Origin of the sequence: Streptomyces sp. NBC_00019 (assembly GCF_045041015.1) — a bacterium.
Lineage (GTDB): Bacteria > Actinomycetota > Actinomycetes > Streptomycetales > Streptomycetaceae > Streptomyces.
Genome location: NZ_CP108302.1, coordinates 9776821 through 9832658, shown reverse-complemented (window position 1 = coordinate 9832658; position 55838 = coordinate 9776821). Strand labels below are relative to the sequence as shown.

Annotated in this window: 54 protein-coding genes and 1 pseudogene (2 of these 55 only partly in view); 26 read left to right on the top strand and 29 right to left on the bottom strand. The window is 69.4% G+C overall.

Annotated features, from left to right (window positions below; genetic code table 11):
- The 3 genes in view from OHU89_RS45630 to OHU89_RS45620 are tightly spaced (at most 12 nt apart) and all read right to left on the bottom strand, a layout consistent with a single transcriptional unit that may run on beyond the window.
- On the bottom strand, nt 1-1290 hold the 5' portion of the coding sequence (locus tag OHU89_RS45630; protein WP_405651783.1) for a hypothetical protein. Its footprint begins 1197 nt before the window's first position; only the first 1290 of its 2487 coding nucleotides appear in the window; its start codon is at nt 1288-1290; its stop codon lies beyond the left edge, outside the window.
- On the bottom strand, nt 1287-4199 hold the full coding sequence (locus tag OHU89_RS45625) for a DUF6603 domain-containing protein (RefSeq protein ID WP_405651781.1): 2913 nt from the start codon (nt 4197-4199) through the stop codon (nt 1287-1289). Before OHU89_RS45625 ends, OHU89_RS45630 begins: the two co-directional genes overlap by 4 nt.
- Before the next feature lie 12 nt (nt 4200-4211).
- Nucleotides 4212-5282, bottom strand: a complete 1071-nt coding sequence (locus OHU89_RS45620; protein WP_405651779.1) for a WD40 repeat domain-containing protein — start codon at nt 5280-5282, stop codon at nt 4212-4214.
- A 391-nt stretch (nt 5283-5673) separates the two neighbouring features.
- Here OHU89_RS45620 and OHU89_RS45615 point away from each other — a divergent pair, with 391 nt between their 5' ends.
- Nucleotides 5674-6867: a DUF2235 domain-containing protein gene (locus OHU89_RS45615; RefSeq protein WP_405651777.1), complete on the top strand. Its 1194-nt coding sequence runs from the start codon at nt 5674-5676 to the stop codon at nt 6865-6867.
- A gap of 40 nt (nt 6868-6907) precedes the next feature.
- Nucleotides 6908-8854 carry a phospholipase D family protein gene (locus tag OHU89_RS45610; RefSeq protein WP_405651775.1) on the top strand — a complete coding sequence of 649 codons (1947 nt, stop codon included), beginning with the start codon at nt 6908-6910 and terminating at the stop codon, nt 8852-8854.
- A 20-nt stretch (nt 8855-8874) separates the two neighbouring features.
- On the opposite strand, the gene OHU89_RS45605 is transcribed toward OHU89_RS45610, so the two are convergent.
- Both OHU89_RS45605 and OHU89_RS45600 read right to left on the bottom strand, forming a co-directional pair.
- Nucleotides 8875-9753 (bottom strand): peptidoglycan-binding protein, encoded by an 879-nt coding sequence (locus OHU89_RS45605; RefSeq protein ID WP_405651773.1) that lies wholly within the window; start codon nt 9751-9753, stop codon nt 8875-8877.
- Nucleotides 9660-10478: a BTAD domain-containing putative transcriptional regulator gene (locus tag OHU89_RS45600; protein ID WP_405651771.1), complete on the bottom strand. Its 819-nt coding sequence runs from the start codon at nt 10476-10478 to the stop codon at nt 9660-9662. Before OHU89_RS45600 ends, OHU89_RS45605 begins: the two co-directional genes overlap by 94 nt.
- Nucleotides 10479-10630: 152 nt before the next feature.
- Here OHU89_RS45600 and OHU89_RS45595 point away from each other — a divergent pair, with 152 nt between their 5' ends.
- Nucleotides 10631-11347 carry a peptidoglycan-binding protein gene (locus OHU89_RS45595; protein ID WP_405651769.1) on the top strand — a complete coding sequence of 239 codons (717 nt, stop codon included), beginning with the start codon at nt 10631-10633 and terminating at the stop codon, nt 11345-11347.
- 9 nt (nt 11348-11356) lie between these two features.
- Nucleotides 11357-12040: a peptidoglycan DD-metalloendopeptidase family protein gene (locus OHU89_RS45590; RefSeq protein WP_405651767.1), complete on the top strand. Its 684-nt coding sequence runs from the start codon at nt 11357-11359 to the stop codon at nt 12038-12040.
- A gap of 133 nt (nt 12041-12173) precedes the next feature.
- Here the strand turns inward: OHU89_RS45590 and OHU89_RS45585 are convergent, their stop codons facing one another.
- On the bottom strand, nt 12174-13034 hold the full coding sequence (locus OHU89_RS45585; RefSeq protein ID WP_405651765.1) for a nuclease: 861 nt from the start codon (nt 13032-13034) through the stop codon (nt 12174-12176).
- A 411-nt stretch (nt 13035-13445) separates the two neighbouring features.
- On the opposite strand from OHU89_RS45585, the gene OHU89_RS45580 reads away from it, so the two are divergent.
- Nucleotides 13446-14489, top strand: coding sequence for a hypothetical protein (locus OHU89_RS45580; protein ID WP_405651763.1), 1044 nt, complete (start codon nt 13446-13448; stop codon nt 14487-14489).
- Nucleotides 14490-14632: 143 nt separating this feature from the next.
- Here OHU89_RS45580 and OHU89_RS45575 read toward each other — a convergent pair whose 3' ends face one another.
- The 4 genes from OHU89_RS45575 to OHU89_RS45560 form a co-directional block, all read right to left on the bottom strand.
- A complete protein-coding gene (locus tag OHU89_RS45575) occupies nt 14633-14977 on the bottom strand; it encodes a hypothetical protein (RefSeq protein ID WP_405651761.1) in 345 nt (114 codons plus the stop codon).
- A 617-nt stretch (nt 14978-15594) separates the two neighbouring features.
- Nucleotides 15595-16446 carry an alpha/beta fold hydrolase gene (locus tag OHU89_RS45570; RefSeq protein WP_405651758.1) on the bottom strand — a complete coding sequence of 284 codons (852 nt, stop codon included), beginning with the start codon at nt 16444-16446 and terminating at the stop codon, nt 15595-15597.
- A 50-nt stretch (nt 16447-16496) separates the two neighbouring features.
- Nucleotides 16497-17315 carry an oxidoreductase gene (locus OHU89_RS45565; protein ID WP_405643957.1) on the bottom strand — a complete coding sequence of 273 codons (819 nt, stop codon included), beginning with the start codon at nt 17313-17315 and terminating at the stop codon, nt 16497-16499.
- Between the two features lie 579 nt (nt 17316-17894).
- Nucleotides 17895-18905 carry an alpha/beta fold hydrolase gene (locus OHU89_RS45560; protein ID WP_405651755.1) on the bottom strand — a complete coding sequence of 337 codons (1011 nt, stop codon included), beginning with the start codon at nt 18903-18905 and terminating at the stop codon, nt 17895-17897.
- Nucleotides 18906-19140: 235 nt separating this feature from the next.
- Here OHU89_RS45560 and OHU89_RS45555 point away from each other — a divergent pair, with 235 nt between their 5' ends.
- Nucleotides 19141-19704 (top strand): TetR/AcrR family transcriptional regulator, encoded by a 564-nt coding sequence (locus tag OHU89_RS45555; protein ID WP_405651753.1) that lies wholly within the window; start codon nt 19141-19143, stop codon nt 19702-19704.
- A 596-nt stretch (nt 19705-20300) separates the two neighbouring features.
- A complete protein-coding gene (locus OHU89_RS45550) occupies nt 20301-20945 on the top strand; it encodes a hypothetical protein (RefSeq protein ID WP_405651751.1) in 645 nt (214 codons plus the stop codon).
- Nucleotides 20946-21015: 70 nt separating this feature from the next.
- On the opposite strand, the gene OHU89_RS45545 is transcribed toward OHU89_RS45550, so the two are convergent.
- Nucleotides 21016-21990: a helix-turn-helix transcriptional regulator gene (locus OHU89_RS45545; protein ID WP_405651748.1), complete on the bottom strand. Its 975-nt coding sequence runs from the start codon at nt 21988-21990 to the stop codon at nt 21016-21018.
- Nucleotides 21991-22135: 145 nt separating this feature from the next.
- On the opposite strand from OHU89_RS45545, the gene OHU89_RS45540 reads away from it, so the two are divergent.
- The 5 genes from OHU89_RS45540 (at nt 22136) to OHU89_RS45520 (ending at nt 27521) form a co-directional block, all read left to right on the top strand.
- Entirely contained in the window at nt 22136-22531 is a 396-nt protein-coding gene (locus OHU89_RS45540) for a RidA family protein (protein ID WP_405654932.1), read from the top strand.
- A gap of 123 nt (nt 22532-22654) precedes the next feature.
- Nucleotides 22655-23122 carry an NUDIX hydrolase gene (locus OHU89_RS45535; protein WP_405651745.1) on the top strand — a complete coding sequence of 156 codons (468 nt, stop codon included), beginning with the start codon at nt 22655-22657 and terminating at the stop codon, nt 23120-23122.
- 54 nt (nt 23123-23176) lie between these two features.
- Nucleotides 23177-23500, top strand: a complete 324-nt coding sequence (locus OHU89_RS45530; protein ID WP_405651743.1) for an antibiotic biosynthesis monooxygenase — start codon at nt 23177-23179, stop codon at nt 23498-23500.
- A 209-nt stretch (nt 23501-23709) separates the two neighbouring features.
- The gene (locus OHU89_RS45525; RefSeq protein WP_405651740.1) at nt 23710-26724 is read left to right on the top strand and encodes a glycosyl hydrolase; all 3015 of its coding nucleotides are present in this window, start codon (nt 23710-23712) and stop codon (nt 26722-26724) included.
- A gap of 185 nt (nt 26725-26909) precedes the next feature.
- Nucleotides 26910-27521, top strand: coding sequence for a glyoxalase (locus OHU89_RS45520; protein WP_405651738.1), 612 nt, complete (start codon nt 26910-26912; stop codon nt 27519-27521).
- Between the two features lie 129 nt (nt 27522-27650).
- Here the strand turns inward: OHU89_RS45520 and OHU89_RS45515 are convergent, their stop codons facing one another.
- The gene (locus OHU89_RS45515; protein WP_405651736.1) at nt 27651-28253 is read right to left on the bottom strand and encodes a TetR/AcrR family transcriptional regulator; all 603 of its coding nucleotides are present in this window, start codon (nt 28251-28253) and stop codon (nt 27651-27653) included.
- 72 nt (nt 28254-28325) lie between these two features.
- Here OHU89_RS45515 and OHU89_RS45510 point away from each other — a divergent pair, with 72 nt between their 5' ends.
- A complete protein-coding gene (locus tag OHU89_RS45510; RefSeq protein WP_405651733.1) occupies nt 28326-29153 on the top strand; it encodes a class I SAM-dependent methyltransferase in 828 nt (275 codons plus the stop codon).
- 54 nt (nt 29154-29207) lie between these two features.
- Here OHU89_RS45510 and OHU89_RS45505 read toward each other — a convergent pair whose 3' ends face one another.
- The 6 genes from OHU89_RS45505 to OHU89_RS45480 all read right to left on the bottom strand — a co-directional run bounded on the left by OHU89_RS45505 (nt 29208) and on the right by OHU89_RS45480 (nt 35468).
- Nucleotides 29208-29861: a hypothetical protein gene (locus OHU89_RS45505; protein WP_405651731.1), complete on the bottom strand. Its 654-nt coding sequence runs from the start codon at nt 29859-29861 to the stop codon at nt 29208-29210.
- A 177-nt stretch (nt 29862-30038) separates the two neighbouring features.
- Nucleotides 30039-30707, bottom strand: a complete 669-nt coding sequence (locus tag OHU89_RS45500) for a potassium-transporting ATPase subunit C (RefSeq protein WP_405651729.1) — start codon at nt 30705-30707, stop codon at nt 30039-30041.
- A gap of 5 nt (nt 30708-30712) precedes the next feature.
- On the bottom strand, nt 30713-32845 hold the full coding sequence (gene kdpB, locus OHU89_RS45495; RefSeq protein WP_405651727.1) for a potassium-transporting ATPase subunit KdpB: 2133 nt from the start codon (nt 32843-32845) through the stop codon (nt 30713-30715).
- Nucleotides 32842-34521 (bottom strand): potassium-transporting ATPase subunit KdpA, encoded by a 1680-nt coding sequence (kdpA, locus tag OHU89_RS45490; RefSeq protein WP_405651724.1) that lies wholly within the window; start codon nt 34519-34521, stop codon nt 32842-32844. The genes kdpB and kdpA overlap by 4 nt, the downstream gene beginning before the upstream one ends.
- 7 nt (nt 34522-34528) lie before the next feature.
- Nucleotides 34529-34618 carry a K(+)-transporting ATPase subunit F gene (gene kdpF / locus OHU89_RS45485; protein WP_037722934.1) on the bottom strand — a complete coding sequence of 30 codons (90 nt, stop codon included), beginning with the start codon at nt 34616-34618 and terminating at the stop codon, nt 34529-34531.
- A 298-nt stretch (nt 34619-34916) separates the two neighbouring features.
- A complete protein-coding gene (locus tag OHU89_RS45480) occupies nt 34917-35468 on the bottom strand; it encodes an RraA family protein (protein ID WP_405651721.1) in 552 nt (183 codons plus the stop codon).
- On the opposite strand from OHU89_RS45480, the gene OHU89_RS45475 reads away from it, so the two are divergent.
- Entirely contained in the window at nt 35439-36260 is an 822-nt protein-coding gene (locus OHU89_RS45475; protein ID WP_405651718.1) for a LysR substrate-binding domain-containing protein, read from the top strand. The two genes, OHU89_RS45480 and OHU89_RS45475, sit on opposite strands and share 30 nt — an antisense overlap.
- 329 nt (nt 36261-36589) lie before the next feature.
- On the opposite strand, the gene OHU89_RS45470 is transcribed toward OHU89_RS45475, so the two are convergent.
- Together OHU89_RS45470 and OHU89_RS45465 are read right to left on the bottom strand one after the other, a co-directional pair.
- The gene (locus OHU89_RS45470) at nt 36590-37606 is read right to left on the bottom strand and encodes a DNA-directed RNA polymerase subunit alpha (RefSeq protein WP_266818958.1); all 1017 of its coding nucleotides are present in this window, start codon (nt 37604-37606) and stop codon (nt 36590-36592) included.
- Between the two features lie 375 nt (nt 37607-37981).
- Nucleotides 37982-40531 (bottom strand): discoidin domain-containing protein, encoded by a 2550-nt coding sequence (locus tag OHU89_RS45465; RefSeq protein ID WP_405651716.1) that lies wholly within the window; start codon nt 40529-40531, stop codon nt 37982-37984.
- A gap of 305 nt (nt 40532-40836) precedes the next feature.
- Here OHU89_RS45465 and OHU89_RS45460 point away from each other — a divergent pair.
- Together OHU89_RS45460 and OHU89_RS45455 are read left to right on the top strand one after the other, a co-directional pair.
- Nucleotides 40837-41914, top strand: a pseudogene (locus OHU89_RS45460) (dihydrodipicolinate reductase).
- 2 nt (nt 41915-41916) lie between these two features.
- On the top strand, nt 41917-42405 hold the full coding sequence (locus OHU89_RS45455; protein ID WP_405651713.1) for a carboxymuconolactone decarboxylase family protein: 489 nt from the start codon (nt 41917-41919) through the stop codon (nt 42403-42405).
- Between the two features lie 67 nt (nt 42406-42472).
- Here OHU89_RS45455 and OHU89_RS45450 read toward each other — a convergent pair whose 3' ends face one another.
- Nucleotides 42473-42880, bottom strand: coding sequence for a RidA family protein (locus OHU89_RS45450; protein WP_405651711.1), 408 nt, complete (start codon nt 42878-42880; stop codon nt 42473-42475).
- 140 nt (nt 42881-43020) lie between these two features.
- On the opposite strand from OHU89_RS45450, the gene OHU89_RS45445 reads away from it, so the two are divergent.
- From OHU89_RS45445 to OHU89_RS45435, 3 genes are all read left to right on the top strand, one after another.
- Nucleotides 43021-43401, top strand: coding sequence for a winged helix-turn-helix transcriptional regulator (locus tag OHU89_RS45445; RefSeq protein WP_405651708.1), 381 nt, complete (start codon nt 43021-43023; stop codon nt 43399-43401).
- A gap of 155 nt (nt 43402-43556) precedes the next feature.
- Entirely contained in the window at nt 43557-44555 is a 999-nt protein-coding gene (locus OHU89_RS45440; RefSeq protein ID WP_405651706.1) for an RNA polymerase subunit sigma-70, read from the top strand.
- Between the two features lie 5 nt (nt 44556-44560).
- Nucleotides 44561-45307: a DUF6069 family protein gene (locus tag OHU89_RS45435; protein WP_405651704.1), complete on the top strand. Its 747-nt coding sequence runs from the start codon at nt 44561-44563 to the stop codon at nt 45305-45307.
- Nucleotides 45308-45476: 169 nt separating this feature from the next.
- Here the strand turns inward: OHU89_RS45435 and OHU89_RS45430 are convergent, their stop codons facing one another.
- Nucleotides 45477-45965: a DUF4982 domain-containing protein gene (locus OHU89_RS45430; protein WP_405654930.1), complete on the bottom strand. Its 489-nt coding sequence runs from the start codon at nt 45963-45965 to the stop codon at nt 45477-45479.
- Between OHU89_RS45430 and OHU89_RS45425 the strand changes: the two genes are divergently transcribed.
- Entirely contained in the window at nt 45918-46181 is a 264-nt protein-coding gene (locus OHU89_RS45425) for a hypothetical protein (protein WP_405651702.1), read from the top strand. The genes OHU89_RS45430 and OHU89_RS45425 overlap by 48 nt on opposite strands.
- 24 nt (nt 46182-46205) lie before the next feature.
- On the opposite strand, the gene OHU89_RS45420 is transcribed toward OHU89_RS45425, so the two are convergent.
- On the bottom strand, nt 46206-46616 hold the full coding sequence (locus OHU89_RS45420; RefSeq protein WP_405651700.1) for a hypothetical protein: 411 nt from the start codon (nt 46614-46616) through the stop codon (nt 46206-46208).
- Between the two features lie 89 nt (nt 46617-46705).
- Between OHU89_RS45420 and OHU89_RS45415 the strand changes: the two genes are divergently transcribed.
- Nucleotides 46706-47347, top strand: coding sequence for a substrate-binding domain-containing protein (locus tag OHU89_RS45415; RefSeq protein ID WP_405651698.1), 642 nt, complete (start codon nt 46706-46708; stop codon nt 47345-47347).
- 17 nt (nt 47348-47364) lie between these two features.
- Here OHU89_RS45415 and OHU89_RS45410 read toward each other — a convergent pair whose 3' ends face one another.
- The gene (locus OHU89_RS45410; RefSeq protein ID WP_405651696.1) at nt 47365-47820 is read right to left on the bottom strand and encodes a hypothetical protein; all 456 of its coding nucleotides are present in this window, start codon (nt 47818-47820) and stop codon (nt 47365-47367) included.
- Nucleotides 47821-47916: 96 nt separating this feature from the next.
- The gene (locus OHU89_RS45405; protein ID WP_405651693.1) at nt 47917-48705 is read right to left on the bottom strand and encodes a heparin lyase I family protein; all 789 of its coding nucleotides are present in this window, start codon (nt 48703-48705) and stop codon (nt 47917-47919) included.
- Between the two features lie 336 nt (nt 48706-49041).
- Here OHU89_RS45405 and OHU89_RS45400 point away from each other — a divergent pair, with 336 nt between their 5' ends.
- Together OHU89_RS45400 and OHU89_RS45395 are read left to right on the top strand one after the other, a co-directional pair.
- Entirely contained in the window at nt 49042-50142 is a 1101-nt protein-coding gene (locus OHU89_RS45400) for a hypothetical protein (protein WP_405651691.1), read from the top strand.
- A gap of 50 nt (nt 50143-50192) precedes the next feature.
- Entirely contained in the window at nt 50193-50546 is a 354-nt protein-coding gene (locus OHU89_RS45395; RefSeq protein ID WP_405651689.1) for a VOC family protein, read from the top strand.
- Between the two features lie 74 nt (nt 50547-50620).
- Here the strand turns inward: OHU89_RS45395 and OHU89_RS45390 are convergent, their stop codons facing one another.
- Nucleotides 50621-51406 carry a helix-turn-helix domain-containing protein gene (locus tag OHU89_RS45390; protein WP_405651687.1) on the bottom strand — a complete coding sequence of 262 codons (786 nt, stop codon included), beginning with the start codon at nt 51404-51406 and terminating at the stop codon, nt 50621-50623.
- Between the two features lie 70 nt (nt 51407-51476).
- Here OHU89_RS45390 and OHU89_RS45385 point away from each other — a divergent pair, with 70 nt between their 5' ends.
- Nucleotides 51477-52295, top strand: a complete 819-nt coding sequence (locus OHU89_RS45385; protein WP_405651686.1) for a phytanoyl-CoA dioxygenase family protein — start codon at nt 51477-51479, stop codon at nt 52293-52295.
- Complete coding sequence (locus OHU89_RS45380) at nt 52292-52603, top strand: hypothetical protein (RefSeq protein ID WP_405651684.1); 312 nt, start codon at nt 52292-52294, stop codon at nt 52601-52603. The genes OHU89_RS45385 and OHU89_RS45380 overlap by 4 nt, the downstream gene beginning before the upstream one ends.
- Here OHU89_RS45380 and denD read toward each other — a convergent pair.
- Entirely contained in the window at nt 52579-53589 is a 1011-nt protein-coding gene (gene denD / locus OHU89_RS45375; RefSeq protein ID WP_405651682.1) for a D-erythronate dehydrogenase, read from the bottom strand. The two genes, OHU89_RS45380 and denD, sit on opposite strands and share 25 nt — an antisense overlap.
- Nucleotides 53590-53963: 374 nt before the next feature.
- Between denD and OHU89_RS45370 the strand changes: the two genes are divergently transcribed.
- A complete protein-coding gene (locus tag OHU89_RS45370; protein WP_405651680.1) occupies nt 53964-55163 on the top strand; it encodes a serine hydrolase domain-containing protein in 1200 nt (399 codons plus the stop codon).
- A gap of 114 nt (nt 55164-55277) precedes the next feature.
- On the opposite strand, the gene OHU89_RS45365 is transcribed toward OHU89_RS45370, so the two are convergent.
- Nucleotides 55278-55571, bottom strand: a complete 294-nt coding sequence (locus OHU89_RS45365; RefSeq protein WP_405651677.1) for an SUMF1/EgtB/PvdO family nonheme iron enzyme — start codon at nt 55569-55571, stop codon at nt 55278-55280.
- A protein-coding gene (locus tag OHU89_RS45360) for a helix-turn-helix transcriptional regulator (protein WP_171145451.1) crosses the window boundary here: on the bottom strand, nt 55568-55838 show its 3' portion. It continues 89 nt past the right edge of the window; only the last 271 of its 360 coding nucleotides appear in the window; its start codon lies beyond the right edge, outside the window; its stop codon occupies nt 55568-55570. The genes OHU89_RS45365 and OHU89_RS45360 overlap by 4 nt, the downstream gene beginning before the upstream one ends.

Genomic DNA, 55838 nt, shown 5'->3' with positions numbered 1-55838 from the left:
GTGCTTGTGCTGGGCCCGCTCGGCCGCGGCGGCGGCCAGCTCACCGGCGGCCAGCAGGCGGTTGGCCTGCCGGATCTCACCGACCTGTTCCCAGGCGCGGGCCATCAGGAACTCCTGTTCCAGCTGTACGTAGCGGGTGCCGAGCGCGGCGGCCACCCGCCGTCGGACCTCCAGGTTGAGCGTGCTCAGCCAGCTCTCCGGCTCGGTGGGCACGGTCTGTTCCCCGGTGTGGTGGCTGCCGTAGAGGGGCGGGCCCACGGCGACGATGTCCTGGTCGTCGACGGCTTCCTCGCGCTGACGGGCCGGTGCGTCCACGCGTTCGCGCACCAGGCCCCGGAAGCGCTCCTGAGCAGCGGGGTCGCTCCAGGTCTCGGGCGCCGCGGTACCGGGCGCCCGCAGCGCACCGTCCATGGGCACGGTGGCAGGACCGGGAGAATCCTCGGCGGGCCAGGGCTTGCCGACATCGATGATCCGGCTGCCGAGTCCGGCCTCCGCGGCGGACCGAAAACGCAGTCGGCGGGCCAGCTCCTCGAAGGTGCCCGCCTGCCCGGTGCGGAAGGTCCACCAGTGATAGACGGGCAGGTCGACGGTGTCCCGGCCGGGAATCGGCCAGGCGTCTGCCGTGGCCGCGCCCGCCGGTGTCACCCTCAGGCCCGCGTCCCGTCCCGCGGCGGTGGCGGGGACCACGGCGGCGATCCAGCCACGGTTCGGGAGCAGCCGACGCGGGCACATCAGCCGCGCGACGACATCGGCCGAGTGGTTGCGCGCCCCCTGCTCGACAAGGCGCTTCGCGCCGGGGACGTCCGTGACGGTGTCCGGGAGGCGTGCCTCCACATGCGCCCACGCCCACCGCTCGGCCAGCGGGGGCAGCGCGGCGACCGGGGCGGTGAGCACCGGCAGCGGGCGGGACTCGCGCGGTGCGGCCGCCTCGTCCTCGGCCAGCACGATCAGCACGACCCAGGGCTGCGGGGCGGGCCCGCTCCCGGTGGGTGCCGTTCCCGGGGACAGCAGCCAGGGCAGGTCGGCGTGGGCCAGTTCGACGGTGGCCAGCACGTTCTCCGCGGCGTCGGGCGTACCGGGCGGCGGTTCCTCCCGCAGGACCATACTGCGGTCGAAGCCAAACACATCTCCGGGGCCGACCAGCGACAGCGTCGGCCCCATCACCGGTGGCGGCTCCTCGCGGCGGCCCTCGATGTCACGGTTGAACCGGACCGACGTGGGCAACGCCTGACCCGTTGCCGAGGCGCCGGCGCCGACCTGTGCCGAGGAGAAGAACCAGCGCGTGCTCACGACCGTAGCTCCCAGGTCTCGACGAGCCGCAACGCGTCCTGCGGTTCGGCAAGTTGTCCGCGTACGGCGTCCCAGGCGTCCGTGGTGGCGTTGACCAGGGTGACGTCGTCGAGCAGCGGGCTGAGCGTCTCGGCGGCGGCCACGCTCAGTGTGGGCGGGCGTACCTTGACGGCCGCCTCGGGGGTGCGCCACCTCTCCAGCCGCTCGGCGGCACTGACCGCGAAGACGGCCTCGCGCCGGAAGAACCCCGACCACATCGTGAACTGCCGCTCAGGCAGCGGCGGTTCGTACTTCGTCTCGTAGGTGTCGTCGACCCGGTGGCCCTCACCGACCCGGACGCCGTCGGTACGCGCCCGCAGCCCGCCCGCGTGGCTGACGAACGCGGGCTCGGTGAGCTGTTGGTCCTCGGTGAGGTCGAAGAACTCGCCGGGGACGAATCGCTCGGGCAGCGAGGCGAGTTGGTCGGCCGCCTGGGGCGTGCCGAGGGTGACCTCTTTGACCGTCCAGGTCTGTGCCGGTACCGGCCGCCGCTCGAACCGGGAGATCTGCACGCCCAGCGGGACCACACGCTGGGTCAGGCGCAGGGTGGCGTCGGGGTGCACCAGGCTCCCCTGGTTCAGCTTCTCGTTGGCGTCGGGGGTGAACAGCAGCGCGGTACGTTCGGCGGCCGGCCGCTCCGCCGACCAGGCGGTCGTCTTCGCCAGTTCGGGGGTGAGCGCGTCGAGCGGACTGCGTCCGGGTTGCTGCCGGATCGCCTGCGCCGATCCCCAGCGGACGTCGAAGTCCAGCTCGACGTCCCAGAACAGCACCGAGATGCTGCCGGTTCCGAAGGCGTGCCAGGGGGCCGGGCCCTCCAGGGTGAAGTCCAGCCCGATGCCCGCCAGTCGGCGCCCGAACGCGCGCACCGCCACGCCGGCCCGTACATGGACCGAGAACGCGAACACCGGGTCGAAGACGAACAGCGCGTCCAGGCCGAGCCAGCCCTGCACACCGCAGCCGGCGATCGACGCGTCCAGCTGGACCTGGCCGCCGAACATCACCGCGTTGGAGGTGATGGCGAAGTAGGCCTCCATCCGCAGTCCGAAGCCGTTGCCCGGGGCCAGGTCAACCTGGAGCCGGCTCAGCGCCGGCACCCCGGCGGGGCGGGCATAGCGGGGGTGGAAGCCGCCGGCGGACAGGACGAACTGCGGCTGCCGGCCGCCGCGTACGAGGAGATACATCTCCCCGCGCACCGCGAGCCCGACGATCCACGAGCCGGACAGCGACACCAGGAGTTCGACGAGGGGGACGGCCGGTTCGACACGGCCGAGCACACTCGCCTGGAGGCGGATGAGCGGCACCACCGGGTCGGGCAGCCCGACCAGCAGCCGTCCCACCAGCACCGCACGGGCCGGGGCGGGCAGCTCCAGGATCAGCGCGCCGGACAGGGACACCATCCGGCCGCCCCACGTGATGCGGACCATCGGCCCGACCAGCACCCGCCCGGCGGCCACCGGGAACGCCGAGCCCAGGGATCCGATGATCTCCGCGGCGCGCTCGACCGCGCGGTCCGGGAACAGCACATGGTCGGCGTTGCCGTCGCCGACCAGCTGCTGAAGTGCGGTGATGTCGACGCGCCGGTTGACGCCGACCAGCCCGCCGACCGCGTCCAGCGCGAAGCCCAGGCCCAGTTGGATGCCGGGGGGCGGGAACTGGGCGGCGAGCAGCACCATGAAGCTGGTCGGGGCGCCGTTTCCGTCCGGCGGCCGGAACAGGGCGACGGCCTGGAGCCGCAGCACGCCCAGGTCGATCGAGATGAGACCCCCGTAGCCCTGGTCGGGCGTGCGCCGCACCAGACCGCCGCCGGAGATCGGCGGCACCTTGAGCTCGGTTCCGATGCCGTCCGGGAACAGCTCGCGCAGCCGGCTCGGGTCCAGGCCCGGCCGGGTGCCCGGGGACAGCGCGATCGGCAGATCGATCCCGGCCCCCTCCAGATGGACGCGGAGCGGCAGACCCGGCAGCCCGGCGCTGGCCGACAGGGACAGGGCCAGGCGTGGCTCGCCGCCCTCGGAGGTCAGCTCCAGGGCGGCGCCCCGGCTGGACACGAGCGGGGAGTTCAGCCGCATGGGCAGGGGGACGCGCAGCGCACCGGTGCCGGCAAAACGCAGACCCTCGACCCGGTCGGCCCGCAGGATGATCGGCGGAGGCGGGCCAGCCATGGGGCTGGCCCCGCCGATGCCGAGCAGCCTGGCGAGGGCGGCCGGCAGGACGGCGGCGTTGAAGCCCTGCAACTCCAGCTCCGCGGCCGCGGGCGTGCCGGCGGTCACGGTCAGGGCGATGCCATCCACGCTGACCCCCGGCCCGTCCGCCATACCGGCGGCGAGCCGGCCGGTGCGCCGCAGCCGGATCGTCGCGGTGCCGCCGGGCGGCGCGGAAGGCGTGGGCGGCTCGGAGGGCAGGCCAGGGCCGAAGGCGGCGTCCCAGCCCTGCGGGGCGGCGATGGTCGCCTCCGCACTCCAGGGCGCCCGGCCGGCCGGGGGCGAGTTCAGGGTCGTTCCCTGGGTGACCACCACTTCGAACACGGGCCCGTCCGCGGTCACTCCGAGCACCGCACGCCCGGCGGCCGGCCCGGCCGGGTCGGTCAGCACCAGCGCCACACCGAGCTGGCCGCCCGGTACCCGCCGCCAGCCGTGCAGGCGTACGGGGGATGCGGAGTCCAGATCACCGAGCATCTCGCGTACGAGATCCACCAGCGAGTTCCCCGCGGGGAGCCGGTCGTGCACGGCGAGCAGCCGGCCCGCGAGGACAGTGCCTGCGGCGGACGGATCCTCACCGAGTTCGGGCAACGAGCGGACCAGCCCCTCCACGGCGTCCCGGGCGAGCGCGCGCAGTTGGCCTGCTACCTGGTCAAGGAGCTCGCGGGAATCCATGGCGGCTCACCTCTAATTCGTCTGGCTCGCTTCGCCGTTGTCGATGACCAGCGCGTCGTTCATGGTGCCCAGGCCCAGCCAGCGGCCGTTCGGGCTGAACCGCATGGTCAGCACCTCGTCGGTGGTGACGGCATACAGCTCCTTGCCGTCGATGTTGAACAGCCGTACGACGTTGTCGATCGAGGCGCTGGCCGCCAGCTTGCCGTTGGGGCTGAACGCCACATGCGTGACGGCTCCGAACCCGGGATCCGGGGCACCGGGGGTCAGCTTGGGCGCCCGGCCCCTCTCGACGCCGGTCTCCGCGTCCAGGACCCGGGCGAACCCGTCGGCACCGCCGACCACGGTCCACTTGCCCTTCGGGTCGTACGCCAGACAACTGGGGGCCGTGACCTGGTCGTCGATGTCCTCCGGGGTCGGCCACACCTGTGTTCCGTCCTGCGCCTGGAACATCCGGGTGGTGTCGTCGGCGGCGCAGCACAGCACCAGCTTGCCGTCCGGGCTGAACGCGACCGCGAACACGGCGTTACCGGGGGTCAGCCGGCTGATCTGGTTGCCGGTGGCCAGGTCCATCACCCGCGCGGACCCGGCGAGATGGTGGTCGCCGCCGTGCCGTTCGTCCACGGCCAGCGCGACCCGGGTGCCGTCCCGGCTCAGGTCGACACCGGCGATCAGGGGCCGTTCGACAGTGATCCGCCGGGTGATCGTTCCGGTGGCCTGATCGAGTACGGCGACCAGGGTGTCGGTGGCCGCGATCAGCTGCCCGTCGGGACCGAACTGCACGGTGTTCACCGAGTTGCCCGGGTCGAGCGGCCCTTCCCAGACGGCCGAGCCGGTCGAGCTGTCCCGCAGGGAGATCTTCTCGAAGTCGGCGACGACGAACTTGCTGCCGTCGGGGCTGAAGGCGATGCCGGTGACGGATCCGTCGACGGCCACGTCCAACGCGGCGCCGATACCGACCGCACGCACCCGCAGCAACGCATCGCTGCCGCCGCCGGCGAAGCGGGTGCTGTCCGGGCTGAAAGCGAGCGCCTGGACCGACCCCTCGTGCTTGACCCGGAGCGCCACGGTACCCGGCTCACTCATTGCGGCACCTCCCTGTGCTTGGCCGATCCGGCGTGCTGGCCAACTGATCGGAATGGAGGCGTGGCGATGGCCGCAGTCCAAGTCGGCGTGGCCCGGCCTGATGCACTGCCGGTATTCACCGCATGCCGGAATGGAGGGGTTCGCGTTGGCGAACACGGCGTGTATGTCGAATTCGCTGCCACAGCACACATAAGGCTGCGTGCGTTTGCTACAACTCACCAGCCTAGCCGGAATATCAACACTCGCCACATCGACCGGCGGCTGCGTGATCATCGGCGTAGAGGAAGAGCGGCGCGGCGTGGAGCACCTCGCGTGGCGCCGCCCCCTGTGCGGTGCCAGCATTGGTGGTGGTGCTCTGTACCGCTCCACGCTCTCGCGAGGAGGAATGATCATGGCCAAGCGTCTGGTCGTGTGCTGCGACGGCACGTGGAACTTCGCCGACCAGCCGAGCAAGACGAACGTCGCCAAGGTCGCCCTGGCCCTGTGCCCGGCATCCGCCGACGGGAAAGAACAACGCGTCTACTACCACAGCGGCGTTGGCACCCAGCGGCGGGAGCGGCTGCGCGGCGGCGCGCTCGGCGTGGGGCTGTCCCGGAACGTCGCCGCCGCCTACCAGTTCCTCGTCGAGACGTACGAACCCGACGACGAGCTGTTCCTCTTCGGCTTCAGCCGGGGCGCGTTCACCGCTCGCAGCCTGGTCGGACTGCTCCGCAACTGCGGTGTGCTGCGGCGGGACCACGCCGACCGGATCCCGGAGGCCTGGGCGCTGTACCGGGACCGGATCGAGCAACCGAACGGCGCGGCGGCCACGTTGTTCCGCCGCTCGTACGCCCGCGAGACGGAGATCCGCTTCATCGGGGTGTGGGACACGGTGGGCGCGCTCGGCATCCCGGTCCCGGACACGGCCTGGCTGCGTCCGGCGGCGGACCGGTTCAACCGCCGTTGGGCGTTCCACAACACCGAGTTGAGCAGCTGGGTCAGGTCCGCCTTCCACGCTCTGTCCGTCGACGAGCAGCGCTCGGCGTTCCGACCGACCCTGTGGCATCAGCAGCCAGGAGCGGACCGGGAGGGCCAGGAGCTCAAGCAGGTCTGGTTCGCCGGGGTGCACGCCGATGTCGGCGGCGGCTACAAGGAGGCGGGTCTTTCCGATGTCGCCCTGTTGTGGATGGTCGATCAGGCCCGCAGATACGGTCTCGACTTCGACACCGACGTACTGGGCGAGGCCGGGCCGAAGGTGATGAAGCCGCAGGAGAGCATCGACTTCCGGGTACGGCCCGACGGTTCGAGCATGCTGCACACCTCCCGTACGGGCATGTACCGACTGTCCAAGCCGCTGCATCGCCCCCTGGGTTCGGCGGTGGACGACAAGGGCGAGCCCGACGGGAACGAGTTCCTCGCGGTTCCCGCCAAGGAGCGCTACGACCGGGACGCGGGTTATCGGCCGCAGGAACTGGAGCGCTACCTCGACGCTCAGGAGCGGGTGCGGCTGGAGCCGGTGCTGCTGCCGGGCCTCGCCGCGGGCCTGCCGCCGATCCCGCCTGGGGCGCCGGCCGATACGTCCAAGGGATTCCACCGGGCCCCGTGACATCACGATCTGGGCCGTCCGAGCGTGAAGGAGCCCCGCGATGCTCACCTCCGCACTCTTCGCCGGCGATCCGCTGCTGGAAGCCATCGCACAGGACCAGGACCGTATCTCGCGGTCCCAGCACCGCACCGATCCGGCTGTGCGAAAGGTACAGATCGCCCTGCTGGACCGGGATCCCGACTGTCTGCCCCAGTTCGGGGCCGACGGCGACTACGGCAACGAGACGGCCGGTGCGGTGGCCCGGTTCAAGGCGGAGGTGCTCGGGGTTCCCCCGGCCGAGATCATCGACGACGTAGGGCCTTTGACGGTCCTGAAGCTGGACGAGATCCGCGCGGCCCTCGAACGTCCGCCCGCCCCGAGCCTCGCTCCCGATGAGTGGCTGCTGACCGACGCCGAGATGGGCGGCTTCCGCTCCCCCGCCTTCACCCTGGACAACCTGATCCTGTTCTTCGTCGACGGCGAGGCCTACTACAACACGCTGGCCGCCCGCCTCGACGGTCTGACCGCCGGAGACCGGGTGCTGTTCGCGGGCTGGCGGTTCTCGCCCGAGCAGAAGCTGCTTCCCGCGGTCGCGGGCGCACCGGGGATCCTCGACCGGCTCCTCAAGCTCCGCGCCGACGGCGTCGTGGTCCGTGCGCTGCTGTACGGCTCGCAGTTCTCCACGCTGCCGGTGCGCAGACCGAGGATTCCGACCTTGCCGTCCAAGGACAACTTCGACTTCCGCACCGGTCTGGTCGATGCCGGGGCGCAGGCCGTCCTCGACGCCCGTGTGGGCGACTTCGGCTCCCATCACCAGAAGTGCGCCGTGGTGCAGGGTGCCGCCGAGGGGCCCTGCGCGTTCGTCGGCGGCATCGACGTCTGCCTCGACCGCTGGGACAACGCCGCGCACGTCGATCCGCCCGTACGGCAGCGGGAGCCGGACTTCCTCGGACAGAAGATCTCCCTGCCCGGCTGGCACGACGTGCAGTGCGCGGTGTTCGGGCCCGCCGTCGGCCAGATCTGGCAGAGCCTGGTCCAGCGCTGGAACGACCCCACACGCCCTAGCCGTATCGACGCGACGCCCGCGCCGATCCCTGGGTCGGAGGCCCCCGGGCCGCCGACCGCCTCGGGCACCCAGGCCGTGCAGGTGCTGCGCACCCTCACCTGCAAGGGCGTCTACTCCTTCCTGCCGGGCGGCGAGTTCACCGTCGTGGCCGGCTACCGCAAGGCCATCCGCCGGGCGCGGCACTTCATCTACATCGAGGACCAGTATCTGTGGCCCTCGCTCGTCGTCGACGACCTGCGCGACGCCGCCGCCCGGGGCGTCCAGGTCATCCTGGTCACCGCACGCGACTTCGACGCGCCGGGCCTCAAGGACGTCCACAAGGCGCTGCGGGCCGAGGCCCTGCAGCGCATCTCCTCCGCCGCACCCGCGAACGTCCACTGCTTCCATCTGGAGCAGGCGGCGACCAGCCTTCAGGTCTACGTCCACGCCAAGCTGTTGATCGCCGACGACCAGTACGTCGCCGCGGGCAGCGCCAACCTGAACTTCCGCTCCCACACCACGGATTCGGAGCTCCAGCTCGGCATCTTCGACACGGAGCTGATCGACGGCGCGATGGGGGGCGCACCGCACCAGGCCGGCAAGTCCGTCCGTGAACTGCGCACGCAGATCTGGGGAGAGCACCTCAACGAGGACCCGTCCCTGCACGAGGACCCGCTGGCGGGTCTGGGGCGCATGCCGACGGCCGGAGGCAAGATCGGCCATCTGGTCAACTTCCCCGTTCCCCCGCAGGTTCCCGCCGTGGACTGGCGAGAGACGGTACGCGAACTGCTGCGTTCCCTCCAGGAGATGGAGAACTGGCAGCTCCTGGCGCCCATCGTGCTCGGCCCGCTGTCCCTGCCGCTCGCGCTGGTGCCGGGCATGGACCTCGGCGCCCTCGCGGACCTGATCCCCGACCCCGAGTCCTTCCTGCGCAACCTGCTCAACCCGCACACCGTCTGCTGAGACGCTGTCTGCTGAGACACTCAGGCGCCGAACACGGTGAATCCGAGGCCGGTGAGCTGTGCGGCGAGCGCGGACACCGTGTCCGGATCGTTGAACGCCCCGTTCTCGGCCAAGCCGTTGGCCGACTGGAACTCCTTGACCTTGCCCTGGGTGAGGGGGCCGTCCACACCGTCCTGGGACAGCGGCTTGAAGCCCAGGGCGAGCAGCGCTCCTTGTACGCCGAACACGTCCGACACATCCAGTGCGACCTGTTCGAGGGGCAGGGCCTGGTCCTCCACGGCGCGGGCCAGCAGAAAGTGCGCCCGGTCGAGCTTGTTGCGGATTCTGATCGTGCCCACGTCCGGGGTGAAGTGGGATTCGTCGGCCGCGCCCACCCAGTTCCGGGCTCCCACATGCCCCTGGAACTTGGGAAATCGGAACTTCGGGCCCATCGCCCAGCTCATGCTCAATGCGCCGAGTTGGGCGCTGGCCGGCCAGGAGGCGAAGTCATGGAAGCCGTCGCGGGAAACGAGTACCGACTCCATCTCGTCGAGTTTTTCGAAGACATGGCGGTCGATTTCGGCGTCGTCGACGTGCAGGCGGGTGAATTGCTGGAATTTCCCGTGCAGCCCCTGCGGCGCCAGCTCCAGATGCGATTTCACCGCGTCCCAGTCCAGCGCGACCTCGTCGGGCGAGGCCTCCGTGTCCACGTCGTTGACGAGCCAGCGCAGTCTGTTGGCTGCGGCCAGCGAGGCGGCCCGTTCCGCCGCGGTCGGTGCGGAGTTGTCCCGGGCCGTTTCGTCGATCTTGTTGCCTATGCCGGTGCTCACATACCCCTTGACGTCCAGGTACATGAAGTGGACTCGCCCTTCGAGGGGGTCGTTGAAGGTGATCCAGTAGTCGCGGACGCTCTGGTGCATGATGCCGCCTTCCTGGCTCTGTCTGGTGGACGCTCGGGAAGCATCCTGGCGAACCGAGGCGAGGGCTCCACGCCGAGCTCCTCGTCCAGCAACCGGCAGAACGCGTCGTAGTGACGCACCGCCTCGACGACGTTCCCCTCCGCAAGATGCGCCGACACCACAGCCCGGTGCGCGCTCTCCCGCAGCGGCTCCGCGCGCACGCTCGCCCAGGCCGCCTCCATCGCCAGCGCCGGTCTGCCCTGCCGTATCAGGGCCTCGGCCAGCGCGTCGAGGGCGTGCAGCCGCAGTTGCCGCAGCCGCTCCCGCTCCAGCAGCACCCAGTCCTCGTCCCAGCCCGGCAGCAGGTCCTCGCCGGTCAGGAGGCCCAGCGCAGGCCCGACCCGGGGGCCATCGCCCTGCACGACGCACAGGGCCGTCCGCGTGAAGGCGTGGACATCGACCCGGAGAGCGGGGGTGACCTGCAGGGCGTCCCCCCTGCAGCCGATCAGGGGCGGCTCGCCCGGCGGCAGCTTCCACAGGGTGGTGCGCAGGCTGCCCCGGGCGTGCCCCTCGGTGACCTCGGGCCACAGGGTGCCGGCCAGGACCGTACGGGACACGCGCCCACGCAGTCCCAGGTACGCGAGGAGGCGCTGGCCGTTGCGGCCCAGCTCGACGGTCCCGGTGTCCAGTTCCAGCCGGAACTGGCCGAGCAGTCTCAGCCGGGCAGGAGCAGAAGCCACGTTCATCGCCTTCTCTGGCGGGCGTGTTGTTTCCATTTTCGGCCCCGCTGTCACACCGTGCAATTCAGCACCGGTGACGCCACGATGACGCCCAGGTGACACCCGTTTCCGTACCTTCGGACAAGCGTGGCCCCTCGCGAAACTCGAAGGATTGACTCATGGTCGCTCTGTCGAACGTCCAGTTCGGGAAGCGGAACGAGGACGTACGCACCGTGCAGAAAGCCCTGATCAAACGCGGACACAAACTCCCCGACGGCCCCACCGGCTTCTTCGGCGAACAGACCAAGGCCGCCTACCGCGCCGAACAACGCAAACAGGGCTTCAAAGGAACCGACGCCGACGGCATACCGGGCCCCACCTCCCTGACCACCCTCGGCCGCCTCACCGGATTCTCCGTCAACGGCGCGAGCGCACCGACTGCTCCCAAGGGACGACTCGCCCTCGCCCAGGTCACCTTCCGTGACCCCGGCAACGAGTCCGGAGCGCCGGCGATGCAGCGCTATGCGCGCAAGGCATGCGAACTGACCGGCATGGACCCCAAGTTCGGCGTCCCCGCCCTGACCACCATCGCCAAGCGCGAATCCGCCTCCAACCACCCGAAGTTCCGGGTGAACAAGACGGACTCCAACGCGCACGGCCCCCGCGCCGCCGACGGCCTCCCGCTGAACTGCTCCCGGGGTGCCACACAGTGCGTTCCGACCACGTTCGCCCACCATCACCAGGCGGGCACCGCGACCACGCCCTACGACGTGGTCGCCTGCATGTGCGCGACGGTCAACTACGTACGCGACCGCTACGACGTGAACCAGTCCGGCTCGAACTTCGCCGCCCGCGTCCAGCAGGCCGATCCGAACCGGGCTCCCCACTGGTACTAGGAGCCTCCGATGGTCGCACTGTCCAATGTCCGGTTCGGCAAGCGGAACGAAGACGTACGCACCGTACAGAGAGCCCTGATCAAACGCGGACACAAACTCCCCGACGGCCCCACCGGCTTCTTCGGCGAACAGACCAAGGCCGCCTACCGCGCCGAACAACGCAAACAGGGCTTCAAAGGAACCGACGCCGACGGCATACCGGGCCCCACCTCCCTGACCACCCTCGGCCGCCTCACGGGATTCTCCGTCAACGCGAAAGGGGCACGCCCCGCGACACCGCGCCCCGCCACGGGACGAGTCGCCTCCCCCGTGCCCGGCCACAAGGTCAGCTTCCAGTTCTTCGAGCGCGGCAACTACGCCTGGAAGCCCGACGGCGTCGGTCGGCACACCGGCCAGGACTTCGCCGCTGACTCCGGCGACCCCGTGGTCGCCGTACGCAGCGGCACCATCGCCTGGTCGAACAAGAACGGCGGAGCGTACGGCGACTGGATCGGCCTGGCGGCGGACAACGGCCACATCTATACGTACTGCCATCTCTCCCAGCGCCAGGTACGCACAAACCAACACGTCAAGGCAGGCCAACAACTGGGCAAGGTCGGCAGCACAGGCAACTCCACCGGCCCGCACCTGCACTTCGAGATGTCAAAGGGCCGCACCTGGGCCTACGGCAATGTCGCCAAGCCCAGTTGGTGAATACGGGAGTACGGCTCTGACCGGGATCGGGATGGGGACTGGCACTTCCTTGGCGCCGGCCCCGACGCCAGCCCCGACGCCCGACCGCCCGATGCCCGACAGGCGATCAGCGGTGGGCGTCAGGCGGTGGGCGTCAGGCGTCCTCGAACAGCAGGTCCTCGGGCGGATGCGTCATCCGCAGGGTCTGGCCGTTCGTGACCTCCACGACCCGGTGCAGGCCCACGCAGCGCTCGCCGGTGGAGAGGATGGAATAGCGGTCCCTGGCGCCGGCGAGATAGGCCGGGACGCACGTCAGGGGCATGGAGAGCTGGAGGTAGTCGACCATGCGGCGGAACAGCTTCGGCAAGAGCACGACGTCGTCCGTCAGGGAGGCCAGGCCGGTGATCTTCGCCCCGGTCGTGGTGACATCGCTCGGCCACAGACCCCGCTCCGCCTCTCGGGCCTGCTTCGCCGCTGTGGCCATCTCCACCCGCAGGCCGGTGAACAGACTGCGGTAGAACGTCGGGTACACCAACCCGCTCGTGAGCAGATGGTGGTTGACCGTCGTCCTCAGCACAGTGACGTCGACGTCGATCTCCAGACCGCTCGCCCCTGGCGCAGTTCCGCGCCCTGCCAGGGCGATGCAACGACCGTGGACATCGGAACCGCGGGTGAGCACGAACCCGGGAACCGTCTCCGGCGTGGTGGCGGTGACACTCTCGTCCGGCAGGCGCTGAACGTCGGTGAAGCCAAGCCAGTTGAGCAGCTCGTCGCGTGCGGCGTGAGCGAACCGCAACGGTTGGTGGACGCGGTTGGCGCCGTAGTGCGTCTCGAGCGCGTCGATCGCGTCCAGCCGCAGCTTCGCGCGGCCCGTTGCGCTGTGCTCGACGGCGCGGCCCAGCCCGCCGCCGACCAGGCTCCACTGCGAGGGGTCATCGGCCGTGAAAGCGACCGTGTCCCCGTCCGGCTGCGAGCCCTTGACGTCGTAGAAGCCCTTGATGAGCAGCATCGGCATGACGACTCCTCCGCGGGTTCGCCGGCGAATGGACGCAGATCGCCGTCACCGAAGCCCCTCCCGTACGGCTCGTCAGGACCACCCGCACAGCTCGTCGTCCCCCTACTTCAGATGGTGCGCCTCGAACAGCGGTTCCGCATGTCGTGCGGGTAAGGGAGCAGGGGGCCTCCGACCCAACGCCCTTTGCCCCGAGTGGCCTTGTGTCTCGCCCCGAGGTCGAACCTTGCAGATGGTGAGTGACTCCGGGGGCCTACCAGCCCACATCCTTGGCCACCTCTTCCTGCGCCTGGGCGATCTCTTCCTCGGTGGACTCGATGACGTCCACTTCTTCCAAACGCGTCAGCAGGTCCGCGAGAGCCTGCTTCTGAGCCGGATCCGGCTGCTCACGGGCACGGCCGCGAACAGGTCACGATGATCAGGGCCTGGCAGCGGGCGCTGCGCCTGCTGAACATGACGCCGGAGGCCGAACGCGTCAAGGACGTCTGGGACATGGCGGTCTTCGGCTACACCGGCCACATCTCGTTCGCGCCCGTGCTGCAGGAGCCGCTGCGGGAGGCGATGAAGGTCTGGGTGTACGACGACCTGCCCCGGCGCCGGAACAAGAACGCCGTCCAGCACGCCCGGACGATCATCGCGGCCGTGGGCATGCTCGCGGAGAGCCTGCGGGTGCAGCGTCCGGACCGCGGCGCGGTGCCCGCGGCATGGGGCCGCAGTGACATCGTCGCCTTCACCAACCGCATGGGCTACTTCACCGCGAACGGGCAGATCAGTCCGGCCCGGCGGCTGGCCTTCACCCGGTTCGTCCGCCGGGTCCTGCTCCGCTTCCGCGCCCTCGGCCTCACCGCGCCCGGGCAGCTGCTGGAGGGGATGCCGGCCGACTTCGCGATCTCGCCCGAAGACATGCCCGACGAGCCGGAGGACACCGAGGCCGGGCGTGACCTGCCGGAGGAAGTGATGCGCGAGCTGTGTGCCCGGCTCGACGAGCTGGAGGCCATGAGCAGCATCGAGGTCCGCGTCGCGACCGAGCTGCTCATCGACACCGGACGGCGCCCCGACGAGATCAACACCCTTGCCCTCAACTGCCTGGAGCAGGACTCGGACGGCTCTGACGTCCTGGTCTACGACAACCACAAGGCCTACCGGCTCGGCCGGCGCCTGCCGATCGGAGCAGAGACCGCCGCGACCATCCGCCGCCAGCAGCAGCGCGTCCGCGAACGCTTCCCCACCGCCGACCAGACCCGGCTGCGACTCCTTCCGCGGCCCAAGACCAACCCGGAAGGCACCAAGCCCCTCGTGGACATCTCCACCCAGCACCGGGCCTGGGTCGACTCCCTCCCCGATCTCCTCGTGCCCGTCGTCGTCGCCGACGCAGACACCCGCGTCACGGGAACAGAGCGGGCCCCGCAGGACCTTGACCCCCGCGTCCGGCGGCGTGGCTCCGGAAGCAGGCGGTGATCGGCAGTACGCACTAGCCGGGCAGGATGCTAACCGGCTCAAGCGCACCGGCCGAAGACACCAGCCGCCGAATTCCCTTGAACGGGCGAGGTCTCCGGCCGCCGGGCGTGCTGGGCAGTCGGGCCCTAGAAACTGGGTGATCTCTACCCGCTGCTGGAGTCCGAGGCATCACCCTGCAGAGAACGGCCGCTGCGGTAGTCATATATGGCGAGCGACAGTTCCTTCACGGCAGCGCAGGCACGTTCGGCGTCCGCTCCGTCGTCAAGAGCCTCCAACGCGGCCGCCGCCGACACGCGAACGGAACGGGGCAGGCCGTCGTAGGCGGAGAGCCGGTACGCGACGGTGCGACGGGCCTCTTGTTCTTCATCGCTCACCCCATCAGAGGTGAGTGGGAAGACCGAGGCCTCGTACGTCGCGATGCTCAACAGGACCACGTCGGCGATCCCTTCGGCATAGCCGTCGCCCCTGGCGGACTGGACGGAAGTCACCCGTCGGCCGGGGGCGGACAAGCATTCCGAATCCCGCGCCCAGGCTGGCGGCACCTGCGCCCGCTGCGACTCCCGCCCAGCCGTCCAGGAGGAAGCCGAAGCAGGCTCCGCTATCCACCACGCACACCAGCACCGTGACGGTCATCGCGTACACGCGGGTACGGAGCGGGGTCGTCATGGCCAGCAGTATGCCCACGCCCTCGAGTGCTGCGGCCGGGGCCCTCATGTCGTTGGCGAGCGGAGTTGTACGTCGCTCGCCGGGCGATGCGCAGCCACTCGGGTGGCGGACATGGCGGGTGGAAGGGATGGGAGGTGACATGGACGCTGCCGGAGCCGATGCTGACCACCCCTGTGTCCGTGCCCGATCTGCGACCTGGCTGTGCTGCGGAGCCGAAGTGGGACGGATTTCGGGCTCTCGTCTCCGTCGATGCGGGCCAGGTGGTGCTGCGTTCCAGGCGTGGGGCCGTCGTTTCCGGAGGTCGTTGCCGGGGCCGTGCAGCTGCCGGACGCGACCGCGGCGCGCCGGGTCGCTGGTCAACTGCACGATGACTCTCCTCGGTGCGGGAGGCGTCCCGACTTTGTCGTGCCTCCTGGGGGGCCGGTGTCCGTGTGAACGGTCAGTCGGCGAGGAAGGCCGTCACCTGGGCGGCGAAGTCCTTGGCGTGTTGGAAGAGGAAGGCGTGGCCGGCGTCGCTGTAGGCGACGAGGGTGGCGTCGGTGACGTGCTGGACGGCGGTGTACGAGGCCAGGGCGGGGATCATCGCGTCCTGCATGCCGGTCGCGTAGAGGACCGGTTGCCGAATGCTCGCCAGGTCCGCGCGCACCTGCTCGAAGGGGATCGACGCGTCCTTCTGGATCGCGGCGATCTGGCCCATGGCCGCGGCCTCGGACACGTCGGGGCGTCCGGTGGCCAGCCGGGTGGCCACCCTGGCGAGGTGTTCGTACCCGGCGGCGCGGCCGGTGTCCGTCTCGGGGAAGAACAGGAACACCAGGTCGTCCCCGGTGTTCTCGGGCTTGGTCATGGTGGCCCGCACCTTCGGGTCCGGGTCGGGGGCGCCGGGCACGGTGCCGCCGGGGTTGGCGGCCGCCACGACCAGCTTGCGCACCAGGTCGGGCCGAAGGCGGGCGATGTGCTGGGCGGTGGTGCCGCCCAGGGTCCAGCCGAGCAGGTCCACCTGCGGCAGGCCGAGGGCCTCGATGAACTCGACGGTGCCGTCGGCCATCCCCTCGACCGAGTCGCGCGGGGTGCCGGTGGTGTAGCCGGTGCCGACGTTGTCGAACACGATCACGTCATGGCCGGCGGCGAGGTGGTCCAGGAACTCCGGGTCCCACCAGTCGAGGGTCCCGCGGACCCGGTTGAGCAGGACCAGCGGGATACCGCCCCGCGGGCCGATGCGCCGGTAGGTGAACGTCGCGGAGGGTCCTTCCACGGTGAGGTCCTCGGCCGCGTCTGCAATGTATGTGCTCATGGCGGGGTTCGCCTTCCTGTCGATGTGTCGTGGAGGTCTTCTGGGAGTCGTCAGGCGGGCAGGTGGTTGAGCTTGCGCAGCTGCTGGTCGAACATGCGGGAGGGGACCATGCGGCGCATGGTGCGGACGCGTCCGGTCATGGCGCCGGCGGTGTAGCGCAGCTTGGGCTTGGCGTCGGTGGCCGCCGCGACGATCTCCTTGGCGACGACGGCGGGGTCGTCGCCGCCCTTGACCGCGCCGGCCATGTACTCCTCGAAGGCGAGCCGCCGCTTGGCGTAGACGTCCAGGGGCTGGTCGGGCCGCACGGTGGCCGCCTCGATCGCGGTGTTGGTCCAGGCGGGTTCGACGAGCAAGGACCGTACGCCGTACTCGCGTACCTCGTGGTCGACGGACTCCGAGTAGCCTTCGACGGCGTGCTTGGAGGCGGCGTAGGCCGCCATGTAGGGCTGCGGGATGAACCCGACGATGGACGAGATGTTGATGATCCGTCCGCTGCGCTGGGCGCGCATGTGCGGCAGGACGGCGTTCGTCATGCGGATGACGCCGAAGACGTTGATGTCGAAGAGGCCCTGCGCCTGCGCGGCGGAGCTTTCCTCGGCGGCGCCCGCCGAGCCGATGCCCGCGTTGTTGACCAGGACGTCGATCCGTCCGAACCGGTCGATCACCGCTGCGACCGCGGCGGTCACCGAATCGTCGCTGGTCACATCGAGGTCGAGGAAGGTCACGCCCTTCACAGGGGTGACGTGCACGGTGTTGCGGCTGGTGCCGACCACGTCGTAGCCCGCCGCGGCCAGCGCGAGGGCGGCGGCCTTTCCGATGCCGGAGGACGCGCCCGTGATGAGGGCTACCGGTCGTGTCGTCGTTGCCATTTCGGACTCCTGACTCAGGGGATCGCGTGTGTCTTGCCGTGGAAGGGACCGCTTCCGGCATCCCTCAATCGGTTTCACCAATGTATCAGATTTATCTGTAGCGGCAACAACAGAGCATCAATTAATCGGTTATCCGTAGCGTCAACGTATCCTCTACGGAGGGTCAACGGATGGGCTGACGCTGCCGCTGCCGGGCAGGGGTCGTTCCGAGGTGCCGCCGGCTCCATGAAGCAGACCCGCGGACGGCGGGCTGAGCTGCAACGACGTGTTGGGCCGGGCGGACACGCAGGCCGTCGCCGTGACGGCCAGGACGACGCACCGACCCTTTCGCGGCCAGCACACGCCGCCGGCCACGGCGGCGCCTCAGTCGCCCATTGGGCCCATGGCTTCGATGGCGGCGCAGATGTGAGCGAATGGTCTGGGGTGCGCAGTCGTGACGCGGAGGGCTGCGAGGACGCCGGGGGGACTCTCTGCGTGGCTCTGCCCCGCCGGACGGGGCTCCGGCGGGGCAGGTGTGTTGATCGGCCGTCACCGTGTGCGGTGTCGGTGACCGTCTCGCGGTGATGGATTGATGGCTTGTCAGTGGTCGAGGAAGGTGTTCACCTCGGCGCCGAACTTGGCGGCGTACTGGAAGAGGAACCCGTGGCCGGCGTTCGGGTAGATGCTGAGCTGGGCGTTGGGGAGGTACTTGGCCAACAGGCGGGAGTTTTTGGGGGGCATCAGGATGTCGCTGTCCCCGTCTGCGACCAGCGTGGGCTGGAAGAGGGCGTTGAGCCGCACCAGCTTGGACTTGTCCGGGATGCCCCACTCCGACATCGCGGTGAGCTGCGCGTCGCGGGTCTGGAGGCTCGCGGGCGCGTCGTGGTCAGTGGTGCGCTGGCCGAGGCGCCGCAGGAACTCAGTTCCGGCGGCCTGGCTGGATGCGGTGTTCTTGAAGAACAGGAAGAGGAGGTCGGCAGGGCCGGGGTTGTCCGCCAACACGCTCCCCAGCACCTTGGGGTCGGACGCCCTCTGGTCGACCCCGCCCTGCGGGCCGGTGCCGGCCAGGACGACGCGACGGACCTGCCAGGGGCGCCGCAGGGCGACCTCCTGAGCCACCTGGCCGCCGAGGGAGAAGCCGAACACGTCGTAGCGGGGCAGCTTGAGGGCGTCGATGAAGTCGATGGCGTCCAGGCTCATCTGCTGGATGGTGCTGGGTGTGGTGCCGGTTGAGCCGCCGACGCCGACGTTGTCCACGAGGATGACCTCGCGCTTGGCGGCGATGGTGTCGATGAGCTTGGGGTCCCAGTTGTCGAGGGTGCCGCGGTAGTGCTGGAGGAAGATCAGGGGCACGCTGCCGGCGCTGGGGTTGCCGAAGCGGCGGTACTGGTAGGTGACGCCGTTGGCGGCCTTGACGCGCAGGTTGGGGGCGGTGGCGGCGCTCTGGGGGCTCTGCGTCTGTACGACCGCGTGACGGGTGACGCTGGAGCTGTCGCTCACTGCGCTCGCCACACTCGGCGCGGCGCCGGCGACGGCGGCAACGACCGACATGGTGGCCAGCGCCACTGCGGTGCGTCGGGAGACACGGGTGCGTAGCTTCATTGTGGGCATGCCAATTCCTTGAGTCGGGCTCGGATGTCTCCTCCGGCAGGGGAGACGGGATACCGGTCGTGAGCGACGGTCGTGCAGACGCCCGCTCCGTCGGTGCGGCGCGATCCCTTAACGGTGACACTAAGGTATCATCTATCGCCAGTATTGCAACATCAGAGAATCAATTAATGAGATACCCGTAGCGTTCCCGTATCCTCTACAAGGGACCGGGTAGCGAACCAGACAGGAGACAGACATGGGCCGAGCACTGCGGGCAGATGCCGAGCGCAGTGTGCGCGCGATTCTGGAGGCGGCCGAGCAGGTCTTCGCCCAGGACGCCGGCGCCTCCATGGAACAGGTCGCCGAGGCGGCGGGACTGACCAGGATCACCGTTCACCGCCGCTTCGCGAACCGACAGGCCCTCCTGGAGGCGCTCGCCGTCTCCGCCAAGCAGCAGCTCATCGACGCCATCGAGGAAGCCCGGCCAGACGCCGCTCCCGCACTCGTGGCGCTGCACCGAGTGACGTCGAACGTCCTACGGGTCAAGAACACCTGGCGCTTCACCCTCAGCCACGCCACCGCTCACACCCCCGCCGCAGCCGCCCTCTGGGGCGAGATCAACACCCACACCGTCAATCTCATGAACCGGGCGCAGCGCGAGGGGCTACTCGCCCCGGACGCAGACCTGGAGTGGACGCGGCAGGTGTACTACGCCCTCCTCAGCGAAGCCATCAACAAGCCCGGCGCGGAGCAGGACCCGGACGCACTGGCCACGCTCGTCATCGACACCCTCCTGCACGGCGCGGGGCCACGCGGCTAAGTCGCAACGTCGCGACGGGACGCGAAATCCCCCATCGCTGCCGACGCCGCCCGCAGCGCGTCAGCAGCGCTCATGCCAGCCCCCGTCCCCGAGCCGCGAGCCTAAAGCCTTCTTCTTCCCGGTCCACATCGTGACCTCCAGCCAGCCTCGCCCGCTCTGCATGCCCCTGGAGGCGCGATCCGCAGTAAGCCGCTCTACAGCTGGGGCCATCGCTCGATTCAGCGATGGCGCCACACCTGTTGCACCGGATACCGTCATCTACACCGGCGCTGAGCTGCACTGAGTCGATGAACTCCTTCTCGCACCGCACCTCTTACCCCAGAGAAACCGCTGTGCCAGTGGTGCATGGCCTCGGCGAAGGAGCAGTGGGACTCGCGCGTGCGCTACACCAGCACGCGCGGCTGATCACCCCTGCCGAGCCGAGCCGGGCGGCGATCGGAGCGAGCAGCGCCAGGTGTCCCCGGCGGCTGTCGTGCGCGGGCACGAGGAACGTCCCGTTGGACCCCCTGAAGTGGCCCGGCGGTCTCCTCGGACACAGGATGAGAACCGGCAAAAGCCGTGAAATTCATATATGCCGCTGGAAGGGGCTTGACCGCATGAGTGCCGACGTGTCACAGGCAAAGGACCCCTCACCGCGGCGCCGAACCGCGGCCTCGGTCGTCGGGCTCGTGCTGGCAGCCGTGAGTGCGGCGGCGCTCGTCTCGTGCAGTACCGACAGCGACGGTGACGACACCTCCTCGTTCAGCCCGACTCCTACGGCGGCCGACACAGCGTCGTTCTCCGGCACATCGCCGTCCGCCCTCGCCTCGATCGGGGAGTCCGTGAAGGCGTCCGCCAAGGAGGCGGCCTCGGCCGCGGCCTCCTCCGCCTCCGCACGGGCCTCCGCGTTCGAGGCCTCGGTGTCCGCCGAGGCCGCACGCGCCAACGAGGCGGCGCAGAAGGAGCTCGCGGACGTCGAGGGCCGGGGCAACGCGACGGCCGACGTCTCGATGACCGGCCTGCCGCGCGCGGAGACGGGCGGTCTGCTCGCCCTCGTCGTGAACATCACCAACCGGACGGACGAGACCGCGTCCTACGCCGTCCAGGTCGACTTCCGGGACCCGGACGGCAAGGTCGTCGAGACGCGCTTCGTCGGTGCGCAGGACCTCGAGCCCGGCGATCGGGCGCAGCCGCTGGCCATCAGCCGCAAGCCGGCCGAGCCGAAGCTGACGGCCGAGATCGCCAAGGCTCAGCGCTACTGAGCCGGGCTCCTGGACGGTCAGGTGGTTCACCAGGCGGACTTCGTCCGACGCCCAGCCTCGCACCGTCCTCTCACGATGAGTTTGTGTAGCGAGCGGTGATCGCGGCGGCGCGGTTACGCAGAGAGGTGCGCAACGACTGCGGGCCCAGGGCTTCCGCGTCCGTGCTGAGCTGCCACAGCGCCCATTCGGCGTGTTCTGCATCCTGGAAGGTCACCTCCAGCCGCAGCCAGCCGTCTGCGTCGGGCTCTTCGGCCCGGACGGCCAGCGCGGTGTCCAGCAGGTCCTCCCGCCGCGCCGGGTCCACCCGTAGCCGCACGGTGATGTGGTCGCCGCCGGAGAGGAACTGCGCGGAGCGCTCCCGCCAGATCCGGTCCAGATCGACCCGGTTTGGCCGCTGTGCTGTTTCGGGCAGCTCCTCGGCCTCCAGCACCCGCGACAGCCGATAGGTACGGTCCTCGCCGGATCTCGTGGCCAACAAGTAGCCCCGCTCGCGTACGGTGACCAGACCGATCGGGTCCACCGTGCGCCACTGTGCGGTCTGGCCTGAGGCCGCGTAGTGGATACGCAACTTGTGCCCGGCCAGCACCGCGCGCCGGACCTCGATCATCGTGGCGCCGGGTACCTCATCAGTGGCCAGCCGACGCGAGAGCAGGTCGGTCTCCGGTTCGACAAGAAATCGCTGCGCCGCGTCGCTCGCGGTGGTCCGGTGACCTTCGGGCAGCGCGTCGACCACCTTCCGCATGGCCGAAGCGAGCGCCGAGCCGAGGCCGAACACCTGCTCGCCACGGCCTGATCCGGCGGTCAGCAAGGCAAGCGCCTCATCGTGGTTCAGTCCGGTGAGTTCGGTCCGGAAACCGGGCAGCAGCGCGAAACCGCCGTGTCGGCCACGTTCGGCATAGACCGGGACGCCGGCCGCGGACAGCGCCTCGATGTCGCGCAGCACCGTGCGGGTGGATACCTCCAGCTCGCGAGCCAGGGTGTCCGTTGTCATCCGACCCCGCTGGCGCAGTAGGAGAACCAGTGAGACCAACCGGTCGGCACGCATGCGAGAACGCTAGCCGAATACATGACTGAGGGTGTCGTGATTTGTTGCGAGGCTCGTTGACGCGACGTCAGGGCCGGCGGCTACCGAGCCGGCAGGCGGACGTGACGGACGCACTCCCGATGAATCGAATGGAGCTGAAGTGGCAGTGGAGCGAACGGCGGTCAACCCGGTGACGTGGTCGGTGGAGATGGGGTTCAACCAGGGCGAGGTCGTCTCCGGGCACACACGGACCTTGTACATCTCGGGGCAGACCGCGATGAGCGGCGACGGCAAGCCCCAGCATGACGGTGACATGGCGGCGCAGTTGGCGCTGAGCATCGACAACTTGGAGGCCGTGCTCGGCGAGGCCGGCATGTCCCTCGCGAACCTCGTCCGGCTCAACGTCTACACGACCGACGTCGATCTGCTCTTCCCGCACTACGGCGTACTGGCGGCCAGGTTGGGTTCCGCCGGGGTGGCGCCGACCACCACGATGCTCGGGGTGGCGCGACTGGCGATCCCTGGCCAGCTGGTCGAGCTCGAGGGGACCGCTGTCGCATGATGTGAACTCGCCGTTCCTGCCTAGCCGGGTCCGGAGCAGTACCCGGGGGCGGCCGAGGGTCACGGCGGTCCGGCCGTTCCTCGCTTGACCGTTGGATAGGGTCTGGCGGCGGGGGGTGCGGGGATGAGTTTCCGGTTGGCGGCGTATGCCGTGTGCATCCAGGACGGGCGGGTGCTGCTCGCCCGTCACGTGCCGCCGGAGGGCGGGAGTAGCTGGACCCTTCCGGGCGGCAGGGTCGAGCACGGCGAGGATCCGTTCGATGCGGTGATCCGGGAGGTCGCCGAGGAGACTGGATACGCCGCGGTGGTGGATCGCCTGCTGGGAGTGGACTCACGGGTGATCCCCGCGGCCTCCGCGCGTGCGGGAGTCGAGCACCAGAACGTCGGCATCTTCTACCGGGTCCGTATCACGGGCGGCCGGCTACGGCCGGAGCCGAACGGCGAGATCGTCGAGTCGGTCTGGACTCCGTTCGCCGATGTGGCTGCCATGCGCCGGTCATCGCTGGTCGACATCGGCCTCGCCCTGGCCCAGACCCTTCCGGCAAGCGGCCACGTCGCACCTGTCCCGGTCGGCGGCCTGATCCAGTACTGAGCCACGCAGCATCCCGTCAACGGCCCTGCGGGGCACTGCGCCTAGACTTCGCCCATGATCTGTCGTGTGTGGCGCGGCTGGACCACAAAGGCGAACGCCGACGCGTACGAGCGCATCGTCCGGGGGCAGGTCATCCCCGGGATCGAAGCCCGGCACATCCCGGGTTTCCAGTCGATCGACCTGATGCGGCGCGAGCGCGAGAACGACGTCGAATTCGTGACCCTGATGTGGTTCGACAACCTGGCCTCGGTGCAGGCGTTCATGGGCGAGGACTACGAGCAGGCACACGTGCCGGCGGCCGCCCAAGCCGTGCTCTCCGACTTCGACGAGCGGTCAGCCCACTTCGAGGTACTCGACCGCCGCCAGCAGTCAATCTGAGCAAACCTGCGAACCGCTCGGCAAGGCCCGGACCGCGCCTCGGTCAGCGGGACAGCGGCTCGATTCACTTCGGATCGCCTGCCAACGCTCCCACCAGGTGGCGCAGGGAAGGGATTTCGTCCGCCGATCTTGACCCGTCGGCGAATCCAGGCTTAACGTTCCCGCGTTTACGGCTGATTGAAACGTTTCATTACCTGGGGGCGTAACCCATGCAGAAGCCCATCCCGCAGCGCGGCGGGATATCCCGCCGCGCGGTCCTCGCCGCCTCCCTCACCACAGGCGCTGCCACGGCGCTCACCGCGACGGGCGCCATGAACGCCAACGCCGCCGTTCCGCTGACCGGCCATCACCCCCTGTCGGGCGACTGGTTCGCCGCTCCCCCGCGCTCGGTGCGCCCCAAGTTCCGCTGGTGGTGGCCGGACGGACTCGTCGACCCGGTGGAGATCGCCCGCGAGGTCGACCAGATCGCCGACGCCGGCTTCGGCGGCGCCGAAGTCTCCGCCGTACACCACAGCCTCAAGGACAAGTCCGTCCTCGACACCGCACACCACGGCTGGGGCAGCGCTCCCTGGCGTGAAGGCGTCGAGGCCGCCCTGCGCCAAGCCGCCCGCCGCGGCCTGACCGTCGACCTCACGCTCGGTCCCAGCTGGCCTGTCGCCGTACCCGGTGTCACCCCTGACGACGAGTCGGCCGCCCAGGAACTCGCCTACGGACGCGTCTCCGTGACCGGCGGCACCACCTACCAGGGCCCCGTGCCCGAGCCCGTACGTGTGGCCGCCGACGCGGTCACCCGGCGCACCCTGCTCGCCGTCCAGGCGGCCCGCGTCGAGCCTGCCAACGCCACGCGCAAGGAGACCGGCCTCGATCTCGCCAGCGTCCAGGACGTCACCGCCACCGTCGAGGACGGCGCACTGAGCTGGACCGCTCCCGCCGGGGGCGACTGGGTGCTGATCTCCTACTGGCAGCGCGGCACCGCCCAGCAACCCGAGTCGGGCCCGCACTCCGCCCCGGCCGCCTATGTCGTCGACCACTTCAGCCCGACCGGCACCGCCGCCGTCACCGACTTCTGGGACCACTCCGTTCTGACCGGCACGATGCGCCGACTCCTCAAGGCCGCGGGCGGCGCCTTCTTCGAGGACTCCATCGAGCTGGAGACCGACTCCCTCGTGTGGACCTCGGCACTGCCCGAGGCCTTCGAAAAGCGCTGGGGCCGGTCGCTGCTGCCGTACCTGCCGGCACTCGTCCTGGACAAGAGCAACCAGGTCTTCGCCTTCGAGGCGCAGATCACCCGGCAGATCCGGCACGACTTCTGGGAGACGGTCTCCCATCTGTTCAACACGCACCACGTCACCGCCCTGAGGGACTGGGCCCACTCCCTCGGCATGGAGCTGCGAGCTCAGCCCTACGGTCTGCAGACCGACGCCATCGCCTCCGCCGCGCTCCTCGACATCGCGGAGGGAGAGTCACTCGGCTTCAAGAACCTGGACGACTACCGCTGCCTGGCGGGCGGACGGGACATGGCCGGGCACACTGTGCTGTCCTGCGAGTCGGGCGCCTACAACGGCTCGGCGTACAGCACGACTTGGGACCGGTTCCTGCGCACCATGGGCGGTGCGTACGCCGCCGGTGTCAACCAGACGGTGGTGCACGGCTTCTCGTACGCGACCGCCCCCGGCGTGAGCTGGCCCGGCTTCGCCGCCTTCAGCCCCTACAACGGCGCGCCCGGCTACGGCGAGTCGTGGGGTCCCAGACAGCCCACCTGGCGGCACGCCGCAGACATCGCCGGATACCTCGGGCGCGTGCACCAGGTTCTCCAGGCGGGTACGGCGCGAGCCGACGTCGCCGTCTTCCGCCAGACCGGCTACACCGCCACCGGCATCGGCGCGTCCTGGTTCACCGCGACGGGCGTCCCGCTCGGCTGGACCCACCAGTTCCTCAGCGGTCCCCTGCTCGACCTGCCCGCCGCCCGCGTGTCGGATGGCCGCCTGGCGCCCGAAGGCCCCGCGTACAAGGCGCTGTTCGTCGAGGGCGACTTCTTCTACGGTTCCACTCCGATCCTCGCCCTCGCCGACGCCCAGAAGCTGCTGAGCCTGGCCCGGGCCGGACTGCCCATGGTCCTGCTCGGCGCGTTCGACCAGGCGCTGACCCCCGGCGTTCCCGGTGAGAACGAGACGGAGCAACTGCGCGGGGTCCTCGCGAGCCTCCTCGCCCTGCCTCACGTCAAGGCCGGCACCGACAAGAGCGCGGTCGGCGACGCCCTCGCCGCCCTCGGCATCGCCCCCGACGCCCGCTACGCCGCCTCCTCCACGCTCCTCAACGCCCACCGCGTCATCGGCGACACCGACCTGTACTACCTCTGCAACGGCAAGCACGCCGAGACGGTCAAGCCGCCTGTCGCGGCCATCGACCACGACGTCACCCTGCGCCGCACCCGGCGCGGCACGGCCATCCCCTACCTGCTCAACCCATGGACGGGAGAGGCGACCCGCATCGGCCGGTACACCGAGGACGGCGACACCATCACCGTGCGCGTCACCCTGGAACCCGGTCAGGCCACCGTCATCGCCCTTGTCGGGCCCGGCCTGTTCGGGGACCGCAACGGCAACCGGCAGCACGCCGTGGACAGCACCGCCGACCGCGTCCTGTTCACCGACCGCGGCCTGGTCGTGCGCGCCACAAGCGGCGGCACGTACACCACCCGGCTCTCCCACGGTCGTACGGTCACCACCACGCTGCCCGCGGTACCGGGCCCGATGACACTGGACCGCTGGCGGCTCGACGTTCAGGACTGGCGCCCCGGCACCGAGGCGACCGAAACCGACATCGTCCGGCGCAGCCTCACCCTGGACGCCCTGCTGCCCTGGTCGCAGATCCCCGAACTCGCCGACTCCACAGGCATAGGCCGCTACCGCACCACCGTCTCCCTGCCCGCCGACTGGACCTCGGCCCACGGCGCCCACCTCGAACTCGGCACCGTCAGCGACACCTTCCGGGTCACGGTCAACGGCACACGGCTGGCCCCCGCCGACCGGCTCCACCCGGTCATCGACCTCGGCGGACACCTGCGCCCCGGCACCAACGTGATCGAGGTGGAGGTGGCAACGCCCCTCATCAACCGCCTACGCGTCAGCCAGCCCTCCGTCTTCGGCACGGCCACCCGCCAGGCATACGGCCTCTCCGGCCCCGTCCGCCTGGTGCCGTACGCCCAGGCTCCGGTGAGGTGACGGCGTCCGCACGGACGTGAGCGCGGTAGTTGTCACCTTGCACATTCCAGTACATCGGGTCGGCCAGGGAGACGGTCCGGCATCTTCCGCGCGGAAGATGCCGGGCACGGTCAACCACTCGCCGGCCGACAACACCGGTCAGGATTCGAGAAGCGACGGCCGCCGAGGTTCCCTAGCGTGAAGGCATGACCTCAATCGACTGCATCACCCTGGAAGTGGCCGACGTAACGGCCGCCGAGCACTTCTACGCGGACGCCTTCGGCCTGGGCAAGCAGGTGCGGCTGCGGGCCTCCGAGGCACCGACCTCCGGCTTCCGCGGGTTCACGCTCTCGCTCGTCGTGTCCCAGCCGTCGATCGTCGACGGCCTCGTCGGCACCGCACTCGACGCCGGTGCCACCACCCTCAAGCCCGCCAAGAAGTCGTTGTGGGGCTACGGCGGCGTCGTCCAGGCCCCGGACGGAACCATCTGGCAGATCGCAAGCTCCTCGAAGAAGGACTCCGGCCCGGACAGCCGACAGATCGACGAGATCGTTCTGCTCCTGGGCGTCGCGGACATGGCGGCGACCAAGCGGTTCTATGTCGACCGCGGTCTCAAGGTGGCGAAGAGCTTCGGCAGCAAGTACGTCGAGTTCGACTCCTCGTCGAGCCCCGTCAAGCTGTCCTTGTACGGACATCGCGGTCTGGCCAAGGTCGCCGGCGTGTCGCCGGAGGGCACTGGATCGCATCGGATCGCCATCGGCAGCGATGCCGGGCCCTTCACCGACCCGGACGGGTTCGCTTGGGAGCCTGTGGCATGAGGTGCCGAACCCTGGATCGAGCCTCCTTGGGGAGGTCCCAGCCCGAGTTGACGGCGAGGTCGGCTCTGGCTCAGACCGGGTGGCCGGACCGCGGGTGGTGAATCTGCGTTTGCCGGTTGTCAGGGGTTTCTAGGCGGGTCGTCGTTGCACGGCGTCGGCGATGACCGCTGTCACGAGCTTGTTGACGGCTGCCGTGGCCGGCGGGCCGGGGTCGCGGTCTGCGAACAGGAGATGCCCGCCCCCGACCAGGGAGAGGGTGAGTGAGTCGATGTCGGCGTCGGCCGCGATACGGCCCAGTTCGCGCTCGTCGGCCAGATAGGCGCAGATCGCGGACGTGGCCTCGGCGAGGATCGCGATGCCGCCTCCGGGTCTGGCTTGCCGCAGCCGAGCGCGTAGCTCGTCCCGGAAGGTGATGAGCGGGATGATCGCCACCGGAATCGGTCCGAACAGGGTGGTCAGCGCGCTGGTGAGGTTGTCGGCCACCGTGCCGGTGCCGGCGGACGCGCGCAGCGCACTCGCCTGCGTCTCCAACTGCGCGGCCCGGTCGAGCACGAGGTCGGCGAGGAAGGCGTCGAAGTCGGCGAAGTGCCGGTGCAGGACGCCCTTGGCGCAGCCCGCCTCGTCGGTGACGGCCCGGCTGGTCAGCCCGTTCGGCCCGTCCCGCAGGAGCACGCGTTCGGCAGCGTCGAACAGTTGCTGCCGTGCGTCGCGAAGGTGCACCCCAGTTGGCACTCGTCGATCCTCTCGTGCGTCAACCCGCCGACATCCGTTGCCGAGTGGGCACACGCCCACTAAGGTGGGCGCATGCCCACCTTACCGCGAGAGCAACCGGAACCCTCCCCGGCACAGCCCCATCAGGCCCGGCGCATGGCCGAGTCGTTCGGCGCGGACGCGCGACGCTACGACCAAGCCCGGCCCGGCTACCCCGACGCACTGGTGACGCGGATCATCGCCTCGACCCCCGGCCCTGACGTACTCGACGTCGGCTGCGGCACCGGCATCGCAGCCCGCCAGTTCCAGGCCGCCGGCTGCACCGTGCTCGGCGTCGAACCCGATGCGCGTATGGCCGACTTCGCACGAGCCCGTGGCCTGCAGGTCGAGGTGGGGGCCTTCGAAGGCTGGCAGTCGGGCGACCGGACGTTCGACGCGGTCATCGCTGCCCAGTCGTGGCACTGGGTGGATCCGGTCGCCGGACCCATGAAGGCAGCACATGTGCTGCGTCCTGGGGGACGACTGGCGATCTTCGGGCACGTGTACGAGCCGCCGGCCGAGGTGGCCGAGCCGTTCGCCGCCGCCTACCGACGCGCGGCGCCCGACTCCCCGCTCAACGTCCAACAGGCCCGACGTCCGCTCGACCTCTACCAGGCGGCGTACGCGAACTTCGCCGACAAGATCCGCGAGACCGGACAGTTCAACGATCCCGAACAGTGGCGATTCGACTGGGAGCAGTCCTACACACGCGACCAATGGCTGGACCTGCTCCCCACCACCGGCGGCCTCACCCAGCTCCCTCCCGATCAACTGGCCGAGGTACTGAACGCGGTCGGGGACGCCATCGACTCCCTCGGCGGACGCTTCACGATGAACTACACCACCCTGGCAACGACCGCCGTACGCGCCGCTACCTCATGAATCCATCGGCCAGACCGCGCGCAGGCCCAGCAATCCCTGAGCCGCACTCTCCGTTCACAAACCTCGGGCGGAATTGCGGGGAAATTCGTTGCGCAGCCTCCAGATGTCCTTCCACTGCCGGGAGTGAGCGGCCGCCAGCAGCGGGTCGGGCGCGTCGGCCTGCTCCACCGCGAGGCTGACACCGCACTGTCCGCAGAGTTGATAGATCGAGTGGTAGCCGTCGTGCCAGGCGCTGGTGTTGTCCCGGTTTCCGCAGACACGGCACGTCAGCGCCAGAGCTTGGTCGGGCGGGACCGACGAACGCAGCACCCGCTCGACGACCACAGGCAACGGCTCGTCCGGATGGATCGTCGGCTCGGGGCAGTAGGCGATCCTCCCCCACCCACGTTGCCAGCCTCGCCATGCCCCATCTGACGCCATGTGCCGCGAGCCACGTGCCTTCTCCGCGCGACGGCGAATGACATAGGCGCGTTCGTCAGCGAGCCACAGCTGCCGGGCATCCTGCAGCTCCTCGACAGCGCGTAGGAGCGAGCCCGGGTCCTTTTCCGGGTCCCTGGGGATCCCCGCGCTGCGGCAGAGGTGGTGATAGGTGGCTCGGAAGCCGTAGGGCGCGAAGGAGACGAGGCAGGACCGCAGATTCGCGTGGCGGGCACGCGCGGGCAAGCGCTCGTCGTAGACCCGTCTGCGGTGCGTGTTGAAGCTGCTCATCCCAGGACGTTATGGCCTGCCGGACATGGGTAGCACGTCAGTTTGACAGCGACTCGCGCGGCCCGCCGGATCAGGGTGCGCCCGCCGCACCGCTTCGACGGGCACGGTCTCGGTGGTGGGAGTCGGCGGTCCGGGGTGGTTCCGGCCGCCGACTCCCCTCTGGGTCGCGCAAGGCCGTCAGTTGTTCGCGACGAGGTCCTTGAGCGCGATGTTGAGTTCGAGGACGTTCACCCGGGGTTCGCCGATGAAGCCGAGTGTGCGTCCCTCGGTGTGGTCGTCGACCAGCTTCTGCACCTGGGCGACGGTCAGGCCGTTCCTCTCGGCGATGCGGTGGACCTGGAGGTCGGCGTAGGCCGGGGAGATGTCCGGGTCCAGGCCGGAGCCGGAGGAGGTGACCGCGTCGGCGGGCACCTCGGACGCGATGACCTTGTAGCCGGCGGTCGAGTTGTCCTTGACGACGGCGGCCTTGGCGGCCTTGACCCACGCGATCAGTTCGGTGTTGTCACCGGAGCGGTTGGTGGCACCGGACAGGATCAGCGAGTACTGCGTGTTGACGCTGTTCGTGCCCAGGCCGTTCTGCGGACGCCCCTGGAACCACTTCAGGTCGGGCGACGCGGTCTCCTCACCCTTCTTCAGCGGCAGGTCGTACGACTGCCCGATCAGGGAGGAGCCGACGACCTTGCCGTCCGCCTTGACCTCGGAGCCGTTCGCCTTGCTGGTGAAGAGCGCCTGGGCGACACCCGTGACGACCAGCGGGTAGATGACGCCGGTCACCAGGGTCAGCACGAGGAGGGCGCGCAGGCCGGCCCCGAGCAACCGGAGGGTGTTCGTAACGGAGTTGTTCATGGCAATCAGCCGATCCCGGGGATCAGAGAGATGAGCAGGTCGATGAGCTTGATACCGATGAAGGGGGCGATCAGTCCGCCGAGGCCGTAGATCGTGAGGTTGCGGCGCAGCATCTTGTCCGCGCTCACCGGGCGGTACTGCACACCTCGCAGGGCGAGCGGCACCAGCGCGATGATGATGATCGCGTTGAAGATGACGGCGGACAGGATCGCGGAGTCCGGCGAGGACAGGCCCATGATGTTGAGCTTGTCCAGGCCCGGGTAGACCGCCGCGAACAGTGCCGGGATGATCGCGAAGTACTTCGCGACGTCGTTGGCGATGGAGAACGTGGTCAACGCGCCCCGGGTGATGAGGAGTTGCTTGCCGATCTCGACGATCTCGATGAGCTTGGTCGGGTTCGAGTCGAGGTCGACCATGTTGCCGGCCTCCTTGGCGGCCGACGTACCGGTGTTCATCGCGACACCGACGTCCGCCTGGGCCAGCGCGGGCGCGTCGTTGGTCCCGTCACCGGTCATCGCGACGAGCTTGCCGCCGGCCTGCTCCCGCTTGATGAGGGCCATCTTGTCCTCGGGGGTGGCCTCCGCGAGGAAGTCGTCGACGCCCGCCTCCTCGGCGATCGCCTTGGCGGTCAGCGGGTTGTCGCCCGTGATCATGACGGTCTTGATGCCCATGCGACGCAGCTCGTCGAACCGCTCCCGCATGCCCGCCTTGACGACGTCCTTGAGGTGGATGACGCCCAACACCCGGGCACCTTCCGTGTCTTCCACGGCCACGAGCAGCGGGGTGCCGCCGGCCTCGGAGATGTGGTTGGAGAGGGTGTCGGCGTCGTCGGAGACCGTGCCGCCCTGCTCCTTGACCCAGGTGATGACCGACCCGGCCGCACCCTTGCGGATCTTCCTGCCGTCGACGTCCACACCCGACATGCGGGTCTGGGCGGTGAAGGCGATCCAGTCGGCACCGGCCAGCTCGCCCTGGTGGCGCTCGCGCAGTCCGTACTTCTCCTTCGCCAGTACGACGATGGAGCGGCCCTCGGGCGTCTCGTCGGCCAGCGAGGAGAGCTGGGCGGCGTCGGCGACCTCGGCCTCGGTGGTGCCGGTGACCGGCACGAACTCGGACGCCTGGCGGTTGCCGAGCGTGATGGTGCCGGTCTTGTCGAGCAGCAGGGTGGAGACGTCACCGGCGGCCTCAACTGCCCGGCCGGACATGGCGAGTACGTTGCGCTGCACCAGTCGGTCCATGCCGGCGATGCCGATCGCGGAGAGCAGGGCGCCGATGGTGGTCGGGATCAGACAGACCAGGAGGGCCACCAGGACGACCATGGTCAGGTGGGTGCCCGCGTAGTCGGCGAACGGCGGCAGGGTGGCCACCGCGAGCAGGAAAACGATCGTCAAAGACGCGAGCAGGATGTTGAGCGCGATCTCGTTCGGCGTCTTCTGGCGCGCGGCGCCCTCGACGAGGTTGATCATGCGGTCGATGAAGGTCTCGCCCGGCTTCGTCGTGATCTTGATGACGATGCGGTCGGAGAGGACCTTCGTCCCGCCGGTCACCGCGCTCCGGTCTCCGCCCGACTCTCGGATGACCGGAGCCGACTCACCGGTGATGGCCGACTCGTCGACCGACGCGACGCCCTCGACGACGTCACCGTCGCCGGGGATGATGTCGCCGGCCTCGCAGACGACCAGGTCGCCCACGCGCAGCTCGGTGCCGGGGACCTGCTCTTCCACGGAGCCGTGGAGCCGACGTGCGACGCTGTCGGTCTTCGCCTTGCGCAGGGTGTCCGCCTGCGCCTTGCCCCGGCCCTCGGCGACCGCCTCCGCGAGGTTCGCGAAGATGACCGTGAGCCACAGCCAGCCGCTGATCGCCCAGCCGAACCAGTCGCCCGGGTCCTTGAAGGAGAAGAGCGTCGTCAGCACCGAGCCGACGAGGACCACGAACATCACCGGGGACTTCACCATCACCCGCGGATCGAGCTTGCGGAAGGCGTCGGGCAGCGACTTCAGCAGCTGCTTGGGGTCGAAGAGACCCGCGCCGACACGCCCTTCGGCGGCCTTGTTCCCGGTGGGTACGTCGCTGTGCGGCGCCCGGGTCGGGGTGGCTGTGGACATGGAGTCCTCTTGATTCGTTACGTCGGTGGTCATGACGCCAGCCCCTCGGCCAGCGGCCCCAGCGCGAGGGCCGGGAAGTAGGTCAGACCGGTGATGATCAGGATCGCGCCCACCAGCAGACCGGTGAACAGCGGCTTCTCGGTGCGCAGGGTGCCCGCGGTGGCCGGCACCGGCTTCTGCTCGGCGAGCGAGCCGGCCAGCGCGAGCACGAACACCATCGGCAGGAAGCGGCCGAACAGCATGCACAGGCCGAGCGTGCTGTTGAACCACTGTGTGCCCGCGTTCAGGCCGGCGAAGGCCGAGCCGTTGTTGTTCGAGGCGGACGTGTAGGCGTACAGGATCTCGGAGAACCCGTGCGCCCCGCTGTTGGTCATCGAGTCGCCCGGCGTGGGCAGTGCCATCGCGGCGGCGGTGAAGACGAGCACCAGCGCCGGGGTGATGAGGATGTAGCAGGCCGCCAGCTTGATCTCGCGGGTGCCGATCTTCTTGCCCAGGTACTCGGGCGTACGGCCGACCATCAGCCCGGCGATGAACACCGCGATGATCGCCATGATCAGCATGCCGTACAGACCGGAACCGGTACCGCCGGGCGCGATCTCGCCCAGCATCATGCCGAGCATCGTGATGCCGCCGCCCAGCCCGGTGAAGGAGGAGTGGAAGGAGTCCACCGCACCGGTCGAGGTGAGCGTGGTCGCCGTGGCGAAGACCGACGAGCCGCCGACGCCGAAGCGGACCTCCTTGCCCTCGTACGCCCCGCCGGCGATGTCGAACGCCGGACCGTGGTGGGCGAACTCGGTCCACATCATCAGGGCGGTGAAGCCGATCCAGATGGTGACCATGGTGGCGAGGATCGCGTAGCCCTGCTTGACCGAGCCGACCATGAGGCCGAAGGTGCGGGTCAGCGCGAACGGGATGGCGAGGATCAGGAAGATCTCGAAGAGGTTCGTGAACGGGGTGGGGTTCTCGAAGGGATGGGCACTGTTGGCGTTGAAGTAGCCGCCGCCGTTGGTGCCGATCTCCTTGATGGCCTCCTGCGAGGCGACCGCGCCGCCGTTCCACTGCTGCGAGCCGCCCATGCCGTGCCCATTGAAGAATTGGCCGACCTCATGGATACCGGAGAAGTTCTGGATGACCCCGCAGGCGACCAGCACGATCGCGGCGAGGACGGAGAACGGCACCAGGATGCGGATGACACCGCGGACCAGGTCGGACCAGAAGTTGCCGAGCTCACCGGTGCGCGAGCGGGCGAAGCCGCGTACGAGCGCCACCGCGACGGCGATGCCGACCGCCGCGGAGACGAAGTTCTGCACGGCCAGACCGGCGGTCTGCACGACGTGGCCCATGGTCTGCTCGCCGTAGTACGACTGCCAGTTGGTGTTCGTGACGAACGAGACCGCCGTGTTGAACGCCTGGTCCGGGTCGATCGAGGCGAAGCCCAGCGAGCCGGGCAGGACGCCCTGGAGGCGCTGGAGCAGGTAGAGGAACAGGACGCTCACGGCAGAGAAGGCGAGCACTCCGCGTAGGTAGGCGGGCCAGCGCATCTCGGTGTTCGGGTCGGCACCGATACCCTTGTAGATCCACTTCTCGACCCGCCAGTGCCGGTCGGACGTGTAGACCTTGGCCATGTAGTTGCCGAGCGGGATGTGGACGAGCGCCAGCGCGCCTATGAGGGCGAACAGTTGCAGGACGCCGGCGAGTACGGGACCCATCTGTGTCTCAGAACCTCTCCGGGAAGATCAGGGCGAGGACGAGATAGCCCAGCAGGGAGACGGCCACGACGAGGCCGACGATGTTCTCGGCGGTCACAGCTTCGTCACCCCCTTGGCGACGAGAGCCACCAGCGCGAGACCCGCGATCGTGACGATGACGAAGGCCAGATCGGCCATCGCGAACTCCTGGAGTGAGGTTCGTTGGAAAGGGACAGCTAGAGGAAAGCGCCCCTTTGGCCGGATCGGGCGTCCGTTGACGGCTCCCTTACGGCGGTGCCCACGGCTTTGACGGAACTCTTACGGCCGTGATCGGTACCGGGCTGCCGGTCGATGGACCGTCTCGGGATGAGCGCCGAGGGCTGCGTGGGTGGCGGCACGCGACAACGCCGGGTGGCTCAGGACGTCGGTGCTGTCGACGAACTGTGCGCGTCGGCGCGGCCGAGGATCCGCTCGGTGCTGGACGCGGGCAGCGCGACGACTCCGTCGGTGTCCCCGACCACGAGGTCACCGGTGTGGACCATGATGCCTCCGACCGTGACGGGCTGTCCGAGCACGCCGCGGAAGTCCTTGCGGGTGCCGAGGATCGCGTTGTTGCGCGAGAAGACCGGGAAGCCGAGCCGTTCGGTCTCCGCCGCGTCACGGACGCCGCCGTCGATCAGCAGGCCCACGATCCCCCGCTGCTGGGCTGCCACCGTGACGATCTCGCCCCAGTGGCCGTAGCGTGCGCCGCCGAGGTCGGCGACCAGGACGGATCCGGGCGGGGCCTGCAGTACGGCGTGGTGCAGGGCGAGGTTGTCGCCGCCGGCCCCCTGCACGGTGAACGCGGGGCCGCAGAGCCGGGCACCGGCCCACAGCGAGCGGAGCTCGGGGGAAAGCGCGACGGTGAGCCGGGATGCCTCCGACAGGGTCGCGCTGGAGTGTCCGCGAGCGAGGTCGTCGGTGCTCACAAGCAGCTTGAGCTGCAGCTCGGCTGTGAATTGCTGCGCCGCACGCAGCGGTCGGTCGCCCTCAGTCCCGCCGGAGCCGTGTTCCTGGACCGCTGCCGGGCACTGATCCGGCACGCCGAGGAAGCGGAGATCGCCGCCCGGCAAGCGGTCACCGGACGCGGCGGACGGCTGAGCCTGGGCGCCGTCGCCTCGGCCTTCTCCTGGCCCCTGCCCGTCGTTCTGGAGCGCTTCCACGAGGCCCTGCCGGACGTCGAGATCCGCACTCAGGAGATCGACACCCACGAGGCCGCGTCCGGGCTGCTCAACCGGTCACTCGACTGGGCGATCGTGCACCAGACCGCCCCGGTCCGCGGCACCACGGCGACCTCGCTGTTCGTCGACCGTTTCGTCGCCGTCCTGCCTGTCGACCATCCGGCCGCCACGGCCACCGGCCCGCTGGACCTGGCGGACCTCGCGGGCAGCCCGTGGGTCTGGCTGCACCGCCACATCTCCCCCGACTACCACGACGCCATGGCGGCCATGTGCCGAGCCGCAGGCTTCAGTCCCGTCCCCGCCCACTGGGCACGGTCGGTGACCTCACAGATCGCCATGGTCGAGTGCGGCCTGGGCGTGACCGTCGTACCCGCCGCGGCGTCGGCACCCCGCCCCGCCGTCCGTTTCCGACGCCTACGTCACGTGACGGCCACCATCGAGCTCACCGCGATGACCCGATCCGACCCCGGCGCCTTGGCCGAACACCTCACCGCCATCGCGAAGCAACTCACCGCGACGCAGGCACCGTCTCCACACTGACCGCCTCGGGCCTCTGGCCACGTTGAGACGAGGAAACCCGGCCCCCTGGCTACCTCGCCAGGGGCCGGGTCATCCCTTGCAGCGCGCAGTGCACGGACAGCGAGCCCGCAACGCAACCGAGCGCCAAAAAAATGGGCACGCCCCCCGCTCCCCCGCCACCGAGCACGAAACCGGACCAGCCCAAAACACAGGCGTGTCCGGTTCCGATGGTGGCGATCGAGCGGCAAGTCCCTTCAGGAGGGGGCGCCCTGCCGGGCGTCATCTGCCGAGCCCTGCGGCCTCTCGGCCGGCAGAACTGGCAGATCCTCCCGCGCGGCTCGGCGCGGCACTCAGTACTGCTCGGTCTCCACGAAGCCCGCGTCCGCGTCGTCGTCCGCGCCGAAGGCGGCGGCGGTCGGGTCGAATCCGGGCGGGCTGTCCTTCAGGCCCAGGCCCAGGCCGGCCAGCTTCGCCTTGACCTCGTCGATGGACTTCGCACCGAAGTTGCGAATGTCGAGGAGGTCCGCCTCCGAGCGCGCCAGGAGCTCGCCCACGGAGTGGACGCCCTCACGCTTGAGGCAGTTGTACGACCGAACGGTGAGCTCCAGCTCCTCGATCGGCAGGGCGAGATCAGCGGCAAGGGCGGCGTCCGTGGGGGACGGGCCCATGTCGATGCCCTCGGCGTCGATGTTCAGCTCGCGGGCGAGACCGAACAGCTCGACCAGCGTCTTACCGGCAGAGGCCATGGCGTCACGCGGACGCATCGCCTGCTTGGTCTCGACGTCGACGATCAGCTTGTCGAAGTCGGTCCGCTGCTCGACACGCGTGGCCTCGACCTTGTACGTGACCTTGAGCACCGGGGAGTAGATGGAGTCGACCGGAATACGGCCGATCTCCTGGCCCACCTGCTTGTTCTGCACGGCGGAGACATAACCACGGCCACGCTCGACCGTGAGCTCCATCTCCAGCTTGCCCTTGCCGTTCAGCGTGGCCAGGACCAGGTCGGGGTTGTGCACCTCGACACCGGCCGGGGGCGCGATGTCGGCGGCGGTGACCAGACCCGGGCCCTGCTTGCGCAGGTACATCACGACCGGCTCGTCGTGCTCCGAGGAGACGACCAGCTGCTTGATGTTGAGGATCAGGTCGGTGACGTCCTCCTTGACGCCCGGCACGGTGGTGAACTCGTGCAGGACGCCATCGACGCGGATGCTGGTGACAGCAGCGCCGGGGATCGACGACAGCAGGGTGCGGCGGAGGGAGTTGCCGAGGGTGTAGCCGAAGCCCGGCTCCAGCGGCTCGATCACGAACCGGGAGCGGAACTCGTCGACGACCTCTTCGGTCAGAGACGGACGCTGAGCAATGAGCACGAGGTGTGTCCTCCAGTATTTGACGCCCGCTATGTGACGCCGTAGACCCTCGAAGGGTACGGGCGATACGGCCGTCGAAGACACCGAACCTGCCGACTCCGCCTGTCTACCAGCCAGTCGGCGGCCCTGATCCACCTGGCGTGGAGCCCGGCCATCAGCTGCTTCTGCCCCGAAGAGTCAACGCGAAGCCGGATCTTATGCAGCTAGAACGGGTTAGTCCGTCTCGTGTGTCGAGTGACGAGAGGAGGTCGTCTGTTTAGTTCATCACACCGTCCGGGAGTGCCGCCGACATCGGGTGGTGCACCACGAGGGCGCACCACCGGATGGCAGGTGACGACGCGGTGCGATGCACCGCCTCGCCCGTGGATCAGTGGATCAGGGGAACGAGGTCACCTTCGACGGCACGGTGTCCGTCCCCGAGGTCGGGGCGCCGGTGTCGTTGATGACATGGGCGTACTGGCCCTTGCCTCCCAGGGAGATCACCTGCAGGTTGTGCATCTTGACGCCTGCCTTGACCGGGACCTGGAAGCCGTGGTGCTGCACGATCGAGGGATCGGAGGTGTAGTTGCAGTAGCTGCCCAGGCCCCACGCTTCGTGCACGGCCACCGTGTCGGCGACCTTGTAGGACGCCCAGCCGACCATGCCGTCGTGTGTGATGGCGGCGGCGTTGGGGGCGTCGTACGCCTTCTCGTTCTGGAAGAAGATCGTGCGCCCCCGCTCACCGCTCCATACGACGTCGTACTTGTTGAAGTGCTCCACGAACAGGCCGGTGGCCAGGACGTCGTCGCCGTTGACGCGCAGTCCGTAGTCGGCCCGGTTGGTCTCCCAGCCGACGCCTTCGCCATGGTCGGCTCGCCATATCCAGGTGTGGTCGATGACGACGTCGTCGCTGTTGACCACGACGGAGTCCGTCGCCAGGCCGGGGCCGGCGCCGCCGATGCGGATGAACACGTCCTGCATGGTGGTCGGGTTGGCGGAGTGGTCCGCGCCCGCTCCGGCGGGGCCGATCTGGAGCAGGGTGTCGGATCGGGTGGCGCCGGCGTCGATGAGGAAGCCGGCCAGCCGTACGCCGTCGACGTCCGCGACGTGCAGGGCGTCGATGCCGCCGTCGGGCACGATGGTCGCCAGGCCGAGCCCGAGCACCACGGTGTCGGCGCGGGTGACGTCGATCGTCTGGTCGAGGTGGTAGACGCCGGGCGTGAACAGCAGGTTCAGTCCCTGGGCCAGTGCGGTGTTGATGGTGGCGGCCGTCGCGCCGGGCTTGACGACGTAGAACTGGCTGAGCGGCAGCGAGGTCCCGGCGTTGGCGGGCCAGGACACACCGCGGGCGTTGGTGCGCTTGGCGGGGACGAAGACCTTGTAGTCGTTGCCGTCGAGGTACAGGAACGGCTTCTCGCGGGAGATCGGGGTGGTGTCCAGCGTGGTGTACGGCCCGGTGTCGAAGTTGGTCGCCGGGGCGCCCTGGACGCCGGTGAACGTCATGTTCCACACGCCGTTGGTCCAGCCGCCCACGGAGCTGTCCCGGGTGTACCACTGCTGCTGGGAGTACGGGCCGACCGTGCCGTCGATCTTGGAGTCGGCGATGTAGCCGCCGGAGGCCCATCCGTAGCCGTTGGGGGCGAGGTTGAGACCGCCCTTGACGTGGATGCGGCGGAACGGCGCGGCCTGGGCGACGGCCCAGCGGTCGGTGCCGTTGGACGGCGTGATCGCGAGGTTCTCCGCCGAACGCCAGAAGTTCTGTGTGGCGTTGCCGTTGAACCAGCCCGCGTCCACGGTGATGTCGCCGTTGATCTGGGTGTCGTCGGGGTTGATTCCGAGGCCGGAGACGGAGGTGTAGAAGCCGAGTTGGGCGTTGATGCCGTTGTAGGTGCCCGGCTTGAGCAGGAACTGGTAGCGCCCGGAGCCGAACTGGGCGGACTCCTGCTGGGCGAAGACCTGGTCGAACTTCTGCTGGAGGTTCGGCGTGGAGGGGTCGACGACGATCACGTTCGGGCCGAGGTCACCGCCGCCTTCGACCGGGCCTCCGGGGCCGCCGGACGTCGTATGGACGGCGACCTCCCACAGCGAGTATCCGTAGACCGTCCCGCGAGCCGTCCCCAGGACACGGACGTAGCGGCCCGTGCCGCTCACGTCGTAGGAGGCGCGGCCGCCGGTGGCGCCGGTGGCGCTCTTGAGGGTGTTCCAGTTCTGGCCGTCGGCGGAGGCCTGGAGCTGGAAGTCCTTGCCGTACGCGGCTTCCCAGTTCAGGTCGATCTTGCAGATGTCCTGGGAGGAGCCCAGGTCGACACGCAGCCACTGCGGGTCCGAGGCCTGGCTGGACCAGCGGGTGGAGTCGTTGCCGTCGACCGCGGCGGAGGCGGGGGTGCCGGCGTTCTCCGTCGAGGACGCCGAAGCGGTTCTGCCCTGCGCCGAGTCGGCGGTCGAGCAGGTGCCCGGCTGAGATGTCCCGGCGGTGCCGAACACCTGGAGCTCCCAGACGGAGTAGCCCCATTGCGTCGCCCGGTGGACGCCCTGCAGACGTACGTACCGGCCCTGGCCGGAGACGGTGAGCGTGTCGGTGCCGCCGTCCGAGCCGGTGACCGTGTGCAGGTCGGTCCAGGTGCTGCCGTCGGACGAGGACTGGATCTTGTAGTCCTTGCCGTAGGCCGTCTCCCAGTTGACGACGACCTGGCTGATCGTGGCGCCGGTTCCGAGGTCGACCTGGATCCACTGGTCGTCGGTGGCGGCCGAGGACCACCGGGTGCCGGCGTCGCCGTCGACCGCGTAGGGCGCGGGGGTGCCCGCGTTCTCGTTGGAGGACGCCGTCGCCGTTCTGCCCTGGGACAGGTTGGCGTCGGCGGCCGCGGCCACCGGTGGCTGGATGGTGGGCAGGGTGATCAGCGCTGCCGTGGCGGCGAGCGCGACACCCAAGGATCTGAGTCTCATGGAGGTCCCTGCGGGTGCGTCGGGAAAGGACATGAGGGCGCGCCGACAGCGGGCATGGCTGCATACCAACGCCACTGCCTCGACGCTTAGTTCACGTCTTGATTTAACTGATGAGTTCCAAGTCTCGGCAAGCCTTCGAAAGTTGAAATCTTTCCGGGCCCATCTGCGCCGCATCCCTTGACAGGTTGACGACACGCCCTGAACCGGAGTGGGCTCGATCGGGTGCCACACCGGCGTCGGCCCCGGCACCCGATTCCTCGCGCACGGCTATGGGAAGTTTTGGGGTGCATCGTTACCCTCCGCCCATGATTCCCACGGCGGTCTGGGGCACGGGCAACGTTCGGACGCGCCGCCATTCGGGCCGTCGCGGCGCACCCGGAACTCAGCCTTGTGGCCGTGCTGGTGTCCAACCCCGCCAAGGTCGGCAAGGACGCGGGCGAGCTCAGCGGACTCGGCCGGCGCCTCGGGGTGGCGGCAACGGACGATGTGGCCGCGGCACTCTCCCCAGCCCCTCGCGCCGTCGTGTACGCGGCCTCCGGTGACGTGCGCCCGGACGGCGCGATCGAGGACATCAGCCGTGCGCTGCGCGCGGGTGCGGTGGTGGTCACGCCGTCCCTCTACGGCATGTACGACTGCACGCACGCGCCTGCCGAGATTCGCGACGTGTTGCTGGAGTCCATCGAGGCCGGGGGCGGCTCACTGTTCGTGTCGGGGGTGGACCCGGGATGGGCCAACGACGTGCTCCCGCTGCTCGTGAGCGGGCTGGGGTCCGCCATCGATGCCGTCCGCTGCCAGGAGATCTTCGACTACTCGACCTACGACCAGGAGGAAGCCGTCCGCGACCTGATCGGTATGGGGCACCCCCTGGACTACCAGCCGCTGATGCTCGCCGAGGGCATTCCGACGACGATCTGGGGCGGACAGCTGCGCATGATGGCCCGGGCCCTGGGCGCCGAACTGGACGGCATCGAGGAGACCTTGGAACGCCGTCCCCTCGACACGTCCGTCGTCACCGACGCGATGGGCGAGTTCTCGGCCGGCACTCAGGGAGCGGTGCGCCTCGAGGTGCAGGGCATGGTGGCGGGCGAACCCCGCATTGTCATCGAGCACGTCACCCGCATCCATGCCACCTGTGCCCCGGACTGGCCGGCGCCACCCGACGGCAGGGCGGGCGCGCACCGCGTGATCATCGAAGGCCGTCCCCTCATCGAGGTCACGGTCGAAGCCACGGACGAGGGAGACAACAGGGCCGCCGGCGGCAATGCGACGGCGGCCGGCCGTCTGGTGAACGCCATCGACTGGCTCGTCGAGGCCGCACCCGGCCTCTTCGACGCGCTCGACGTCCCGCTGCGCCCCGCGGTGGGCAGACTGGGAAAGAAGTGATCATGCAGATCGACATCCCCCAGGGCGCCGACCCCATCCTGCATGTCTGGGGCGACCTGGTGCCCGGGATCGGCCCGGCAGCCAGCGCGTTCTCCCTGGCCGTCTACGAGAACACGACCCTCGGACTGCGCGAGTTCGAGGCCGCCCGCCTGCGTATCGCCCAGATCAACGGATGCCTGTTCTGCCTGGACTGGCGCACCGAACGCGGCGGGGAGAAAGTCGAGGAGGGCTTCCTCGACGCGGTCACGCAGTGGCGCACCACGAGCGCCTTCGACGAACGGACCCGGCTCGCCGCCGAGTACGCCGAGCGCTACGCCCTCGACCATCACGGCCTGGACGAGGACTTCTGGGCGCGAATCAAGACGCACTACAGCCAGGCGGAGATCGTGGAGCTGAGCATGTGCATCGGCTCATGGCTGGCCTTCGGCCGTCTCAATCACGTCCTGGGGCTCGACACCGCCTGCACCCTGCCGTCGGTAAAGCATCCCTGACAACTGTGGCCTCCGGGCCGGACCGGAACAGCCACAGCCGACCGCGTCGGCGCTCTGAGGCACACGCTCAGTCGAGGACTGCGGTGGCTTCGATCTCGACCAGATGCTCGGGAACGTCCAGGGCCGCGACGCCGATCAGTGTGGCCGGCGGCACCGGAGTGAGTCCCAGTTTCGCGTTCGCCCGGGAGATTCCCTCCAGGAGCAGGGGCATCTTGTCGGCGGTCCAGTCGACGACGTAGAAGGTCAGTTTCGCTACGTCGTCGAAGGAACCGCCGGCCTCGCCCAGTGCGGTGGCGACGTTGAGGTAGCACTGCTCGACCTGCGCGGCGAGGTCGCCCTCGCCGACCGTGTTGCCTTCCGCGTCCCACGAAACCTGCCCGGCGACAAAGACCAGCCTCGAGCCGGACGCGATCGCCACCTGCCGGTAGACATCGATCTTCGGCAGGCCCTCGGGGTTCTTCAGCGTGATGGTCATGCTGTCCGTCTCCTTGTCCGGACTCCTGTGAGCCCGTGCTCGTCAGACCCGGCCGATGCGGTCTCTTGTGGTTACTAAGGAACCGTAGGAGAGTGAGCGGTGACATGGAAGAACGCACTTTTCGGTGACTGGGGAACCTCATGGTGACCAAGCAGCTCAGCGGCTCGACCGACGATGCCAACCTGCGTCGCGCCGACTCCCTGGCGCGGGAGATCTTCTCCGACGTCGCCAACAAGTGGGCACTTCTGATCATCGAAGCCCTGGGGGAAGGCACCCTGCGCTTCAGCGAGCTGCGCGGCCGGGTGGAAGGCATCAGCCACAAGATGCTCACCCAGAACCTGCGCATGCTGGAGCGCAACGGCCTGGCCGAGCGAACCGTCCACCCCACCGTCCCGCCCCGTGTCGAGTACACCCTCACCGAAGCGGGCCACGGACTGCGGGCGACGGTCGACGGCATGTGCGAGTGGACCTACCGCTACTTCCGGCACATCGAGTCCGCCCGGCAGCGCTTCGAAAGCTGACGATAGGCAGCCGGAGCAGGTGAAGCTCCCCGTAGGACCAGCAATCGACCAAGGATGAGAAGCGCCCAGCCCTGCCGACCGACCCTGGTGATGAGTTTTCGCGACCGCACCCGTCACACGTACGTCGGGACACGACTAGGCGGAAGGATGACGTGATGAGTGCGTACACACGGCCGGAGGAACTGGGCGGGAGCGGGCTGGGCGAGGTCGACGAGCCGGCGTTCTCGGGGCTGGCGGAGCGGCACCGGCGGGAGCTGCACGTGCACTGCTACCGGATGCTCGGGTCGTTCGAGGACGCCGAGGACGCCGTGCAGGAGACGTTCCTGCGTGCCTGGCGGCGGCGGGAGACCTTCGAGGGGCGGTCGACGTTCCGGGCCTGGCTGTACCGGATCGCCACCAACGCCTGCCTGGACCTGCTCGCCAAACGCCGCCCGGAGCCCGCGACCGGCGGCGAGGTGCTGTGGCTGCAGCCCTACCCGGACCGGCTGCTCGACGAGCTGCCCGCGGGCGACACGGACGAGCCGGAGAGCCTCGCCGTCGCGCGGGAGACGATCGAACTGGCGTACCTGGTCGCGGTCCAGCACCTCGCCCCGCGCCCGCGGGCCGTGCTGATCCTGCGGGACGTGCTCGGCTGGCCCGCGAAGGACGTCGCGGAGATCCTCGGGGACTCCGTCAACTCCGTGAACAGCGCGCTGCAGCGAGCCCGCGCCGGCCTGCGGGAGCACCTGCCCGCCGAGCGGCAGGACTGGACCGGCGGCGAACAGGACGCCGCAACGCGCGAGCTGGTGCGCCGCTTCACCGACGCCAGCGTGGCCACGGACATCCCGACGCTCGCCGCACTGCTGCGGGACGACGTCCGCTGCTCGATGCCGCCCACGCCGGGCCTGTACGTCGGCCGCGAAGCGGTGGTGAACGACTGGGTCGAGGACGGCTTCGAAGGCATGAAGGGCCTGCGCGGTGTCCTCACCTCCGTGAACCGGCAGCCCGCCGTCGCCTTCTACCTCTGGCAGGAGCGGGAGGCCGCGTATCTGCCGCTGACGCTCGACGTCCTGCGCATCACCGGCGGGGCGATCACCGAGATCGTCACGTTCCACGACGACCAGTTCCCACGGCTCGGACTGCCGGAGCGCCTGCCTGCGGACGGCACGGAGTAGTCCCGGTGTGGACGCTCACACTGCGAGGTGGCGCGCGGGTCGCGGTGGTCGCGGCGCAGTGGTACGACGCGTTCGACGTTGTCACCAGCGGGCGGGTGCAGCTGGAGCTGCGCGACGGCGAGCCCGGGCCGGTCCTGGGACGCGATGCCGGGTTCTGGCTCCGCGGCACCGGCGTCCGCGCTCTGCGCAACCCCGGCCGTCGCACGGCCAGGGTGCGCGTCGTCACCCCGGGTCCAGGACCGTCGCATGCCAGTCAGCACCCCCGTACGCCGGCTACCGAAGGATGGAGGAGCGGCATGAACGGCATGGATGACACCGGCATCGTTGCAGGCCCGGCGGTGTGCCCCACCAGCCACACCCACCGAACCGCCAGGCTCGCCGGCACCGGCTCCCTTGCCACGCTCGCAGCGATGGTGGCCACCACCCTGGGCGCGGCGCTCGCCCAGGGTGGTGGCGTCGACTTCGAGGTCCCCGACGGTGGCGAGAGGATCCCGTTGTCCGGGTTCACCGTGGTGACCGGCTTCTTCTCGGTCGTGGGCATCGTCATCGCCGCCGCACTTCTGCGTTGGAGCGCTCGCCCCGCCAAGCGATTCGTGTGGACGGCAGTGTCACTGACCGCACTCTCGTGGGTCCCGCCCCTCCTCTCCGGGGCAGACACCGCCACCATCACCGCCCTCATCGGGCTCCACCTCGTCCCTGCGACGGTGATGATCCCCGCCCTGGCGCGGAGCCTCCGCACCCTGCACCGTTGAGCGGTCAGGCGACCGATCGGCTCCCCGGGGTGCCCTGCTCGCCGCCACCGCCGTCGGACTGCTCGACGACGTGACGGACCCGCGCGCCGGCACCGCCGTGGTCAGACGTCACGAGCCCTGCCCCGACCGGGTCGCCGTCCTCGACGAGGCGTATGAGGTGTCGGGGTCGCTACCGTTCGGCGACGACCAGGACTTCGACCGGGTCGCAGTCGGGTGCGGACGCGAGGAGGCGGATCTTGCCGGGGCCGGTCTGGCGGAGGACGGCCAGGGCGCGGCCTTCGTAGGTACGGCGTTCGGTGGCGTCGAAGCGTTCCTCGGTGGCCGGGTCCGCGCTGCCGAAGCCCGACAGGACGACCGCGCCGGTGACTTCGAGGCGCACCGGGCGGTCGGCCGCGGTGTGGAGGGTGCCGACCGGGTCCGTCAGGGTGAGGGTGACGTACGCGAGGTCGCCACCGTCTGCCTCGACGACCGGGCGGTCGGCCTCGGCACGCAGTTCCACCGGGCCGGTCGCCGAACGCAGGGTGTGGCGGCCGGTTTCGATGCCGTCGCGGTAGGCGATCGCGCGGAGTTCGCCGGGCTCGTACGTCGTGTCGAACTCGGTGCGGAAACGGTGGTCCTCGCCCACCGGCTGCCGTCCCGACGAGCGGCCGTTGACGATGAGTTCGACCTCGTCGGCGTCGCCGTAGACCTCGACGGCGACCGGCTTGTGACGAGGTCGGAGGCGCTGATCGCGTTCATCATGTCGCCCGTGTCGGCCATCAGCGTGTTGATGCCTTTGTCCGCGTCCTCGCCCGTCCTCTCCTGTGACTGCCCGCGCAGCTTGCCCAGTTCGGACATGACGGCGAGCATGCCGTTCACCGCGTTGGTGACGTAGCGCGTGCTGTCCAACGACCGGACCTTATCGGCGAGTTGGCGCCCAGGAGTTGGACCCGGCATTCCTCGGCACGCGCGAAGGTCGCCGCGCCCAGAACTCCGTTGTCGTGGTGGACGCATGTGCCGCGCAGCTTGACCGTCTCGCCATTGATCCGCAGGCCGTGCTCGGGGTCGAGGCGCAGAACGGGGTGCGGACGTACAGGCGTTGGCGTACGGTCGCGGGCTCGCCCGGCAGCACCGTGACGTTGGAGACGTCGGTCGCGACGATGTTCCCGTCGGCATCGCGGATCTCCGTGACGACGTCGGCCGTGCGGACCGCGATCGAGTCGTTCTCGACCCTCGTCGCGACCTCGATCACCGCCCGCTCGTCGTCGACGTCCGGGGTGGTGACACGGACTCCGTCGGGCGCGATACGGACCACTTCGCCGACGAGCATCCACGTGTCGCGGTAGACGCCCGCGCCGGTGTACCAGCGCGAGTCGCGATGGTTCGCGCCTCGACGCGGAGCTCGCCGCGCACGATCACGTGCTGCTGGTGCTGCACGGCCACCTCTCCTCGCAGGCCCTCTCCGACGTGGCCCAGGCCGTCTCCGCGCGGGCCGTGATCGACCTCGGCGACTCCGGCCGCGCGGACGCGATCGCCGCCGACACGGGGACCTCCCTCACCGCGTTCTCCGCGCAGGCCGACGTCCCGGTCGAGTACCTCGCCGGGCGAGGTCACCGGCACATCGCGACCGTCCTGCCGGACACCCCTGAACTCCAGTCCCTCGCCGGTCTGCGCGAGCGGCCGATGCGGCGGGCCGCTGAATCCGCGGGCCTGCCCGAGTGCCCGGCCCTCGTCCTTCCCGGCGACCTCGGCGCCGCCGAGGAACGGCTGCGGTCCTTCCGTGCCGAACATCCCGAGGTGACCGCGCTCGCCGCATACAACGACGACGTCGCCCTCGTCACGCTGGCCGCGATGCGGCACATCGGCCTGCGGGCACCGGAGGACCTCGCCGTCATCGGGTTCGACGACACCCCGCACGGAGCACTGTTCTCGCCCGCTCTGACCACCGTGCACATCGACGCGGAAGCCCTCGGCCGCATCGCCGCACGCACCGCCCTGGGCCTGCCGGCCGCCGACGCCACCCTCGAACCGGCACACATCATCGTCAGACAGTCCGGCTGAGGCATCAGGGGCGGGATTTACTCCTGGCGGGAGCTGCCGAACTCTCCATCAGGTCCAGTCAGCGAGGCTGCGAGGCGGGTGGCGGTCTTCTCTCCCGCTCGCTGCTTGACCAAGCCCTCTTTGGCAGCCGCGCGAAGCCTCACCGCCGAGCTGTCCTCTGTGCCCTTTGTCACCAACACAGTGACCACCACGGGATTCAGGCTGCCAAAACCACCACCGACGACGACACGCATCATCTCCTGGTCCCTGCCGTCCCCGATACGCATGGACACCACCGGCTGCCCTCCCCCTCCGAGCACTCCGGCGACGCGCTCCACGGCATCGCCGAACGGCAACGGGATGACCAGGTCGATCTCGTGAACGTTCTTCCTCATCAGCTTGGCCACAAGTCCGGTCAAGCGACCGCTGCCCCCGCTCTGGGCACCCAGTGCAGCAAGCTCGTCAGCCAGAATCTGGTCCTCGTCCTGGTCCATACGCCCCGCCCTTCCCTGCCATACCTGTCCGCGGAATCGGCCACACGCAGTTGAGCGGGAGCACGCTTCCAGGCTCTGGAGGAGAGTACGTGCCCGTCAGACGAGTTGATAGCCGCGCATGTTGCTGAGCAGCAGGTAGCAGTTCTGGAGGGAGCCTGACGTGTCGCCCAGGGAACGGTAGATGCCCCACTTCGGGCGGACACGGTCGGCGAGGAAGGTGTCGATGCCGGTGCGGGACTTGTCGATGACCGTGGTCGAGCCGTTCTTGAGGATCCAACGCAGGGAACCCGCCGAGCCGTTGCCGACCTTGATCTGGAAGTCGACGTCGATCCATCTGTCGTGCAGCGGCTCCAGTTCGGTGCGGCCGATGAGGATGTCATCGGTGAACTGCTTCAACTCGATGGTCTGGACGCCGTTCACGCGGCGCAGCGACTGTACGACGACGGGCGAGGAGCCGGTGCCTGGCTGCTTCATCTGCATGATGTGGGTGAAGCTGGTGGTCGCCTTCAGGGAACTCGGTATGTACATCGAGTACGTGACCCGCCAGGTCTGGCCCTCGGTCCACTTGAGGTAGTTGCTGCCGCTGCCATTGCGCAGGCCGGTGACCTCGTGACGCTGACGGTCGGTGGAGGTGTCCCGGTCGACGGTGTGCATGTTGAAGCGCCAGTTGTTGCCCGTGGCGTAGATGTGCGGCGAGGCGGATGTGTGCGAGTCGGCGCGGTCGTCCTCGATGGTCTCGAAGGCGCCGAGTCCGTCGCTGCTCGCCGACGGGGACCACTTCAGCTGCCAGGAGGCGGCGTGCGCGGTGGACGCGGGCAGACCGACCGTTGCGGCGGCCGCACCGCCGAGCGCGGCGCCGAGAAGGGTTCTGCGCGTGGTGCTCATGACCGTTCACCTCGTCGTGAGTGGGGGGTGGACGTGCACGGATGCATGGCGGGGTCGCGAGCACAGCAGTCACTTCATGTCAGTTCATGGATATGACCAATGTTCACTCACGCATCTGCCAGCGGAGTACAGGGTGGCGCCCCGACAATGCCGGGTCAATGGTCCAGACCGATAAGCCCGAGTCCTCAGGACGGTTTCCGGCCAGAGTGCCGAGTTCGGTTATCGCGACGGACTCTCGGGTGACCTGAATGATCTATCGCCACGGCGGCCGCCGACTCGTGCCAGGATGCGGCAATGGTGTGGCTGAAAAGACGTGGGACGTGGACGCTCAGGCTCGTGACCGCGGTGAGTGCGGCGGTCGCGGTGGCCGCCTGCGGTGCGGCCGGCATTGACGACGGGGACTCCGGGGGCCGTGAGGCGAAGTACAAGCGCGTCATCGAGGACCCGCACCCACGGCCCGCCGACGTCATCGAGGCGGCCGGCGCGCCCACCGGTGTGGTCCGGGCGGACGACGGTTCGCTGCTCCTGTCGTACGACGTCCTCAACGTCGAGGACGACGAGGGGCCGGCCGCTTTCGCCTGGCGCATCGTCGGACCCGACGGCCGAACGGTCGCCGAGCACGCGGAGCACGGGAATGCGGAGGCGGTGCGGACCGCGTTCAAGGGGGTGAGCGGGGGCTTCGTGCGAGTGCCCTCTGGAGAGGGGGCGGACGGAGCGTACTTGCTCGACGTACGCGGCAAGCGGCACAAGGTCGTCACCACCGACACGCCGATGCGCACCCGGCCCGGCGACATCCTGCTCGCCGAGCTGGAGCCCACCCTCGTCTACCGCCCGGCCACGCGCACCGTGGCGCCCCCGGCCGGGGTGCCGGACGACGCCATCCTCCTCGCCGTCGACGAGCGGGGCACGGTCTGGAGCCTGGAACAGTTCCTCACCGATGAGCCCAACCGTGTCGTATGGCAGCGCGACGGTCGCACCCTTGGCTCCAGGGCTGCCCCTAAGACGTACTCCGACGCGGGAGGCATCCTCGTCGCAGGGGGCGGCACCGCGGCGCTGTCCCTCACCCAGGACGAGGACGTGCGCGGCCTGCTGGTGACGACGGACGACGGCGAACACTGGCAGACGGTCCGCGACGGTGGCATCCCCTGGAAGACCCTGAAGGGTGGCCCGGTGTCGCTGTTCCTGGAGCTGCTCACAGACGGGCGGCTGCTCGTCGGCGAGGAGGGCGGCCGCTACTGGCTCGCCGACGACCGCACCAACCGCGCCTTCCACGAGCTCAAGACACCGGCACCATTCACGTCGCTCGCCGTCGACGGCACGACGCTCTACGGCATCGCTGACTCGACGACGGCGACGTACGGCCTGGTCAAGGGCGAAGGGCTGTGGATCTCTCAGGACGACGGGCGCGAGTGGCAGCGGTACAAGCAGCGCCGATAGCAGCACTGCGGTGCCGGCCCTCGCAAGAGCCGTCCTGGCAAGATGGCGGCATGGAACGTGTGCTTGGTATCGGTGGCTACTTCATGCGAGCGGATGACCCTGCGGCCCTGAGTGCGTGGTACCGCGATTGTCTGGGCCTGGACGCCGATGAGCACGGTATGTGGCGTCAGGATGCCGGGGTGACGGTGTTCGCCACGTTCGAGTCCGGGACCGAGTACTTCGGGTCCCGGACGCAGCGAACCATGCTCAACTTCCGGGTCCGCGACCTGGATGCGATGCTCGCGCAGTTGCGTGCCAAGGGAGCCGATGTGGCCGAAGAGACCCAGGACATGGAGGGTGTCGGCCGATTCGGTTGGGTGACCGATCCCGAGGGCAACCGGGTCGAGCTGTGGCAGCCCGCCTGACCTCGTCGTCACGCAGGCGGTGACGTGTTGTCGCAGACTGCCCCGACATGCCTGCTCCCCCGGACCCGCTCCGCTCACCCACTCGCCGCCTGCCGTACCGCCCGCGGTGAGGCGCCCAGTTCCTTGCGACAGGTCTTGTTGAACGCCTGGAGGTCGGAGATGCCGACCGCGGCCGCGATCGCCGGGATGGCCAGGGTCGAGGCGATGAGGAGGTGCCGGGCGCGTTCCATGCGGCGGTGTCTGATGTAGCCGACGACGGTGGACCCGGTGTCCTCGCGGAACAGCCGGGTGAGGTGGGTGTGGGAGACGCCTGCGGCGCGGGCGATGGCGGGGATGTCCAGGGGGCCGGCCAGGTGCTCCTCGATGTGGGCGATGGCCGTGTGCAGGGCGGGATGCCGGGGGCCTGGTCTGTTGTCAGCGGAGCCGGTCAGGGTGGTCGTGCGCCACAGCACCGTCCACAGCTCCGCGGAGGCGCGCGACGGGGACTGTGTGCTCGCCGCGACCGTCTGCCTCAGCAGCCCGCTCAGCGCAGCCGCCTCCGCACCGGCATCCTGCATCGCCGGGAGGCGGCGCCGCTCTCCGTCGCCGGGCAGCCGGAAGTGGGCGTAGAGATGCTCGCAGCGCGGGGCGTCGTAGTGGAAGTGGACCTCTGTGTCGGGTGGCACCAGGCTCACATGGCCAGGCCGGATCGGGTGCGAGACGCCGCCGAACTCCAGCGTGCCGGAGTAGCTGTACAGATGGAGCTGCCACAGCCTGGGCAGCCGGAAGACCTCGTGCGGACCGGCCGACCCGTGCACGCCCACGCCCGCGTTCGCCACGTGGGGCGGCTGATCGAGGGCGAGCTCCACCTGTTGTTGCATGGTGGAAAATTACCAGTACTCGCTGATTACAGCCCACGACAGGGGCAGCGATGACTTTTACGTTCGTCGTATGTCAACCACACGACAGCTGTTGAACTCCGTCGAGGTGGCGCGGTTCGTGGCTCACGGTTTCCTGCGCCTGGACGGCATCGTGCCCCGGGAGATGAACGAGGAGGCGCTCGGCGTCTTCGCCGCCGGGCTGCCCGCCGTACCGTACGGCACTCCCGTGCCGAAGGCGTTCCCCGAGGGCTCCTTCGCCCGCCGACTCGTCGAACTCCCCGCTGTAGCAGGCGCGTTGGAGAGCCTGGTGGGAGCGGACCCGAGCGTCGACCACCACTTCGTACACACCCGCGAACCGCACGAGGGCAGCGCGCAGCCGCTGCACGCCGACGCCCTCATCGATGTGCGGCCCGACGCGTTCGACGTGCAGCTCATGTACTACCCGCAGGAGGTCACCGCGGACATGGGCGGCACGCTCGTCGTACCGGGCAGCCATCTGCGCCGTACCAACGAATCCGACACCGGCCGTTACCAGAACCTGCTCGGCCAGACCCGGCTGACCTGCGCGGCCGGCACCGTCATGCTGTTGCACCACGGCATCTGGCACGGCGGGCGTCGCAACGACAGCGAAACCGTCCGCCACATGTACAAGATCCGCTTCAACCCGACCGTGCCCCAGGTTCGGTTGTGGGACGTCTCGGACCTGGACTCCCCCGCCGTGCCCTCCGAACTGGGACACACCTTCCCCTGGTACGAACCGGCCACCGGCCGACTGGAGATCCACAACCGGATCCAGCTGTGGCGCACCCTGACCGGCGACCCGAGCTTCGACATCGACCACTGGGCCACCCGTATCGCCAACCGGCCCGCCCTGAGGAGCCAGGCATGACCATCGCCGACAGCGAGACGACCGGGACTGCCGCCCGCACCACGCGCCAGCAGGTGCTCGTCCTGTACCTGGCCACCTCCGCCCTCGACTCGAACGTGGTCGGCTGGGCCCGATACGACGGCACCGGCACCACCTCCCCCACCACCGGTGACAGCGACGAACCCCCGTACCGCACTGGCGTCGCCGCCCTGCAGGACGGCTGGCGGCTCTTCCAGGCCGCCCAGCTCATCCCTCCGTATCCGGGGGCGGAGCACGAAACGTCCTTCCTCAAGCATGAGTTCTTCTACGAGAAGCTCGTCGACCTCTGAGATGCCGCGAGGTACTCCCGCACCACCGAGTCGAAGCTAGCGTCGGGCAGCAGGCGCAAGTCAGCCGCGCGACGGTTGTCGAAGACAGCGGGCCAGGAGCCGACGACGGCCTCCACAGCCGGATCAGGTGCGAGGGTCACAAGATCGGCGGCCGGAGCGCCCGCCACTCTCCGCAGTGTGGCGAGCATGTCGGCCACCGAGACGGTCAGACCGGGCACGTTGACCGGCGTCGCCCCCTCCACTCGTCCTGGCCCGCTGCCGCGCTCGGCTTCCGCGATGCGGAGCACGGCCTCGATCGTGCTCCGCGGCGAGGCCAGGGCCACCTTCAGTTCGGGGGCGACGGGGCAGACGGTCGGCCGTCCGGCGAGCGGCTCGCGGATGATGGCGGAGACGAAACCGGAGGCGGCAGCGTTCGGCCTGCCCGGCCGTACCGCGACGGTCATCAGCCGGGCCACGCGCCCGTCGACGAAGCCGCGGCGGGTCATGTCCGCGATGAGGTGCTCGCACATCAACTTCTGTGTGCCATAGCTCGATTGTGGTGTCGGCAAGGTCGCCTCGCTGACCATCGGCGGGAGCCCTCCCGTCGGCAGCGGGCCGTAGACGGCGAGGCTGCTGGTGAACAGCACCCGCGCCACCGGCCCGCCGCTCGCCGACTGCTCCCGCGCGGCCTGCAGCAGCGCACGGGTGGCGTCCACGTTGACGCGCATCCCGAGGTCGAAGTCGGCTTCGCACTCGGCGGACACCGCCGCCGCGAGGTGGAACACCACGTCCACCGGCTCCGCGAACACCTCGCCGAGGTGGTCGACCAGGTCGCCGTCGACCATCTGCACGAGCGGGTCCCCGGCCGACGGACCATCGGGCCAGGCAACACGATCGACCAGCACCAGCCGGGTGACCGGTGCCGCGGCGAAGGACCGCGTTCGTAGGAGTTCCCTCACCAGCAGGCGTCCCAGAAACCCGGACGCCCCCGTCACGACGACCCTCACCCGCCACTTCCCCTCACCAGACAACCGGCACGTCTCACGATGGCGCACCCCGCCGCTTCGCGACACCACACCCCGTCTGCTTTCGTGTACGGACATCTGGCCGACCGGCGGTCGATCAGCCGACAGCACACGCCGGCGCAGCGAACCGGCGCGCGGCCGTACGCAGTCCGACCCGCACGGCTTCGCTGGGAAAGGGGTAGCCGAGCGGGCCGGGCCGACGCGCCGCTGACGTGCCACGTTGTAGTGCGTCCCAGCGACCTGAGCGGCGCCGAACGGGTGGACTTGTACGGAGGGCGGCCGCGCGCGGGACCGGCTCCAAGGGCGCGAATGGTGACGTGGCCGCCCCGACCCAGACCTGGAAGAGGCACCGAGTCGTGAAACGTACCTCCGCCCGACGTGTCTTCGCCGCAGCGCTGCTCGTGGCGTCCGTGCTGGCCCCGATGGCGGCTGCTCCCGCCACGGCGGCACAGGCCGTCGCCTCCCACCAATCCCGGCCGGACGACTGCCCGGCGTACGAACTCGACCCCAAGCTGGCCTCGCGGCTGGACAAGGCCATCGAGAAGGTCCGTAAGCAGGCCGGCATCCCCGGCGTGGTCGCCGGGCTGTGGATGCCGGGCAAGGGCAGCTACGTCCGCGCGACCGGCGTCGCCGACACCGCCACCCGCAAGCCGATGACCTCCGATGTCTTCGTCCGGATCGGCAGCGAGACCAAGACCTTCACGGTCACCGCGCTGCTCAAGCTCGTCGACGACGGCCTGGTCGGACTCGACGACCCGATCTCCGACTACATCCACGGCGTACCCAACGGGCACCGGATCACGTTGCGCCATCTCGCCGAGATGCGCAGCGGCCTCTTCCCCTACACCGAGGACGCCGACTTCGTGCACGATCTGCTGAGCAACCCCAAGCGCTCGTTCACCCCTCGGGAAGTGCTGGCGTACGGCTACAAGCACAAGAACACCTTCGCGCCTGGCAAGCAGTTCGAGTACTCCAACACCAACCTCGTCCTGCTCGGCCTCGTGGTCGAAGAGGTGAGCGGGCACCGCCTCGCCGACTTCATCGAGAAGCGGGTACTGCGTCCCGCCCACCTGTCCCACACGCTGTTCCCGCGGGGCTTCGAGTTCCCTCGGCCGCACCCCCGCGGCTACACCAACCAGACGCTGACCGGTGAGGTCGCCGACAGCACGAACTGGAACCCGAGTTGGGCCTGGGCGGCCGGAGCGATGATCTCCAACCTGCACGACCTGCGCCGCTGGGCGAAGATCGTCGCCACGGGCACGCTGCTGCGGCCACAGACCCAGGAACAGCGTCTCAAGATGCTGCCCACCGGCCACCCCGGCACCAGCTACGGCCTGGGCATCTTCAACAGCGACGGCTGGATCGGGCACAACGGCTCCATCCCCGGATACCAGACCGTGACCGTCTACCTGCCCTCGAAGAAGGCCACCTTGGTGTTGATGCTCAACACCGACATCTCGTACCAGGGCCAGGAGCCGTCCTCGCTGCTCGCCCGGGCGATCACCGAGATCGTGACGCCGGACAACGTCTACGACCGACCGCTCCCCACGAGCTAGCGCCCAACTCCCGCCGCGCACACGGCAACCAGGATCGAGCCACCTCATTGTGTCGGCCGTCGTCAGTGATCTGTTGCCGTGTGCCGGACGGGTACTGCTCCGCCGCGGGTGTGGTCACCCCGCCTGAGCGGTGGCGGCGACGCGGATGGCGTTGATCTGTTGGCCCATCTCGCCGCCGTGGGTGGCGGTGATGACGGAGGTGGTCCATTCCCAGCAGTTGCCGCACAGGTCCCACACGCCGTCGGGGCTGACCCCGCCGGGGTAGGCGGTGACGGGGGTGGTGTAGCCGCCGGTACCGGTGAGGGCGTCGTAGGCGTCGGTGTAGATGAAGCCGGTCCGGCTCGCCGTGACGTTCCAGCCGGGCACGGTTCCGGTGCGGCTGTCGGATTCGTCTCCGGTTGCCGTCACCTGGTGGGATGCAGCGGTTCGGGCGGGGCGTCGATCTGTTGCAGCTCTGCGAGGAGCTGGTTTCGGCCGGTGAGGAGTTCGGTGAGGATACGGCGGGCGGCTCGCAGGAGTTCGGCGACGTCGCCGCCGGCGAGGGCGTAGCGGACGGTGGAGCCCTCTCGTATGGACACCACGATGCCGGAGCGACGCAGAACGGCCAGTTGCTGCGAGAGGCTGGACGGCTCGATCTCGATGTCGGCGAGCAGGTCCCGAACGGACACCGGACCG

Excerpts from the sequence above, each read along its gene's own strand:
- OHU89_RS45405 (WP_405651693.1), bottom strand. The coding sequence starts at position 48,705 with ATGAGCACCACGCGCAGAACCCTTCTCGGCGCCGCGCTCGGCGGTGCG.
- OHU89_RS45445 (WP_405651708.1), top strand. The coding sequence starts at position 43,021 with ATGGTGACCAAGCAGCTCAGCGGCTCGACCGACGATGCCAACCTGCGT.
- OHU89_RS45595 (WP_405651769.1), top strand. The coding sequence starts at position 10,631 with ATGGTCGCTCTGTCGAACGTCCAGTTCGGGAAGCGGAACGAGGACGTA.
- OHU89_RS45525 (WP_405651740.1), top strand. The coding sequence starts at position 23,710 with ATGCAGAAGCCCATCCCGCAGCGCGGCGGGATATCCCGCCGCGCGGTC.
- OHU89_RS45615 (WP_405651777.1), top strand. The coding sequence starts at position 5,674 with ATGGCCAAGCGTCTGGTCGTGTGCTGCGACGGCACGTGGAACTTCGCC.
- OHU89_RS45450 (WP_405651711.1), bottom strand. The coding sequence starts at position 42,880 with ATGACCATCACGCTGAAGAACCCCGAGGGCCTGCCGAAGATCGATGTC.
- OHU89_RS45580 (WP_405651763.1), top strand. The coding sequence starts at position 13,446 with ATGATCAGGGCCTGGCAGCGGGCGCTGCGCCTGCTGAACATGACGCCG.
- kdpA (WP_405651724.1), bottom strand. The coding sequence starts at position 34,521 with ATGGGTCCCGTACTCGCCGGCGTCCTGCAACTGTTCGCCCTCATAGGC.
- OHU89_RS45605 (WP_405651773.1), bottom strand. The coding sequence starts at position 9,753 with ATGCACCAGAGCGTCCGCGACTACTGGATCACCTTCAACGACCCCCTC.
- OHU89_RS45500 (WP_405651729.1), bottom strand. The coding sequence starts at position 30,707 with ATGAACAACTCCGTTACGAACACCCTCCGGTTGCTCGGGGCCGGCCTG.
- OHU89_RS45390 (WP_405651687.1), bottom strand. The coding sequence starts at position 51,406 with ATGCAACAACAGGTGGAGCTCGCCCTCGATCAGCCGCCCCACGTGGCG.
- OHU89_RS45520 (WP_405651738.1), top strand. The coding sequence starts at position 26,910 with ATGACCTCAATCGACTGCATCACCCTGGAAGTGGCCGACGTAACGGCC.
- OHU89_RS45545 (WP_405651748.1), bottom strand. The coding sequence starts at position 21,990 with ATGCGTGCCGACCGGTTGGTCTCACTGGTTCTCCTACTGCGCCAGCGG.
- OHU89_RS45385 (WP_405651686.1), top strand. The coding sequence starts at position 51,477 with ATGTCAACCACACGACAGCTGTTGAACTCCGTCGAGGTGGCGCGGTTC.
- OHU89_RS45505 (WP_405651731.1), bottom strand. The coding sequence starts at position 29,861 with ATGAGCAGCTTCAACACGCACCGCAGACGGGTCTACGACGAGCGCTTG.
- OHU89_RS45555 (WP_405651753.1), top strand. The coding sequence starts at position 19,141 with ATGGGCCGAGCACTGCGGGCAGATGCCGAGCGCAGTGTGCGCGCGATT.
- OHU89_RS45380 (WP_405651684.1), top strand. The coding sequence starts at position 52,292 with ATGACCATCGCCGACAGCGAGACGACCGGGACTGCCGCCCGCACCACG.
- OHU89_RS45455 (WP_405651713.1), top strand. The coding sequence starts at position 41,917 with ATGCAGATCGACATCCCCCAGGGCGCCGACCCCATCCTGCATGTCTGG.
- OHU89_RS45510 (WP_405651733.1), top strand. The coding sequence starts at position 28,326 with ATGCCCACCTTACCGCGAGAGCAACCGGAACCCTCCCCGGCACAGCCC.
- OHU89_RS45465 (WP_405651716.1), bottom strand. The coding sequence starts at position 40,531 with ATGAGACTCAGATCCTTGGGTGTCGCGCTCGCCGCCACGGCAGCGCTG.
- OHU89_RS45550 (WP_405651751.1), top strand. The coding sequence starts at position 20,301 with ATGAGTGCCGACGTGTCACAGGCAAAGGACCCCTCACCGCGGCGCCGA.
- OHU89_RS45395 (WP_405651689.1), top strand. The coding sequence starts at position 50,193 with ATGGAACGTGTGCTTGGTATCGGTGGCTACTTCATGCGAGCGGATGAC.
- OHU89_RS45625 (WP_405651781.1), bottom strand. The coding sequence starts at position 4,199 with ATGGATTCCCGCGAGCTCCTTGACCAGGTAGCAGGCCAACTGCGCGCG.
- OHU89_RS45620 (WP_405651779.1), bottom strand. The coding sequence starts at position 5,282 with ATGAGTGAGCCGGGTACCGTGGCGCTCCGGGTCAAGCACGAGGGGTCG.
- OHU89_RS45530 (WP_405651743.1), top strand. The coding sequence starts at position 23,177 with ATGATCTGTCGTGTGTGGCGCGGCTGGACCACAAAGGCGAACGCCGAC.
- OHU89_RS45420 (WP_405651700.1), bottom strand. The coding sequence starts at position 46,616 with ATGCTCGTCGGCGAAGTGGTCCGTATCGCGCCCGACGGAGTCCGTGTC.
- OHU89_RS45565 (WP_405643957.1), bottom strand. The coding sequence starts at position 17,315 with ATGGCAACGACGACACGACCGGTAGCCCTCATCACGGGCGCGTCCTCC.
- OHU89_RS45600 (WP_405651771.1), bottom strand. The coding sequence starts at position 10,478 with ATGAACGTGGCTTCTGCTCCTGCCCGGCTGAGACTGCTCGGCCAGTTC.
- kdpB (WP_405651727.1), bottom strand. The coding sequence starts at position 32,845 with ATGACCACCGACGTAACGAATCAAGAGGACTCCATGTCCACAGCCACC.
- OHU89_RS45535 (WP_405651745.1), top strand. The coding sequence starts at position 22,655 with ATGAGTTTCCGGTTGGCGGCGTATGCCGTGTGCATCCAGGACGGGCGG.
- OHU89_RS45585 (WP_405651765.1), bottom strand. The coding sequence starts at position 13,034 with ATGCCGATGCTGCTCATCAAGGGCTTCTACGACGTCAAGGGCTCGCAG.
- OHU89_RS45410 (WP_405651696.1), bottom strand. The coding sequence starts at position 47,820 with ATGGACCAGGACGAGGACCAGATTCTGGCTGACGAGCTTGCTGCACTG.
- OHU89_RS45610 (WP_405651775.1), top strand. The coding sequence starts at position 6,908 with ATGCTCACCTCCGCACTCTTCGCCGGCGATCCGCTGCTGGAAGCCATC.
- OHU89_RS45570 (WP_405651758.1), bottom strand. The coding sequence starts at position 16,446 with ATGAGCACATACATTGCAGACGCGGCCGAGGACCTCACCGTGGAAGGA.
- OHU89_RS45440 (WP_405651706.1), top strand. The coding sequence starts at position 43,557 with ATGAGTGCGTACACACGGCCGGAGGAACTGGGCGGGAGCGGGCTGGGC.
- OHU89_RS45590 (WP_405651767.1), top strand. The coding sequence starts at position 11,357 with ATGGTCGCACTGTCCAATGTCCGGTTCGGCAAGCGGAACGAAGACGTA.
- OHU89_RS45560 (WP_405651755.1), bottom strand. The coding sequence starts at position 18,905 with ATGCCCACAATGAAGCTACGCACCCGTGTCTCCCGACGCACCGCAGTG.